At 49.6% G+C, this 43,543-nt stretch carries 34 protein-coding genes and 1 pseudogene (1 of these 35 running past the window's edge); 9 read left to right on the top strand and 26 right to left on the bottom strand.

All coding sequences use genetic code 11. The features are described 5' to 3' along the window. Positions 1–84: 84 nt before the first annotated feature. The 4 genes from LLG09_01600 to LLG09_01585 form a co-directional block, all read right to left on the bottom strand. Positions 85–735 (bottom strand): hypothetical protein, encoded by a 651-nt coding sequence (locus LLG09_01600; protein MCE5195814.1) that lies wholly within the window; start codon positions 733–735, stop codon positions 85–87. Next, entirely contained in the window at positions 732–1,358 is a 627-nt protein-coding gene (locus LLG09_01595; GenBank protein MCE5195813.1) for a cyclase family protein, read from the bottom strand. The genes LLG09_01600 and LLG09_01595 overlap by 4 nt, the downstream gene beginning before the upstream one ends. A gap of 95 nt (positions 1,359–1,453) precedes the next feature. Beyond that, the gene (locus LLG09_01590; GenBank protein ID MCE5195812.1) at positions 1,454–2,617 is read right to left on the bottom strand and encodes an amidohydrolase; all 1,164 of its coding nucleotides are present in this window, start codon (positions 2,615–2,617) and stop codon (positions 1,454–1,456) included. A gap of 24 nt (positions 2,618–2,641) precedes the next feature. Continuing rightward, positions 2,642–3,802: an amidohydrolase gene (locus LLG09_01585; GenBank protein ID MCE5195811.1), complete on the bottom strand. Its 1,161-nt coding sequence runs from the start codon at positions 3,800–3,802 to the stop codon at positions 2,642–2,644. Between the two features lie 153 nt (positions 3,803–3,955). Between LLG09_01585 and LLG09_01580 the strand changes: the two genes are divergently transcribed. The 3 genes from LLG09_01580 (at position 3,956) to LLG09_01570 (ending at position 6,513) form a co-directional block, all read left to right on the top strand. Next, positions 3,956–4,696: a DUF1624 domain-containing protein gene (locus LLG09_01580; GenBank protein MCE5195810.1), complete on the top strand. Its 741-nt coding sequence runs from the start codon at positions 3,956–3,958 to the stop codon at positions 4,694–4,696. 126 nt (positions 4,697–4,822) lie between these two features. Beyond that, positions 4,823–5,821, top strand: coding sequence for an asparaginase (locus LLG09_01575; GenBank protein ID MCE5195809.1), 999 nt, complete (start codon positions 4,823–4,825; stop codon positions 5,819–5,821). An 11-nt stretch (positions 5,822–5,832) separates the two neighbouring features. Then, positions 5,833–6,513 carry an AroM family protein gene (locus tag LLG09_01570; GenBank protein MCE5195808.1) on the top strand — a complete coding sequence of 227 codons (681 nt, stop codon included), beginning with the start codon at positions 5,833–5,835 and terminating at the stop codon, positions 6,511–6,513. 153 nt (positions 6,514–6,666) lie between these two features. On the opposite strand, the gene LLG09_01565 is transcribed toward LLG09_01570, so the two are convergent. Beyond that, positions 6,667–7,188, bottom strand: a complete 522-nt coding sequence (locus LLG09_01565) for a nitroreductase family protein (GenBank protein ID MCE5195807.1) — start codon at positions 7,186–7,188, stop codon at positions 6,667–6,669. 22 nt (positions 7,189–7,210) lie between these two features. Further along, positions 7,211–7,711 carry a GIY-YIG nuclease family protein gene (locus LLG09_01560; GenBank protein MCE5195806.1) on the bottom strand — a complete coding sequence of 167 codons (501 nt, stop codon included), beginning with the start codon at positions 7,709–7,711 and terminating at the stop codon, positions 7,211–7,213. Positions 7,712–7,843: 132 nt separating this feature from the next. Here LLG09_01560 and LLG09_01555 point away from each other — a divergent pair, with 132 nt between their 5' ends. The 4 genes from LLG09_01555 to LLG09_01540 all read left to right on the top strand — a co-directional run bounded on the left by LLG09_01555 (position 7,844) and on the right by LLG09_01540 (position 15,926). Next, positions 7,844–9,409, top strand: coding sequence for a polysaccharide biosynthesis protein (locus tag LLG09_01555; GenBank protein MCE5195805.1), 1,566 nt, complete (start codon positions 7,844–7,846; stop codon positions 9,407–9,409). A gap of 139 nt (positions 9,410–9,548) precedes the next feature. Further along, the gene (locus LLG09_01550; protein MCE5195804.1) at positions 9,549–11,561 is read left to right on the top strand and encodes a S9 family peptidase; all 2,013 of its coding nucleotides are present in this window, start codon (positions 9,549–9,551) and stop codon (positions 11,559–11,561) included. A 730-nt stretch (positions 11,562–12,291) separates the two neighbouring features. Next, a complete protein-coding gene (locus LLG09_01545) occupies positions 12,292–14,082 on the top strand; it encodes a M3 family oligoendopeptidase (GenBank protein ID MCE5195803.1) in 1,791 nt (596 codons plus the stop codon). A gap of 44 nt (positions 14,083–14,126) precedes the next feature. Then, positions 14,127–15,926: a M3 family oligoendopeptidase gene (locus tag LLG09_01540; GenBank protein ID MCE5195802.1), complete on the top strand. Its 1,800-nt coding sequence runs from the start codon at positions 14,127–14,129 to the stop codon at positions 15,924–15,926. 108 nt (positions 15,927–16,034) lie between these two features. On the opposite strand, the gene LLG09_01535 is transcribed toward LLG09_01540, so the two are convergent. From LLG09_01535 to LLG09_01440, 20 genes and pseudogenes are all read right to left on the bottom strand, one after another. After that, on the bottom strand, positions 16,035–17,588 hold the full coding sequence (locus tag LLG09_01535; protein MCE5195801.1) for a DUF445 family protein: 1,554 nt from the start codon (positions 17,586–17,588) through the stop codon (positions 16,035–16,037). Positions 17,589–17,853: 265 nt separating this feature from the next. Beyond that, positions 17,854–18,333, bottom strand: a complete 480-nt coding sequence (locus LLG09_01530) for an ABC-2 family transporter protein (GenBank protein MCE5195800.1) — start codon at positions 18,331–18,333, stop codon at positions 17,854–17,856. A gap of 10 nt (positions 18,334–18,343) precedes the next feature. After that, complete coding sequence (locus LLG09_01525) at positions 18,344–18,778, bottom strand: GNAT family N-acetyltransferase (protein MCE5195799.1); 435 nt, start codon at positions 18,776–18,778, stop codon at positions 18,344–18,346. A gap of 206 nt (positions 18,779–18,984) precedes the next feature. Continuing rightward, a complete protein-coding gene (gene pckA / locus LLG09_01520; GenBank protein ID MCE5195798.1) occupies positions 18,985–20,523 on the bottom strand; it encodes a phosphoenolpyruvate carboxykinase (ATP) in 1,539 nt (512 codons plus the stop codon). 147 nt (positions 20,524–20,670) lie between these two features. Continuing rightward, positions 20,671–21,867 (bottom strand): SAM-dependent methyltransferase, encoded by a 1,197-nt coding sequence (locus LLG09_01515; protein MCE5195797.1) that lies wholly within the window; start codon positions 21,865–21,867, stop codon positions 20,671–20,673. 11 nt (positions 21,868–21,878) lie between these two features. Further along, positions 21,879–22,511 (bottom strand): endonuclease III, encoded by a 633-nt coding sequence (gene nth / locus LLG09_01510; GenBank protein ID MCE5195796.1) that lies wholly within the window; start codon positions 22,509–22,511, stop codon positions 21,879–21,881. Positions 22,512–23,965: 1,454 nt separating this feature from the next. Continuing rightward, positions 23,966–24,082 (bottom strand): annotated as a pseudogene (locus tag LLG09_01505) (zf-HC2 domain-containing protein). A gap of 19 nt (positions 24,083–24,101) precedes the next feature. Beyond that, on the bottom strand, positions 24,102–26,489 hold the full coding sequence (locus tag LLG09_01500) for an MBL fold metallo-hydrolase (protein ID MCE5195795.1): 2,388 nt from the start codon (positions 26,487–26,489) through the stop codon (positions 24,102–24,104). A 16-nt stretch (positions 26,490–26,505) separates the two neighbouring features. After that, positions 26,506–27,399: an Hsp33 family molecular chaperone HslO gene (gene hslO / locus LLG09_01495; GenBank protein MCE5195794.1), complete on the bottom strand. Its 894-nt coding sequence runs from the start codon at positions 27,397–27,399 to the stop codon at positions 26,506–26,508. A 195-nt stretch (positions 27,400–27,594) separates the two neighbouring features. Further along, entirely contained in the window at positions 27,595–29,697 is a 2,103-nt protein-coding gene (locus LLG09_01490; GenBank protein ID MCE5195793.1) for a S9 family peptidase, read from the bottom strand. A 4-nt stretch (positions 29,698–29,701) separates the two neighbouring features. Continuing rightward, positions 29,702–31,105, bottom strand: a complete 1,404-nt coding sequence (locus LLG09_01485) for a hypothetical protein (protein ID MCE5195792.1) — start codon at positions 31,103–31,105, stop codon at positions 29,702–29,704. A gap of 26 nt (positions 31,106–31,131) precedes the next feature. Continuing rightward, the gene (locus LLG09_01480; protein MCE5195791.1) at positions 31,132–31,287 is read right to left on the bottom strand and encodes a hypothetical protein; all 156 of its coding nucleotides are present in this window, start codon (positions 31,285–31,287) and stop codon (positions 31,132–31,134) included. Between the two features lie 913 nt (positions 31,288–32,200). Next, on the bottom strand, positions 32,201–32,848 hold the full coding sequence (locus LLG09_01475; GenBank protein ID MCE5195790.1) for a thiamine diphosphokinase: 648 nt from the start codon (positions 32,846–32,848) through the stop codon (positions 32,201–32,203). Positions 32,849–32,970: 122 nt separating this feature from the next. Further along, positions 32,971–33,834: a hypothetical protein gene (locus LLG09_01470; protein MCE5195789.1), complete on the bottom strand. Its 864-nt coding sequence runs from the start codon at positions 33,832–33,834 to the stop codon at positions 32,971–32,973. Next, entirely contained in the window at positions 33,831–34,601 is a 771-nt protein-coding gene (locus LLG09_01465) for a PspA/IM30 family protein (protein ID MCE5195788.1), read from the bottom strand. The genes LLG09_01470 and LLG09_01465 overlap by 4 nt, the downstream gene beginning before the upstream one ends. A gap of 224 nt (positions 34,602–34,825) precedes the next feature. Beyond that, positions 34,826–36,379: a hypothetical protein gene (locus LLG09_01460; GenBank protein MCE5195787.1), complete on the bottom strand. Its 1,554-nt coding sequence runs from the start codon at positions 36,377–36,379 to the stop codon at positions 34,826–34,828. Then, positions 36,376–37,080: an ABC transporter ATP-binding protein gene (locus tag LLG09_01455; protein ID MCE5195786.1), complete on the bottom strand. Its 705-nt coding sequence runs from the start codon at positions 37,078–37,080 to the stop codon at positions 36,376–36,378. Before LLG09_01455 ends, LLG09_01460 begins: the two co-directional genes overlap by 4 nt. A gap of 29 nt (positions 37,081–37,109) precedes the next feature. Continuing rightward, positions 37,110–38,564: an ABC transporter permease gene (locus tag LLG09_01450; protein MCE5195785.1), complete on the bottom strand. Its 1,455-nt coding sequence runs from the start codon at positions 38,562–38,564 to the stop codon at positions 37,110–37,112. A 4-nt stretch (positions 38,565–38,568) separates the two neighbouring features. Next, positions 38,569–39,522, bottom strand: coding sequence for a threonine/serine dehydratase (locus LLG09_01445; GenBank protein MCE5195784.1), 954 nt, complete (start codon positions 39,520–39,522; stop codon positions 38,569–38,571). Positions 39,523–39,528: 6 nt separating this feature from the next. Further along, entirely contained in the window at positions 39,529–39,810 is a 282-nt protein-coding gene (locus LLG09_01440) for a hypothetical protein (protein ID MCE5195783.1), read from the bottom strand. Between the two features lie 435 nt (positions 39,811–40,245). Here LLG09_01440 and LLG09_01435 point away from each other — a divergent pair, with 435 nt between their 5' ends. Together LLG09_01435 and LLG09_01430 are read left to right on the top strand one after the other, a co-directional pair. Continuing rightward, on the top strand, positions 40,246–42,594 hold the full coding sequence (locus LLG09_01435; GenBank protein MCE5195782.1) for a vitamin B12-dependent ribonucleotide reductase: 2,349 nt from the start codon (positions 40,246–40,248) through the stop codon (positions 42,592–42,594). A 445-nt stretch (positions 42,595–43,039) separates the two neighbouring features. Continuing rightward, on the top strand, positions 43,040–43,543 hold the start of the coding sequence (locus LLG09_01430) for an amino acid permease (GenBank protein ID MCE5195781.1). The gene runs 879 nt beyond the window's last position; the window shows 504 of its 1,383 coding nt (coding positions 1–504); the start codon lies at positions 43,040–43,042; the stop codon falls past the right edge of the window.

Genomic DNA, 43,543 nt, shown 5'->3' with positions numbered 1-43,543 from the left:
CTGACTGGATGAACGGCGGGCGGTTGACACGTCTCTGAAAACTCGTATAATCGTGCTGTTCAAGTTGTGGGTCGTTAGCTCATATTAAAATGTGACAAGATTTTGTAGGTGAGTCCAATACTCCGCTAAGTAATAGGCCGTCCCGGATAAACCGATTTTAATCTTCTCTCTCGACGGCAAATCATGTCCCTGCAAGAGAAGACCCGCCTGTTCCAATTGCGTCAGCAGCCGGGGCTGCAGAAGGCTGGGAAACAAAGCGGCAGGAACTTGAATGATGGCCAGATTCTCCATGGAAGCCAGTGGCTCTGTCTGAAATTCTCCCCAATAAACGGGGGTGAACCAGGTACGAAAATAAGGTTCCTGACCCGGTTTACGCACAATCCATTGTTTTTGCCATAAAAAGAGCGGCGCCGGCTGACTGTCGCTCCAAGGTCCGCTGATTGATTGCAGCTGTTGACCGGGTGATAAATACAAGGTTGTACCCTGCGGCGGTTCTTTCAAATCAACTGCAGCGCCGGCTTCTTCGATCGCTTCCCGTGCGACTGCCTGATTGAAATTTTCCGTTCCTTCCAGGCCGCCGCCAATGCCGATACAGTGAATCACAACGCTGCCATCCGCTTCGTTTTGCCAATAGGCAGGCTGACTGAGGGCAAAAACCAGGCGCCCGTGCCAGGTGCTGAACAAACCGGTGCTGAAGCGACAATCGGCGCATGCTAAACTTTTCAGTGATTTCATTGGCTGTTCTCTTCCCCACAAATCGCGATAGCCCGGACCGGCGCACCATCCGAGGCAAGGTAATGCAGCGGCAGGGCATAAAACCGCAGCAGCTGCCGCCCTAACCGCTGTAAGTCGCTCAGGTTCTCGATGATCAAAATTTCTTTTTCTAAAAGGATCCGGTGATTGACGAGGGAATCAATCCGATCAACCGAAGTGGTATCCACACCAAATCCTTTTTTGCCTTGTTGCACCAGCCATTGCGCAATTTCCGGACTGATGCTGGGATAGTGGTTGTTATATTGCGCGCTACCCCAATAGCGGCTCCAACCGGTATGCAGTAAAACAAACTCAGCTTGTTCTGCCAATGGCTGCAAATCCAGCATTTCGCTTAGGCTGAGGATGCTGTCTGCCGGCAATCTGCTGCCGTCCACTACCGCAGCGGATCCCAAAAAACGCTCCGGTGGGAATTGGTCCAGCGTTTTGCCGTTGAGGAAAATATGCGCAGGCGCATCCATATGGGTGCCGTGATGAGAATATAAAGTCAGCGCTGTTTGCCGGAAATAATCGTCTTCTATGGTATTCACCTGCCGAAGCAGCGGCTGCGGCGTGCCGGGATAGACGGTCAGTTCGGCCGTTAACACATGCGTCAATTCTACAACCCGCAGAGAGCGTCACCTCAATCCAAATGATAATCAGATAGGCTGTCTCAAATGCCGAGACAGCCTATCTGGATTTTTTATTGTTCGACTACAATTTCACCGTTCAAAATCACATGGCTGGGTTTGGCACCGGTGGCAAAGGGATGCCGCTGCCAAATCACCAGATCCGCTTCTTTGCCAACTTCCAGGGAACCGAAACGATCGTCCAGCCCGAGGATCTGCGCCGGATAGAGTGTAATGGCTTTCAGCGCTTCCATTTCCGGCAACCCCGCTGCACAGGCCATGCCGGCCAACAAAGGCAATGATTCCTGCGGCAGCACGGGTGAATCCGTACAAATCGCCACTTTGACCCCGGCTTTATTTAAAACAGCCGGCGTGGTAAAACTTTTATTGGCTAATTCGGCTTTGGTGCGGCTGCCAAAACTGGGACCGACGATGGCGGGATACCCCAATTCGGCCAAACGTTCCGGCATCAGATGGCCCTCTGTACAATGATCGAGCGTCAGTTTAACATTGAATTCCTGAGCGATTCGGATGGCGGTCAGGATATCATCGGCACGATGCGCATGCGCCTTCAAGGGAATTTCACGGTGAATGACCGGCAGTAAAGCCTCTAATTTCAGATTGCGCTCCGGCGCCGGTTTCGCCTCTTGCTTGGCCAGTTCAATTTTCCGATCATAATCGACCGCCGCAGCCAGCGCTTCCCGCAGGACAGCGGCTGTACCCAAACGGGTGGACGGTATCATCTGACGGCTGCTGTAAACACGTTTGGGGTTTTCACCAAAGGCGCATTTCATCGCAGCCGGGTTCATCACCACAGCCTCATCGACACAATCCCCATATGTTTTGACGACAAAAAAGCTGCCGCCGAGCACATTGGCAGAGCCCGGACCGGTCGCCACCATGGTTACGCCGCCCGCCAACGCTTCTCGCACCGTGCGGTCGGTCGGTGTATATCCGTCGATACCGCGCACTTGCGCCGTATTGGGGCTGGTCGCTTCGTTGCCGTCAGCGCCTTCAAAACCGATGGCATCTTCTTCTAATCCCAAATGGCAGTGCGCATCGATCAAACCGGGGGTTACCAGATGTCCGTGGGCGTTGATTTCTTTGGCGCCCAGCGGCAACGGCAGAGCCTCGCCGATCGCTGCGATTTTCCCGTCCAGCAGCAACAAATCACCTTTGATCACACCGGCACTCGTCATCGTCACCAATTTCGCATTGCGGATCAATAAAGTACTCATGCAAACACTCCTTTGGCCTCGCGATTAGCCGATCACCACTTCGCCGTTGACGATGACATAGCTGGGTTTGGCGCCGTTTTCAAAGGGGTGCTTATTCCAAATTACTACGTCTGCATCTTTACCGACTTCCAAAGAACCGACCAGATGATCGATGCCGATAATCTCGGCTGCATTGATCGTGATGGCTTTGAAGGCTTCCATTTCGTCCAAACCTTCCGCGACAGCCATGCCGGCCATCAAAGGCAAACTTTCCAGAGGTACGACAGGAGAATCTGTACAGATGGCTACTTTCACACCGGCTTTGGTCAGGACGCCCGGTGTATTGAAGCCTTTTTCTTTTAATTCAAATTTAGTGCGCGCGCCAAAGCTGGGACCGACAATCGCAGGTAAGCCTAATTTAGCCAGGTGTCCTGCAATCAGGTGACCTTCGGTGCAATGATCGAGTGTCAGCTTAACATTGAATTCTCTGGCAATCCGAATGGCGGTAAAAATATCATCGGCGCGGTGAGCATGCGCCTTTAAGGGTATTTCACGTTTTAAGACCGGGATCAGTGCTTCGGATTGCAGATTACGGTCCGGCGCCGGTTTCCCTTCTTTCTCTGCCTGTTCCAGTTTATTCAGATAGTTGGTGGCAGCCACCAGGGCTTCCCGAATCACTGCCGCCGTTCCCATCCGGGTAGCCGGCATTTTCTTTTGACCGCTGTAAACCCGCTTCGGATTTTCGCCGAAAGCGCATTTCATGGCAATCGGATCCTTGATGATCATCTCATCCACACAATCACCATGTAATTTGGCAGCAAAGAAGGTGCCGCCCAGCACATTGGCGGATCCTGGTCCGGTCGCGACACTGATCACACCACCGGCAAGGGCTTCTTTGACCATCCGGTCCATCGGATTGAATCCATCAATACCACGGACTTGGGCGGTGTTGGGATTGGTTGCCTCATTGACGTCGTTCCCTTCAAAACCGATGGCATCTTCTATCATCCCGATATGACAGTGTGCATCAATCAAACCCGGCGTTACGATGTGGTTTTTCGCATTGATTACTCTGGCGCCGGCCGGAACCTGGACTGTTGCCGCCACGGCAGCGATTTTACCATCGGTTAAGAGCATTTCGCCTTTGACGATACCTTGTTGAGCCATGGTGTAGATGCGCGCGTTTTTAATGACTACTGATTGCATATGATTCATCCTCCTTTTCTTAATTGTTACTTCTCTTCTCATTTTCCCGAATGAATTCCTTCTTTCCCCCTGTTTTTCAGTGGGAGCAGAAGGATTATTTTGCAACAAAGACGAAATCAATCTCAGACGACAAGGCAAAGGAGTGAAGCCGGTATGTCAGAGAAAAAAACTGGCATCAGCTCTTTTTTTCAAATGGCAGACAGCCAAAAAAACAGAATCTGGGAGATCGACGCCCTGCGCGGGATTGCGATTTGCAATATGGTTTTTTGCCATTTACTCTATGATCTGCACTGGTTTTACGCTTACCCGATCGATTTGAACAGCCCTTGGCTTTGGCTGCCCTTTCAGGGAGCCATACTGTTTTTTATCCTTTCCGGGATCAGCAGTCATTTTAGCCGGCATACCATCCAACGGGGTTTGCAGACCGGAGTCTTGGCGCTCCTGGTCAGCTTAGTCACTTGGCTTGTCGATTATCAGGCTTATGTCCGTTTCGGTACGCTGCATTTCTTGGCTTGCGCCATGCTGTTGACGCCGCTGTTGAAAAAGCTCAATTCGCCGCAGTTAGCGGGTTTTATTCTGCTTTTTTTCACCTTGGGTTTCTATTTTTCCCAATGCAGAGTCAGCATCCCCTGGCTCTTCCCTTTGGGATTGCTGACTGCCGATTTCAGTTCAACAGATTATTTTGCTATTTTCCCGAATTTAGGTTATTATGCCTTGGGTATTTTGCTGGCTCGGCGCTATTATGCAGAGCGCCGCTCGCGGCTGGCTCCTTTGCCGCATACTCTTTGGCTGCAATGGATGGGGCAGCACTCCCTCTTCCTTTATCTGGCGCACCAGCCGCTGCTGCTAGCCCTCCTATGGCTGTTTTCCTGGTTCAAAAGTTTCCTCAGTTAAAAGAATTTCCGTTATTGCGCGGGCAGCTATCGTAAAATAAACTGCGGGCTGCGGCAGAGCAGTCTGCAAGCGATTCATCTATAGAGCATAGATAGAAAGAAAGAACAAGAAGAGGAGTGACTGATCATCTCACAAAAATTAGCAAGAGTCTTAATTATCGCCACCGGCGGCACCATTGCCGGCCGTGGCAACCCGGGCAAAACAGTCGGTTATAAACCGGGTGAAATCAGCATCGCCGATTTGATTGAAAGCATACCGCAGCTTGCGGATGCTGCTGCAATTGAAGGATTGCAGTTCGCCAATGTCGGCTCGATCGCCCTGACGCATCAGGATTGGCTGCGTCTGGCGCAGATCATCAATACCCGCTTTGCCGAAGATGCTGAACTTGCCGGCGTGGTCGTGACGCATGGTACCGATACCCTGGAAGAAACGGCTTATTTTTTGAATTTAACCGTCAAAGACCGGCGTCCGGTCGTGCTGGTTGGTTCCATGCGGCCGGCAACCGCTCTTTCGGCCGACGGGCCGCTCAATCTGCTGAACGCCGTGAAAATAGCTGCCTGTGCCGAATCCTGCGGGAAAGGGGTACTCGTCTTTTTAAACGACGAGATCCATTTTGCCCGCAGCGTGACCAAAACAAACGCCAATAAAGTGGAAACCTTTCAGAGCCATTACAGCGGACCGCTCGGTTTTATCCGCGGCGACAGAGTCTGCTATTATCAGCAGCCCACCCGGCTGCACACCGTTGATACCGCATTTGATGTCAGCCAAATCAGCGAATTGCCGCGAGTGGACATCGCTTATGTCTATATCATGGCGGACGGAACCGCGGTGGATGCTTTTCGGGCGGCCGGCGCCAAAGGGATTGTGGTAGCGGCAGCCGGCGCCGGCGCCATCACGCAGAGTATGCATGCCTCTTTAAATACCGCCGCCGAAGCGGGCGTGGCCGTTCTGGTCTGCAGCCGAACCGGCGCCGGTTTGGTTGGCCCCGCCAATGCAGAAGCGAACCGCCAAGGGCAGCTCACCGGCGATAACCTGAACCCGCAAAAAGCCCGTGTTCTGCTCAGCTTAGCCCTGGCACACAGCCATGATTTTGTACAGATCCAAAAATGGATCAACCAATACTAAAGGAGAAAAGCATGCCTAAGATCGGTTTGATTACCGTCGGTCAAAGTCCCCGCAGTGATATTACACCGGAACTGCTGCCCTTGCTGCCGCCGGATTGTCAGATTCTTGAACGCGGTGCTCTGGACGGTTTGAACGTCCGGCAAATTCAGGAGCTGGCGCCTGCCGATGGTCAGCCTCTGCTGATCTCGCGCCTGCGCGATGGCAGATCGGTTACGATATCACGCGATTTAACGTTAAATCGGCTGCAGAGCTGCGTTGATTGGTTATTGGAACGCGGCGCCAATTGTCTAGTTTTGCTCTGCACGGGTGATTTGCCGAAATTGAATGCCGCCGTACCTTTTCTGGCGGCGGAACCTTTATTATACCGCCTGGTAGAGGGCATCACCGCCAGTAATCAGTTACCCTTTGGGGTGCTGACTCCATTGGAATCGCAAATTGCACAGGTCCGCCGGCAATGGCGGCAGATTGGCCTGACGCCTGTTTTGGCCGCAGCCAACCCTTACGATAAGAGCAGTGATTTTGCCGGAGCAGCCAAAGAGCTGCAGGCTGCCGGTGCCCGTCTGATTTTACTCGACTGTCTCGGCTTTGGCAGAGCGGAAAAGCGCATCGTGCAGCAAGCCACCCATTTGCCGGTAATTCTGCCGCGCACGGTGATCGGGCGTACACTGGCCGAGTTGCTGACGACTTTATAATAAAACGGTTCCGGACAAGTCCGGAACCGTTTTTTTTCGGGGAACGAGCAGTTGCAGGCACAAATGCTGCTTGTGGCAGCAATGCCTGTCCTGCGCGCCGGGACGGCGCAGGTTATGCCCTGCGTCCCGGGCAAATTCCTCGTCTTGCTGCTTTTATTCTTTCCAAAGCACCTGTTCCGCTTCATACTGCGTGCGTGCTTCTTTGCTTTCGGCGGGAACACCGACTGCAATCAAACTCATCGGCTCCAAATAATCCGGCAAATTTAGGATTACTTTATCCGCCTGTTTGCGCTTGACCAAAGGATGCTGGCCGATCCACACCGCACCATAACCGAGCGCATGGGCCGCCAACAGAATATTCTCTGTCAGAGCGGCACAATCTTCCACCCAAAAATCTCTGGCTTCTCCGACATACATACGGCGGCTGTCGCCACTGACCAAAAAAGCGGCAGCGGCGTTCGGCAGCATTTTGCCAAAGGGATTGGCATCGGCCAATTGATTGAGCAACTGCCGATTGGTAATCACCGTAACATGCCAGGGACGATGATTGGACGCCGACGGAGCGGACATGCCAGCCTGCAGCATTTGTTCCAGCATTTCACGCGGGATTGCTTCACCGGTATAGCGGCGAATACTGCGTCGACCGAAGATATGCATCAATTTAGGATTCAACATTTTCTCTGTCCCCTTCTTTAAATCATGTTTCGTTTTCTGTTACTTTTGTTTGATAAGAATAGAAGAAACCCGCTAAATTCTGCAGGAAGGTAGAAATTTGGTTCATTCCCGCTCCTCCAAAAAGATGTGCCGGACAGTGACAGTCTGAAGCGCCAAAGCGGGCAATGGGGATTGTGATTTCTTGCTCGGCGGCAATCAGCGCAGCCAGTTCGCATTCGGCAAGGACTTCGCAATCAAATAACCAGATTCCACAGCAGCGCGCTTCGCGGCGCAGATAGTCGATATGCCATTTTAAGCGTCCGTCTCCCTGCCAATGCCGACGCAAACGATGTTTTGCGTTTCGCCTGGCGCTGCCGACATACAAATAACTGCCTGCCGCTACTGCATAGGTTCCCTTTCGGCCGACGGTCAGTTCTATTGGCTGATCCAGCTCCAAAGCCAGGGCATAGCTGACAGACCTGCCCTCCAGAAAATCCCAGTCTGGCTGGCAGCAATCCAGTGCTTTTCTGTCTTCCGTTTGCATTCATTCTCCTTGTCTCTCGTATTCCAATCCTCTGTATACATTTCTTTTCGCGAATCCATAGACAAACCCCTGCAATTCAGTTAAAATGATTGCACATACTATCATCGATGAAACCAATAGGAAGTGAATGGCATGAGAGAAAAAACGGCCCTGGCACAGGAAAAACAATCCTTCCTAACGGGAGCCTTCATCCTGACCTTAGCAGGTCTGATCAGTCAGGTGATTGGAGTATTTTCCAAAATTTTCTTGCTCTGGCTGATTGGTGAAGAAGGGGTCGGTATCTATAATTTTCCCTACCCTTTTTTCGCCATCGTTCTCTCCTTCTCATCAGTAGGATTCAATGTTGCAATCTCCAAATTGGTAGCCGAATACATGGCTTATCATGATCTCTATCACGCCCGGCGCGTCTTTCGTCTGGGAATGCGTCTGAGTCTTAGCCTGGGAACCGCCGGCATGCTGCTGCTCTTGATCATGGCTTATCCCATGGCGCGTTTTGTGCATCAGGATATGAGAGCTTTGCTCTCTTATTGTGTTTTGGCACCGACTGCCCTGATCACATCCTTCCAGGCAATCTACCGCGGTTATTTTCAGGGTCTGCAAAACATGAAGCCCAACGCTTATTCCCAAATCATTGAACAATGTTTTCGGGTGATTGTGATGTTGACCGCCGCCTGGATCTTGCTGCCTTATGGTTTACAATATGCTGCCGCAGGTGCTACTCTGGGTGGTGCCGGCGGTGCGATCGCCGCTTCTCTTTTTCTGCGCCACCTGTTCAATAAAACGCGCCGCCTGTCTCCGGTTGTGCTGAAGCCACAGCACAAAATAGCCAATAAAAAAATAGTCCGCCGTATTTTGAACTATGCCATACCGATCAGTCTGGCCGGAATGGGATTGCCGCTTTTTCTGCTCTCAGATTCTCTCCTGATTGCCAACCGCCTGCAGGCTGCCGGGGCTACCCTTTCCGCTGCGACTTCAGCCTACGGCGTCTTCGCTAATAATGCAATGAGCCTGGTAACCTTACCAACCATTCTCACCAGCTCCCTGTTCGTCACCCTGGTGCCCGCCATTGCCGAAGCGCATGCGCTACATGATACCAAGCAGCTGCAGCAGCAAACCCAGGGCGGTCTGAAACTGACCTTACTGTTTGCTTTGCCTGCTGCTGCCGGCATGTGGCTGGTCGCACCTGCGCTTGCTGCGGTTTTGCGCATGGGTTCCTCTACCGCGGATGTATTGCGCAGCTTGGTCTTCGGTTTAGTTTTTATTGCCCTGCAGCAAGTCAGTTCCGGTATTTTACAAGGTATGGGTTATTCTGTTCAACCGGTCCGTCATATGTTTTTAGGCGCTGCGGTAAAATGTCTGGGCAATTGGTTTTTGATTCCTATTTTTGGTTTGCACGGCGCGGCGATTGCGACCGGCATTGGCTTTCTGGTTGCAGCCCTGCTCAATCTCTGGCAGGTAGAAAACCAAGTTGGTAATATCCTACTCTGGAGATCGATGTTTTTTAAGCCTTTGCTCAGCACAACGGTGATGTTTTTAACTCTTGTCTTACTGCAGCAGACAGCGTGGCTGCAAAATGCCGGCGCCTTCCTGTCTTTGCTGGTGCAGGCAGGGATTGGTATGATAGTCTATCTCTTTTGCTTAGTGTTGCTGAAAGCTGTCACAAAAGACGACTTGAGTCTCTTGCGCAAAAAGCAATAATTAGCTGCCGCTCTCTCGATAATCTTGAAATAATTCAGCTCTAAAATTTATTTTTTGCTTGTTTTACAACAGAAAAAGAAGGAATTTTCTGAAAAGCAATCGAATGTAGATCTATGATTTTAGAAAGGGAGGCAGGATTATGCAGAAAAGGTTACTATTGAGAGAGGACCTGTTGTCAATTCAGCTCACCGGCGATCCGCAAATTTCTCCGGAAGGGGATTGGATCGCTTATCTCTTCATGACAACCAATGCCAAAGAGAATCGTGTGGAATCTTCTCTTTTTGGTGTAAAGACTGACGGCGGAGAACCTTTCCGACTAACTTCGGGACCATTTGACACAAAACCCCGTTTCAGCCCGAATGGTGCTGAATTGGCATTCCTTTCGCGCCGCAGCGGATCCATGCAAATCTGGATTTTACCTGTACAATGCGGTGAAGCAACCCAATTCACCACCATCAAAGGTGGTATCAGTGATTTCCGTTGGTTGCCTGACGGTAATGGCTTTGTCTATACTGCCAACCTGAATGAAAAAGGGATCGAAAAAGAGGATGCCAAAGAGGAACCAACGGATGATTATACCAAATACACCGAAGACGTTAAAATTATCGATCATCTTTATTATAAAATGGACGGTGTCGGTTACTTAACCGCCCGCAGACCGCAGCTGGTCTACCAGCTGAAGAATGAAAATCCAGTGCAGCTGACCAAAGGGCCGCAATTTGTCTATCAACTTTGTGATATCGATGCGACCGGTCGCCATATTCTCTTCACCAGCCGACAGGATGATGATTGGGGGCGTAATGCCTGGTCCAGCTATTTATATGAGTATAACATGGAAGAAGCCAGAGTACGTTACTTGGTATGCAAAGATCTGGAAGTAAATCAGGCGGCATATAGTCCCAAAGGAGATCGTATTGCATTTACCGCCTCGAAATCCGATACGATCGGCGGTAATATCCTGTTGTATTTGATACCGATACGCGGCGGCGAACCGGAGCAGTGTGTCTCCTTTTTTGACCGCACTTTTACCAATATCTCCTTATGCGACCTTCCTCTGAACGGCTCGATGCCTCTGGTTTGGGGTTGGGGCGCTAAGTCCGTCTATCTGCCGGTCAGTGACAAAGGCAATGTCTCTCTTTATAAGATTTTCGTTGATACGCAAAAAATCGAACCGGTTGTGGCCGGAGAACGGACTATTTTCAGCTACTCCTTGAGTGCCAATTGCCGCAAGATTGCCTTTGCGGCCACTGAATTTACCAATCCGGCCGATGTGTATTTTTTTGATGTAGAACAGGAAAATATCCGTCATAGAGAAAAGCGCCTGACTGATGTCAATCACGCTTGGCTGGAAGAAATACAACTGTCCGCACCGGAAAAAATGAAAGCGCGGGCGACCCGTAAATCCCCGGAAGTTGATCTATGGGTAATGAAACCTGCCGATTTTACTGCCGGCCATCTTTATCCCGCTGTTTTGGAAATTCATGGCGGTCCAATGTGCATGTATGCCAATGCATTCTTCTTTGAATTCCAACTCACTGCCGCAAACGGTTTTGGCATCATTTTCAGCAATCCCAGAGGTTCGCAAGGGTATGGTGAAGAATTTTCCACCGTCATTGCCAAGGAATGGGGCAAACGTGATTACGAAGATATCCTATCCGTTCGCAAGCGGGCTTTGCGCCGCCATAAATGGATCGACGAAAAACGCGTTTCGGTCGCCGGTGGCTCTTATGGCGGCTTTATGACCGCCTGGATCGTCGGACATACCGAGAAATTTAAAGCAGCCATCTGCAGCCGGCCAGTCATTCATTGGGGCGCTATGTGCGGCACATCGGATGGCAATTGGGCTTGGCTGCGGCGCTTTGACATGGTGGCACCTTGGGAAGATGACAAGGCTTATAAGCAGCAATCTCCCTACAGTTATGTCGATAATGTAATCACTCCCATCCTGATCGAAGTGCAGGAAGGCGACTTACGCTGTCCTTTTGAGCAGGGTCAAATGTATTTTGCGGCGCTGAAATACCTGAATAAAACAGCGGTCCGTTTTGTGACTTACCCCAACGAATTCCATGGCATGAGCCGCAACGGAAAACCCTGGCATAAGGTGCACCGCTTGGCTCAGATTTTGGACTGGCTCAACACCTACGGTAAATAAGAGCCCCGGCAAAGCAGGTCCGCGCACCGCCGATCCGCAATGGTACAAAGGTGGTCTCTTATCTGCAATCGCTGCCGTGTGACACTGCGATACCAATATTGGTGAACCCGGATCTTGATGGTCAACATTTGTAGGGTGTCCCGGATTACGAAACGGTTCCTGATTATCAGCAGGCTGACGGTTATGGCGGGACCGTGATCGGACACTGCGGTAAGCGCAGCCGCAACGCAAATTTTATGCTGCGGGACACGCAAATTCAATTGATCACCAACGGGAAAAGGGAAAAGCAGTTCAAACGGCAGAAGACATCGTTTCGGTACCGAAATCCGGTCGCTCAAAAGGACAGATCAAAGTATTTGTTCAAAGTATTTGTTCAAAGTATATGTTCCAAACGCCGTTCTCCTGACGGAAAAGCGGGTCAGCCCGGCAATCCGTGGTTCGCCGTCCGCAATACCGGCAGCCTGTAAGTGTTTTTCAAGCCGGACCGATGATCTTTTCAGCCAACTTTGGTTTATCTTTGCTACTTGAACACATTTGCGGCAAATCCCTATGGCAAGCACCTGCGCAGCGGTTCCGGTTACTCCAAGCCGGAATCGCTTTTTATTTTCCGTGCAGTTTCAACCCGAATAAAAAGAAATTATTTTCTAAAAAAACAGGATTCTACATTTGCTTTAGCGAATTTTCAAGACAGGTTATCCGAAAAATCAAAAAGAATGAGAGGAGAAAATAGATGAGTAAATTTCAAAATTTAAGCAGGACCTGGGATCTGGATATTTTCTTTCCGGGCGGTTGTGGTGCGGCACCTTTTCTTGAATATGTCAGCAAATTGGAATCGGATTTGGCAGCTTTCCAGCCGCAGGCCAATCTGCCGGTCTCCGATCCCGGCGAATGGGTCCCCCGCTTGCAAACACTGCAGGATTTGATCAGCCGCACTTCTTACGCCGGCGCCTTTGCCAATTGTCACAGCGCAGCAAAATCAGCCGATCTTGCCGCGCGCCAGATGAGTGGAAAAATCCGTCAGCTCAGTGCCGTGCTGGCCAATATCAACACCGAACTGAATGCGCAATTCCTGGCTATGTCGGATGCCGAATGGCAGCTGCTTCTGAATATGGATGCTCTGAAAGAAATTGCCTGGAATTTAAATGAACGTCGGGAAAAATCAAAAACCCTGATGAGCAAAGAATTGGAATCCCTGAATAACTCTTTGGCTGTCAACGGTTATCATGGCTGGGGCAGTCTTTATACCATGCTTGCTTCCGCCTTGAAAGTCAAAGTCACGCTCAATGGGAAGGAACAGGAACTTTCGATGGGTCAGCTGCAGAACCGCCTGTCCGATGCCGACCCAAGCGTCCGTCAATATCTTATGGAGGTTTGGGAAAACGCCTGGCAAAGCGCCGAAGAAAACATCGGCCATACCCTCAATCAATTGGCCGGCTATCGGCTCAATCTTTACCAACACCGTGGCTGGCATGATTTTCTGCAGGAACCGGTTAGCTATAATCGCATGCAGCGCCAAACACTCGACAGCATGTGGCAGACGATTGATGCCAATAAAGCAAAACTGGTCGCTTATCTGCAGCGTAAAAAGCAACTGCTCGGCGTGGAAAAATTGAACTGGAACGATGTGGATGCACCGATCGGCGGCGAGCAAACCAAAGTCTCTTTTGAAGAAGCAGCGGAATTTATCACCGACAACTTCCGCAAATTCAGTCCGAAAATGGCCGATTTCGCCACGATGGCCTTTCAGCAAAGCTGGATTGAATCGGAAGACCGTCCCGGCAAGCGGATGGGTGGTTTCTGTTCCGGTTTCTCGGAAGCAAAACAATCGCGTATTTTTGTGACATTCTCCGGTACGATGGGCAACATGGCAACCGTCGCGCATGAATTGGGTCACGGTTATCATGGCTGGGTCATGAAAGATATGGCTCCGATGACCAAATCCTATGCCATGATTGTGGCCGAAACCGCTTCGACCATGGGTGAAATGATTGTTGCCAACGCTTCGGTAGAGGCTGCCAAATCGGCAGCGGAAAAGCTTTCTCTGATTGAAAGTAAGCTGCATCGTGCCGTTTCTCTCTTAATGAATATTGAAGCGCGCTTTCTCTTTGAAAAATCCTTTTATACGGAACGTGAAAAAGGTGAAGTAGCCGTCAGCCGTTTGAACGAACTGATGGTAACCGCTCAAAAGCAGGCGTATGCCGGTGCTCTGGATGGTTATCATCCCCGCTTCTGGGCTTCCAAGCTGCACTTTTACAGTACCGGTGTTCCCTTCTATAACTTTCCCTATACCTTTGGCTTTCTCTTCTCTGCCGGTATTTACGCCAAAGCCTTGCAATTGGGACCGGCTTTCGAAGATCAATACATTGATTTGCTGCAGGACACCGGTCGGCTTAGCGTAGAAGAATTGGCCCGGCGGCATTTAGGTGTCGATCTGACCGGCAGCGAATTCTGGCAGCAGGCGATTGATGCCGTCTTGGCCGACTATGATGAATTTATGATGCTGACTGAAAAAATGATTTGAAAAGGTTGTTTCTCAATCAAGCAACAAAGAGAGGAGTTGATTGGATGCTGAAAGATTTGAATCCCGTCTGGGATCTGGAGCCGATTTTTCCCGGCGGCAGTGACTCCCCGCAATTGGCAGCTGAGCTTACCGCACTGAATAAAGAATTGACCGCTGCAATCACGAAAATGAATCAATATAGAGAACCCAACGAAGCGGTTTGGGCAGAACGATTCCAGGAAATCCAGACTCTGGCCCATCGCTTTATCCAAGCAGCCGCTTTCCTGGAATTTCTCAATGCGGCGGACACAACGGATGTCAAGGCGCGAATGCTTTTTGGCCGTTTTTTCAGTCTCTCCGGCCAATTCGAACAGGTTTTAACGTTGCTCAATCAATTGATTTTGGCAGAAACAGACGAGCAGTGGCAGGCTTTGCTACTGACCCCTACTTTCCAGCCTTATCAGTTTGTCCTGAACGAAATGCGCCGCCAGGCAGCGGATAAACTGCCGCCGGAACAGGAAAACCTGATCAGCAAGCTGGCTTCTGATGGTTATAAAGCCTGGGGCAGTATGTATGAGCGCTTGGTCGCCCGGGTAAAGATTACTCTGATAGAAAACGATGGCAGTAAAACCGTGCTTTCCGCAGGACAAGCCTACAATCGGCTGAATGATCCGGATCGCAACCTGCGCGAACAATTAATGCCAAAATGGGAGGCTGCCTGGCAGGATCTGGCCGATCTTGGCGCCCAGGAACTCAATTCTATGATGGGTTTCCGTTTAAATTTATATGAAGCCCGTGGTTGGGATTATATGAAAGAGCCGCTGGAGATGAACCGCATCTCCAAAGCAACCGTAGATATGATGTGGCAGACAATTTCAGAGAACAAAACGAGACTCGTGACTTATTATAAACAAAAGCAGCGGCTGATGGCAGCCGATCGGCTCTGCTGGCATGACTTTTATTCGCCGATCGGTGCAGGCGGCCAAAAAGCCACCTATACCGAAGCGGCAAATTTCATTCTTGAACAATTTCAGGGCTTCAGTCCAAAATTAGCTGCCTTTGCCAAAAAAGCTTTTCTTAACCGCTGGGTGGAAGCGGAGAATCGAGCCGACAAAGGGGCCGGTGCTTTTTGTTCCGCCTTGCCGATCCTGAAAGAAAGTCGTATCTTCTCTACCTACTCCGGTAATCTCGAGCATGCCACAACCATCGCGCATGAACTGGGACACGCCTTCCATAATGAAGCGATGAAAGATCTGCCGGCATTCAACCAAAACGTTGGCATGTGCCTGGCAGAAACCGCCTCTAACCTGAACGAACTGGTGGTTGCGGAAGCGGCCATTCGTCATGCCAAGAGCGGGGAAGAGAAATTAGCCTTATTGGCTGCCAAGATTGAACAAGCTGCCAGTGAAATGCTGAATATCCATTGCCGCTATCTCTTTGAAGACAATTTCTGTCAAGCGCGCAAAAAAGGTCCGCTTTCCGCTGCCGAACTGAACCAGATGATGCTGAATGCGCAAAAAACCGCCTATGAAAATATGCTCGATGTCTGGCATCCTACCTTCTGGTTGTCCAAAGGTCATTTTCATGGCACCAGTGTTCCTTTCTATAACTTCCCCTACACCTTCGGCTTCTTCTTTGCCACCGGTATCTATGCCAAAGCAAAACAAGTCGGCAGCGGCTTTGAAGACACCTACATCGAATTACTCCAGCACACCGGTGTGATGACGGTAGAGCAGTTGGCGATGCAGTATCTCCAGGCCGATCTGACCAAAAAGGAATTCTGGCAGACAGCCATCGATCTTTCCCTGTCTGACATCGATGAATTCATGGCCCTTTCCGAAGAGATCTTAGCTGCCAGAAAGTAATTCAAAACACCTGGATCAAAAAAAATCCGGACAAGTTCCTCTAAAACAGCCTCGGCCTGCGAGTCGCTGCCACAAGGATCTTGTACCGGATTTTTATCGATCTGAAGACTAAATCACCAACTGCAGGCTGCCAATCAAAAAGCCAAGCAAAGCGCCAAACCAAGTGATGGCGGATAATTCTTTGCCCGCAATATGAATGATCAGCTGCTCAATCTCTGCGAGCGGGAATTCATTCAGTCTGCGCTCCACCATGCGATTGACATTCAAAGCAGGCAGCAGTTCGGGCAGTATTTTCACGGCAGACTGCTGCAGCCACTGTGCTGCTTTTTGCCACTGACTTTGCTGTGGCTGCCAACCATTCAGGAATTCACGGAAGGGTTTCTGCAGCAGCAAATCAATCTGTTCCTGCAGAAAAAGCCCGATTTGCTGCTGACGCTCTTCACTCTCGATTTCCCGTTCCAGTATCTGCCAGAGCAGAGCCGGTACATTTTCCAGACGGTCCTGCGCGCCGAATCGTTCTGCCAGCTGCTGCCAGCTGCAGCCCTGCAGGGACACCAGGCTGCCGGTCAACCAAAGATTGATGGCCTTGCGGTCGACAGTATTGCGCAAACCCTGCCAAAGAGAATCAATCGCCGTTTGCAGACGTTCTTCCGTCAGCAGGCTGTCTTGCCGCAGCAACCGTTCAGTGAGCGGTTTTTGCGCAAAATCACGAAAAGCACCCGTTAAGCGCTCTGCCAGCATTGCCTGATTCTCATCCTGATCCAGCCAAACTTCCGCATCCGCCAACAGAGATGTTATGATTTTCAGCATGTGTTCTTCACTAATCAAAGCGCCTAAAATGTTCAGCGGCCATTGCTTTTCCAATTGCCGTTTGACCAGCGGGGCCAGTTCTTTGGACAACTCCGCATCGGAGAGGATTGCTTTCAGCAGCAAAGCTAAATTGGCACGATGGTCAAACAACAACCGGATCAGTTCGCGGCTGGTGTCATCACCCAACAGATCGGCAAGCGTTGTCTGGTCATTCTGCCATTGCAGCCTCAGCAGTTGAAAACGTTCCGTCAGAGCGGCTTTCACTGTCTCACGCAAATGATCCTGCTGCAGCCAATTTTCCAGGAAATCACTGAGGCAGCTGCTGCCGGAAGTGAAAAAACGCGGCGGCGGCGACTGTTGCAAGACTTTTCGCCATTGTTCCTGCAGCAGACGTTTGCCTTGTTCCTGAGTGGCTTCCCGCTTTATTGCCTCAGCGAGGCGCCGGATCAGCTGTTCCGCGATTTGTTGTTTTAACTGTCTTTTGCGTTCCTCCGGCAACTGCTGCAGCCAGGTTTCCCCTGTTGCATCTGATGTCATGAGACTCTGCCAGCGCAGCGTGAGAAAATTGACAATCCCGTCTTGCACCGATGGTTCCAAAAAAGTGCGGCTCAATTCGGTTTCGTTGAATAAATACTGCGCGACCACTTGCCCAACCTTGCCGGAGATTTCGGTGCGCCGGCTGGGGATTACACCCGGTGTAAACGGAATCTTCAATTTACCGATATAATAGGCCCGATACGGCCGGAACAACATCCGAATGGCCAGCCAGTTGGTAATTAAACCGATGGCCGCCCCGATCAGAGGAGGCAGCCACCAGCCGTAAGTCGCTTTCAGACCAAGAAAAAAATTCAAATCCGTTCACCCGCTCATTTCATTATTGATTGTTCTTATTATAACCGGATTCTCTTCTTTGTCAAATTCTATGATCCGGTCGACTTATATTGCCGCAGACCAAAGCGCCAGAAAGCATAGCAGGGCAGTAAAAAGAAAAGCGCCAGGCAAGGGCTCAATGCAAAGAGCGGGTTATTGCTGCGACTGATTCAGAAAAGGCGGCTGAAAACAACCGTTCCGGAAAAAACCATCTGGCTCAGCAGCAGGAGCCTCGCCGCATCCCAAACTACATTGCTTGCCGGAATCGCATAAGTGAAGATGACGCCTGCAATAATCTTCCCAAACGCGTCAGTTCAATTTTGGTCGCTAAAATCTGAAAGATTTCATTTCTGGGACGCACCAAGATACGGTCAAATTCGCCGATGCCAGTCATGACGGCAAAACGATCGAACCCGCGCGCAACACATTCCGCCGGAGAGAATGAGATCAATACCACAGCAAAACAAAGCAACAGCTGGTGATCAGTAAAGCCATCAATTTCATAAAAGCGGGCAACAATAAAGTACCAGAAAGAAGACCACAAAGGAAATGCAAAATTGACCGATTCAAGGAAAGAGAAAAGAAAGTTGATATTGCATCCGGCTTTACAACCGAATTGCGAAATCCGTAACGACAGATTCTGTATGCCATAAAAGGGAGTCAGACTGATGATCTGAACGACCGTATTGTAGAAAAAGAACCAGCGGATGATGCGATCACGATTCATCCGCTGGAAGTTAGTACGTTAAGAGATAGATCAACTCTCCGTCGATCAGCCGCCCGTCCGGTTTGAAGCCCAAACTCTCATAAAGCGATTTCGCCCTGAGGTTATCCGGCGCAAAGCTGATATAAATCTTGTGATAAGCCAGATCCTGCTGAATACGGTAGATCAGCATTTGCATGACCCGGCGGCCAAACCCCTGAGACTGATATTTCTCATCGATCATGACACGATAGATCCAGTACTCTTTCTGCTGCGGTTCTAAACAATACATGACAAATCCAATGGCTGTCTCATCGTGAAACACTGCGAGGGGGACACATTCCGGCTCTGCTTTGGCTTCCGCAATGGAAAACAGATTACTGGCCACAAAACTCTTCTGTTCTTCCATGACCTTCAACCGAATCACCTGCTGCAGATTCTCCCGGTCGATCTCTCGAAAGCGAATCAAAATATCACCTCTTTCTGGTATCTATTTCCATTCTCCTGGCAGATTACTCATAAAAAATAGCATATAGAATCCAAATCGTCAAGCATAAATACTCCTATTTTATCAAGATGTAACATATATGCAACAAAAAAGCTGTTCACCAGACAAGTGATACAGCTTTCTTATTCTTTTGATTGTTTTGATTTTCGCTACGGCGTCAGCACAAACTAGAGTGTAGCATAGTTCTTTGCAAACATCTCAACCAAGTTTTTGGCCTGACGGTCATAAGCGTCTTGGTCCTGCCATGTTTGACGCGGATTCAAAAGCTCTGCCGGCACATTGGGACAGCTGCGCGGTACATCGATCTTGAAAACAGGATCATTGACATAAGCTACCTGATCGAGCTCCCCGTTCAAAGCAGCCGTTACCATTGCCCGCGTGTATTTCAGTGAAATACGGTGCCCTTCCCCATAAGGTCCGCCGGTCCAACCGGTATTCAGCAGATAGACTCTGGTTTGATGCGTTTCGATCAGTTCACCCAACAAGGTGGCATAAACATGGGGACTGCGCGGCAGGAAAGGCGCTCCGAAACAGGAACTGAAGGTAGCTTCCGGTGCGACAATTCCTCTTTCTGTGCCGGCCAATTTCGATGTGTAACCGGATAAGAAATAATACATCGACTGTTCTTTATTCAGGCGGGCAATCGGAGGCATCACACCGAAAGCATCCGCGGTCAAAAAGAAAATCGTCTTGGGATGGCCGCCTACCGAGGGTATCACCGCACCCGGAATATAGTGAATCGGATAGGCCGCGCGTGTGTTTTCCGTTAAGCTGTCATTGCAGTAATCCGGTTGATGTGTCTTTTTATCCAAAACGACATTCTCCACCACGGAACCAAAACGGATTGCGTTCCAAATCTGCGGTTCGTTCTCTTCTTTCAAATTGATACACTTGGCATAGCAGCCGCCTTCAAAATTGAAGATACCATTGGGTGACCAGCCATGTTCATCATCGCCAATCAAGCGGCGATTGGGGTCGGCAGACAATGTTGTCTTGCCAGTGCCGGATAAACCAAAGAAGAGTGCTACATCCCCTTTTTCGCCGATGTTGGCAGAGCAGTGCATCGGACACACATGCTGATCCGTCAGCAGAAAATTCATTGCCGAGAAGATAGATTTTTTCACTTCCCCGGCATAATTACTGCCGCCGATGATGACTTGTTTGCGGCCAAAATGCACAATGATAAAAGCTTCGCTGTTGGTGCCGTCACTTTTCGGCCAAGCCCGGAAACCAGGCGCGCAGATCACCGTAAACTCAGCCCGGTGCTCCGCTAATTCCGCTTCTGTCGGACGGATAAACAGCTGATGTACAAATAGGTTCTGCCAGGCGCATTCATTGATCACACGGATCGATAAGGTATAGCTGCGATCCGCTCCGGCGAAACCATCGAAGACAAATAAATCACGGTTTTCTAAATAGGCGGTTAACCGCTGATAGATTTTATCATAACGATCCTCTGCCATCGGTATATTGATACTGCCCCAGGCGATCTGATCATGCACATCTTTCGTATCCACAATATATTTATCTTTGGGGGAACGTCCTGTATACTTACCCGTTTCTACCGCTAAAGCTCCGGTATCCGATAAGACGCCTTCTCCCCGTTTCAAGGATTGCTCAACCAGTTGGACCGGTGTCAGGTTGCGATATATTTCTCCGGTATAATGAATTCCCAAATCATCTAAATTCAATCTTGCTTCCGACATTGCATTTCCCTCCTGCCCTTTTGATAATTATATTGTAGCTCATCTTTGGCAAAACGTCAACAATATCACTTGATTTTTATGAAATCTACTCATACAATAAGGCTTATCCTTGATTTATGATATGATATATAAAATGATATCGAGTAATTATGATTGTTCGTTGAAGTAAATGTTATGTTCCGCAAGAAGTTTAAGCATGGTCCATTCTTTGATGCCATAACTCTGCATAAGAAGGTTCATTTGCAACCGTGCTTTTGAAGAATCAGTCGTTTTTTGTGATTTAATTGCTTTAATCAGTAGATTTTTAGGAGTATGTTCCAGATCAATGAATTCCATGACCTGTGTCGTATAACCGCAGACTTCCAAAGCGGCTGCTCTCAGGGCATCGGTCAGCAAACTTGCCAGCCGCTCCCTCAGAATACCATGCTGCAGCATTGCCAGCTGTGTTTCTGACTGCAGCTGCGCTGCCAGTTCATGTTGGCAGCAAGGCACTGCTAAAATGACTTTTGCCTGCCAAAGAATTGCCTGTGTTAAGGCCGCATCCGTGGCCGTATCACAGGCGTGCAGCGATACGACCAGATCAACCGGCCGATCATTTTGCCAAACGGCAATGTCTCCCTGTTCAAAATGCAGACCTGTATAGTGCAGCTTACGCGCCAGTGCTTCACAATGTTCGATCACATCTGTTTTTAAGTCAAGCCCGATGATCTCCACTTCGCGCTGCATTTTTTCTGCCAAGAGCCAATAAAGTGCGAATGTAAGATAAGATTTGCCGCAGCCAAAATCGACGATGCGCAGTGTCCCTACGTTTGGCAGCCGGGGTAAACAATCTGTCACAATTTCCAAGTAACGGTTAATTTGTTTGAATTTATCAAATCGGTCTTTACTGACCATACCGCCGGCAGTCATGATACCCAATTCCAGTAAAAAATCAACCGGTTCACCCTCCCGCAGCAAATAATTTTTGCTGCGATTATGCTCCTCTGCCTGAATAGGCCGTTGTACTGCCTTTCCACTCAGGCGAATCAGACCCTCCTTTTGAAAGTAAAGCTGATAATCTTGCTCCGCTGTCAAGATCTGCGCCTGTTTGTATTGCTTTGTCGCCTGCTGCAGCCAGAGTACGGCTGTCTCGCTTTGATAATAATTGGTATGAAATACCTTTTGACCGTCAGACGCTTCCACTTGCCAATAGAATCCCGTTTTGCCTTTTTTAGGCATTAAGGTCTGTTTATGATAATCAGCGGTTCGGTTGGGACCGCTGAATATAATCTTGGCCACTTTCGCTTGCTGCAGAAGGTCTGACACCATTTGCGACAACTCCGGCAGCTGAATTTGCTTTTTCATCCCTGTCACCCTCATTCTAAGATCTTCGGACAATCCTGCCGGACAGGGCATGCCGCACAGCAAGGCGCTTTCGCTTTGCAGCAGACTCGGCCATGCCGGATCAGCCAATGGTGCGCCTCTCCCCATTTCTCTCTTGGGATCAAAGCACATAAACTCATTTCCGTCTGCAGTGGTGTTTTCGCCTCAGCCAATCCCATGCGATTGGCAACCCGGAAAATATGGGTATCCACCGCCAAAGCCGGTATTCCAAAGGCAATTGATAAAACCACACTGGCTGTTTTACGGCCGACTCCGGGTAAAGTTTCCAGATCCGCTCTGGTCGCAGGAACCTTTCCCTCATAATCTGCAATCAGCCGCCGCGCCATCTGCGCCAGATTTTTGCTTTTATTTCGGAATAAACCGACCCCTTTGGTCAATTGTTCAATTTCTTCAACCGTCAGAGCAGCCAGTGCAAACACATCCGGGGCTTTGGCAAAAAGGAGTTTTGTAGCTTGATTGACCTGTTTATCGGTCGATTGCGCTGAAAGAATGACTGCAACTAACAGCTCATAGGCATTCTGAAAATTCAAATCAGAGACCGCATTGTGATAATGCCGTTCCAATTGAGCCAGGATGCGTTGGCTGCGGGCTTCTTCGTTGATCATAAAATCCACTGAACGCTGAGCGCACTACGTCTGACCTGCGGATTTTCGGTCTCCGGCCAAACAGTAAATTCTGCTCCCTCCGGCGCAAGGGCAGCCGAAGGATGCGCCGCGCCTTTCCACCAGCCATAAGCCAAAAGCAGGGAAAGCAATAATAAAATCACACAGAGGAAGCGAAAAAAGGCAGCCTGACGCTTGGAATTTTCCGAAAAAGGTAATAGTTTTGCCGTTTTGTTGATGGTAACAGGTTTCTTTTCTGTTCTGTTATCGGCAAAACCCGCTTCTTTTTCAATTTGCGACAGGAGGCGCAACCGGGCGGTCCGGGCGGAAGCTTTGCCAGGATTGATAGTTTCATCTGTTCCTTGTTTTATCGCACGTTCGCTTTCCTGCAGCAGGAGCGCAGCTTGTTCCGCTTCGTCCTGTCTGCGCTGCTGCTCCTCTCTCTCTTCTGCTCTTTGTTTTTCTTCTTCGCGCAGGATCGCTGCTTCGGCTTCCCGTTTTTCAGCCTGTTCCTGCAAAAAAAGCAGGCCCTCCGGCGAAGTGCGGCGTACTTTTCTTGAAACCGAAGCTCGGGTCACCGGATGGATATAAGGCACTTCGACATACTGTTTGGGATCGTCCTGCCAGCGCTCTACTTCCCGGGACTCCATGGGATCCGCTGCCCGGATTGCTTCTGCCTTCTGGTCCGGCTCTTCCGGTGTCGTCAACTTCGTATCCGTTTCCATTTGCCAACTGTGATCCGGCTCATCGCTCCAATTCGCGTGCTCGGCCGGCCTTCCGTCCTCTATTCTGTCGGCAATCCGGGTTGGCTCCGGCATGCTCTGTTCCGGCGGCGCGGCATTCTCCACCGTTTCGATTCTGGTCAGCCGATTGACTTCCCCCTGTTGCTGTAATTTCGCTGTTTCTTCCGCCAACATTGCCAACATACGCATGCGTAATAAGTCTTCTCCGTTCAATTCAGGAGAAGCAGCCTGATCCGGTTGCTCATTTTTTTTCAGGAACGCTGGTTCTTTGATTTTTTGTTCCCGTTTTTGCGCCGCAGACAGACTTGCGTTCGTTCCGCTCAGACAAGCAGCAGGATATGGTATTAATATACCAGCTGCTTTTAATTTTTGCTCTGCCGTATGTTCTCCTCTGCGTGCTTTTTGAGGTCGATATCCAGATTTTCCATTTTTAGTTTCCGTCATTTCCTGCTTTCCCTCAGGTTGTGGCCGCTCGGATTGCCCCCTGCCCGATTCGCGATGACGGTTTGCTTCCATTTCCTTTTCCATATCCATTTCTTGTACCTGATTTGCATCCTTTGCGGCCGTCCATGCCGGCTGTTCCTCAGGAGTCGCCGCACCGACATCCGGATCGACCGATGCGACGGTGATTCCATCAGAATCCGTTGTCGTTTTCCCGCTTCTCACGCTTTGTCTGCATTGAGCGGCTGTCTGCAAGGCGATCATTCGGCTGGTGCAAACCGGACACTGACTGAAATGCTGTTTTACTTCCAATTTTTCCAAAACAGTCAATTCATTTTTTACATAAGCCGGGATCAACAAACGTACTTGGCTGCATTGCAAAACAATCACCTCCTTCTTTTCTTTGCTTCTATTCTTCCTGCGGTCTGACGCGGATGGTTTCCCCGGTTGTTACACTGCGCCGCATCACACTGCTTGGAATCGCGGTGCGCATCGCTCTGTGTGCTTCCGCATTGCCGTGTACCAACAAAACCACCTGAGGACGCAAGTATTCAATTGCGTCAAGCAGTTCGTCTTGAGCAGGATGAGAAGGCCAATGATAATATAGAATTTCACTCTTTTTCCCTGGTTGCTTTTTACTCAGCTTTTCCAGAAGCGGCGCCAAAGCAACCAAACTTTCACTCACCGTCGGCAGAAAGACAGCGGACACATCATCTTTCATCATTTTGCATAGATAGGTAAAACCGGGCGCTTTTTCTGTCAGCATGCCCGGATTGACAAATAAAATGCACGGCTGATTGGCAACATTCTGCCGGTTCGTCTCATCAATGGGCGTAACCGACCAGCGGAAACTGTCTGCGTATAGAAAACCCGTCTGCGGTTTTGTGGTCGCGTCCGTCTGCATATGTTCTTCCATCAATTTAAAAAATTGATTGCAGCGGCCGTCGGCATAGAGAGGTACCTTTTTCAATTTACCTTCCGTCATCGCCTGACGGAACAGGAAAGCAAAATTTTCGGCGCGCCCCAATTCGGCACAAGGAAATAAAGCACAGCCGCCGTTGCTAAGAATCTCATTGACCTTGCTGATCATCACCTGTTCCATAGCTTGCCGTTCAAAATGAGGAAATTGCCCATTGGTGATGTTAAGAATCATGATATCGAAATTCTCCGTAGGCCACACGGCAGCCAGAGCGGTTTTTTCTTTGTGTTTTGTAAAATCGGCGGTAATAAAGACAGAATCATCCTGACCTTGCACCGCAATACTGACTGCACCGGGCAGATGACCGGCAGCGTAGAGCGTAATTGATAAATCATCATGGAACGGATAATATTTTACTCCAATCTCTTTGACTGTCAGTTGAACTGCCTTGATCTCCGCCGCTTCGTAAACCGGTGCTTCGATGAAATAGTCGTCCTGATCTTCTGCCGGCCGCAGTAAGGTATCAAGCATCGCTCCGATCATCGGTTCGGAGTCTTTACTGCACCAGACCGGCAGATCCGGCCAACGCTTCACCAAATACGGTAAGGCGCCGCATTGGCTGTAATGTGCGTGTGTGATGATGATCAAATCGGGTTTTGGTATTGTTTGGACATTCGGCAAACGCTCAATGCGGCCAGAGAGCCGGATGCCGGCGTCGATCAGAATTCGTTTACCATAACGCACCATTTCCAGCATATAGCAAGCCGCATCGTTATCATTGCCGCCGGCTACCGCTTTGAAAATCACATGGCTGCGCCCTCCGGTTGAAGCAGGTGTATTGGCTGGATGATAGAGATAATTATGCCAATCCGTATATTCCGAATCGTCCACCATCAGGAGCGGTACATTATTTATCATCGGCCGGCCCGGAGTCTTATCCCCCGGTTGACCGCCATCGGAACCGCCGCGCAAGGTCAGGCGACTGTCCATCGGCATCGGCGGTAAATCAGAACGCAAAAAATCATCCTTCTCCGCTTGAAACGGTTCTGGTTTCGCTGCTGCTTCCTGATTGACGGAACAAGCAGGCTCTGCAGCCACCGCGGCAGGATTTACATTTTTTTCAGATTCTTCCGTTTGATTTTTCCGTTTCAGCCAGGGGAATTGTGTTTCCATTTTCTGCCGTGCACTGCGCATCTGCTGCAGCGCGCGGGAGATCGACACGCCGGCCCTCACCGCCTTGCTGTAAACTTCCGGCTCTGCCTCCTCCATTAAGAGCTCATACTCCCGATGGAGCAGTTTCAGGCGTGCTTCTTCCTGCAGCCATCTATGATACTTCTGCTCGATTCCATTTTGCTTGCTTTGCAGCAGGATACGGTTTTCCTGCTGCAAATGCAGCAGAGAAAACAACATTTGTTCCGAAAGTAAACTCTCCTCAGCGAAGGCTTCTTCTGCTCTGGGCAGTGCAAGCTGTTCTTCCGCGCTATCGATTTCTGCATTTGTGTGCTCCGGCTGCAAATCATCAGCTGAAATAGCATCTTCAGGACCTGCCGGCGTTTGTTCCGGATTGAGAAAAGCCGCAGAAGCGTCGTCGCTTTCCGGCCAGACAGAAACTTTTGCGCTCTCCGGCTGCAATTGATGCAGAAATTGCTTTGTTTCACCGGATGCAGCATAAGACTCCATTGCCTGCTGCAGCGTGATGTCTGCCTGATCGGCTGGATTGATTGGCTGCATGACAAGGGTTGCTTTGGCGTTCGTACGATCGCGATTCGTTGGACGGTGATTTCCAATCACAACCGTTTGTTTGGGAAAAACAGTTTGTTTCACTTCCATAATACTGTCAAAGTTCCGGTTACCATTGGTCTTACGTCGTTTGGACATACGGCTCACCTCACTTTTATCTCGAGTCCCGCTTTTCCTGCTTCCGTTTGCGCAAGGCGCTGATTTCTTCCGGCTGAAAATAATAGGCTGTTCGGCAGAAATGACAAATCATTTCCACCGGTTCCTGTTTTGCTGTCATCTCCTGTAGTTCGTCGTCTGAGATACTCATTAAAATCTGCTGCAGACGTTCCCTGCTGCAATTACATTGGTAATAAACCTCTCTGGTTTCCAAAATCGTCAACTCATCCGCCGAAAAGAAGCGTTTCAGCATTGCTTCAGCAGTTTCGACCTCTTGAATCAATTCTGTGGGCATCGCTGCTGCGGCCAGGCGTTGTTCCAGCATCTCGGCCAAATCCGGTGCGGCTCCCGGCAGCATTTGCAGCAAATACCCGCCGGCAGTTTTGACCTGTCCGTCCGGGTTGACCAGTACTCCCAGCCCAACTGCCGAGGGGATTTGTTCTGAAACGGCGAAATAGTAGGCTAAATCCGTGGCGATTTCTCCGTTTTGCAAAGGTACCTGCCCAACATAGGGATCACCGAAACCCAAATCTTTACTGATCGCCAAAAAACCTTTGCCTACAGCGCCGCCGACATCCAATTTGCCGGCGCTTGTCGCAGGTAGATTCACATGCGGCTCCTGCAGATAACCCCTGACATGGGAACTATCATCCACATCGACAACGACCGCACCGCAGGGACCGTCGCCCAGCACTCTTAAAGTAAGACGCTGTCCTTTTTTTAAAATAGCCCCCAGCAGCAACCCACCGGTCAGACTGCGTCCTAAAACCGCAGCCGCAGTTGGCCAACAGTCATGCCGCTGTCTCGCTTCCTCTACTAAACCGGTGGTAACAGCCGCCAGTGCCCTGATCTGTCCGTTACAAGCGGTGGCAATTATCAAATGATCGTGCATATGAACCGATCCTTTCTATCATAAAATCCTAATCCTGTTATCCTCAAAGTACTTAATTTCTCCTTCGGCCCGCAAAAACCTTTTTCGTCAGCTTGATATTTTTCCGGCTGGCATGAAAGACCCGCTCATCATAAAAAATACCGGCTGACGCGGCTCTGACTGAGCTGCACAAGCCGGCATCGAATTGATATCCTGCTATACCTTTTTGTTTTTATAATATTCAAACCAGGCAAAGATCCGTTCGTAACGATCGAGCTGGTGCAGCGGCCGTTTGAAACCGTGATATTCACCGGGATAGCGGATCATTACCACTTCTTTGCCCAATCGCTTTAAAGCTTGGTAGAATATTTCGCTGTTGGCGATGCCGCAGCGTAAATCGTCCTCACCATGCAGTAACAAAAGCGGGGTTTCCACCTGCCCGGCATAGTTCAGCGGAGAACTTTTGACCAATTGACTGTCTTTGCCCTGCCATGGCTGACCGCCGTACTCATATTCATTGGCCATTGTGTTATCCGCCAAACCGTAATCGAAAGAGAGGCTGCTGACCACAGCGCCGCCGCAAATTGCTTTGTAACGTTTGGTTTGGGTTGCAAACCAGCACGCCATGTAGCCGCCGTAACTCCAACCATGCATAAAACAGTTAGCGGGGTCAATAAAACCGGTGGCAAGAGCATCATCCAAACCGGCCAACAGATCGGCATAGTCTCTGTCACCCCAGTTTTGATCAATTACGCGGCTGAACTCTTCGCCAAAGGTGATGGAACCTCTGGGATTGATCAGGAGGACGAAATAACCTTGCGCGGCAAAGTACTGGGCGGCAATTTCAAAAGCAGGTCCAAAAACTCCGTGCGGACCGCCATGCACCAAATGCAAGAGCGGATATTTCTTACTTTGGTCAAACTGAGCCGGATAGTAGAGCCACCCCTGCAGCGGCTGACCGTCTTCTGCCGAGACAAAGCTGCGTGCCTGCCAATGGGCAAATTCACGTTCTGCCATCAGCGCATCGTTATGATGGGTTACCTGACGCAACACCCCTTGCTGCAGCCAGAACCATTCCGCCAATTGATCAGGAGAGGTGATCAACAGCAGCAAACCCAGATCGGAAACGGCAAATGACAGCAGACTGCATTGTTCCTGCCGCCATAGGCATTCCGTATGCCCTTCGATAAAATGATACAAGACGCCTGCCCCCTGATCCCCCAGCATAAAACAGAACTCGTTTTGGCGCCACATGCTGGTGCGTCCGCCGGCTACTCTGGGTTCCGGACCTCCGCCTGCTCCATACGGACGGTCATATGCCGCCGTCAGATTCAGCACATTTTGCCGGGTCAGTGCCTCCGGCGCCAACCCCCCCGCCAATTGCTGCAAAAACGCGGATACCGGCAGCAAGTTGACATCGGTGCGGCTGGAAACAAACCAAGTATTATGATGTCCGGCAAAAGCAATAAAGCGGCCGTCCGGGCTCCAGGACAAGACTTTGCTCGGTCCGGCTGCGCGATAAAGTAAGACCGGCTCTCCGCCGCGGATGGGGTAAAGCCATAAATCGTCACGATGCTCTATTTCCGGATCCTGACAGTGGCAGCCGCTGACACAAAGCCATTGTCCGCAAGGGGAAATTTGACCCAAAGTGTGATCCCAATCGCCAAATGTAAGCTGCCGTGCCGTAGGTTTTGAGTCTTCTTTTATATTCTGCTCTACGGGAATGATAAAATTGTGCGTTCTTGCCTGACCAAAATAACCAACCCCGTCCATGCGATAATGGAACCGTGTGATCACTTTCACACGGTTGATTTCATTTTTCTCTCTTTTGTCCTGCTCACCGCTGGCAGCCAACCTGGTCGCCTCTTTCAGGCGGGCTCCGTCTTTGGCCGGAGCACCCGCATAAGGAGTCCAATCTTCATCAAACGGAAAAACGGCGGCCGTATAGACAATCGATTGACCATCCGGCGTCCAGCTAAAGTCCTCAACCGCTTCCGCTGTAAACAGGCAGCGTGCTTCTCCGCCGGCAGCCAAGTCCAGGATATAGATCCGATTGCCGTTATCCTGCCGGCTGGACAGAAAGGCCAGTTGAGTCGCATCCGGGGAAAGGCGCGGCAACCGGTTATTACCGCTGCCGGTCAACGGCCGCTCCTGACCCGAGACCAGATCCAACTGCCAGAGATCGGTGAGATTTTTTTCCTGCTTTAAATCCGTTTTCTGTAAGACATAGTAGGCGTATCTGCCATCTTCTGTCCATTGCAAATCAAGGGCTGCTTTGATACGATGCATATCCTCCAGCTGAAATTTGCTTCTTGCCAATTTCTTATCCCCCTAAATTAAAATAATCGATAAAGATCGAACGGGTTCTTGCGTCCCATTGTACCGCAGCGCCAAATGCTTCCGTGATCGCTCTGAGCGGGATCATCGTACGTCCGTTGACCGGATCAAGATAGGCCGGTGCGTCGATGGTTCGCAGTTCGCCGTTGACTTTCATGCTGCTGCTGTTGAGCTGCAGTTCAATGCGGCAATTGTGATAGATTGCTATAATCTGCTGATTTTCCGCCTGCCATTCGACATAAACACCCATGGCTTCCAAGAGAGGACGCAACGGAATATAGGTGCGATTGTTTTCAGCAATCCACGGAGCGGCATCCGCAAAATAAACGCGATGCTCACGATTCAAATAGACTTTGATCTCATCCGCCAATAAAACCTGTTTGATAGAAAAAACATCACTGCTGGCCGTTGTCAACACTGCTCCGCCAAAATGATTGGCTTTGACGGAGTATGTCTGCATATTCGTACCATAACCATAAACGACATGTCCCCAGGTAGGAAAAGAGGCAAATGCCTGCCGGGCCGGCAAACGGATTCCGTTCATATAGTAAATTTGAGTCGGATCTGCCGGTACCCAACCAAACCCCTCCTGATAAAACTCCACCCAGGCATGCGCCAAATTAGTCCCGGAAAAAACCTGAAAATCCGCTATTTCAGCCGGTTCTTTGAACCAATAACCACCCACGATGCGAGCCGGTATTTTGACCGCTCTCAGCAACGCAACCATAAAAGCGGCGAAATCAGTACATACCCCCCGCAAATTGAATAAAGCCGATAAACTGCCTTGACGGGCGTAAACACTCGACTCATCATAGGTCATAGCGGTATTGACATAATCAAAAATCAATTGTGCTTTCTCATAATCACTGGCTGCGCCCGCTGTCAATGACTGCGCCAAAGCGATCATATATGGGTTGGAACAGGCAATATAATCTTCATCCTGTAAATAGAGCGTCCATTCCGGTGCCCTTACCAAATTATCGCCGCTGCCTGTGAGCAGCAGCGATAAATCAGCCAGATCGCTTTTACTGGTCAGCCAATTTAAACTGCATAAATTGGTTCTAATACTTACTGAAACACTCTCTCCCGGCAGCAATTGAGCGAAAGTGACATAGGCATAGCGATTGCCATAAAGATCCGTTTCAATGCGTTCCGGCGAGGGATCAATCAATTCTTCAAATTGGATCTGTGAGCTTGGCAGAGCGAGCGGAGTCAGCAGGATACACACGACGACATCAGTCGCGGTTTCCACACCGGTATTGCTGATTTGCAGGATCTGTTTATGGAATAGTAATTTTTCATTGGTCGCAGCCAATACCCGCTGCGGTAAAAGAGTGATTAAAAAAGACAAGGTAAGAATGACCGCAATCAATCGTTTTGATTTTCTCATCCTTTTTCCCCCTTGCCATCATAGAATCAATTTCGCTCCGAGCCAGGAAAACAACCGGCCTGACTGCCCAGCACACCAATGCTGCCGGTATACAGAAAACGGATCGCATCCTGCGGCAGAATTTCTTTGCCGAGCAAACCGCGCAGACCATAAAGCGTTTTTACGGTGTAAATTATTTCCATAAGAATGCCTTCCCTTCGAGCCGATAAAAGCATTGCCTGCGTCGCTTTCCGGCTGGGGACGGCCGCACCGCTGCCAAAATAGTGATCATAAAAAACCGGCACCTTTTCCAGCCTCAACCTTAGCATTAGAGCGCAGATGATTTTTGCTTGTTCCCGGATATTTACTGCGTCCAATCATTACCTGCAGCGGAGATGCTGCTGCGATGAGGGAAACCTGAAATCGGCTTCGGATAAAGCGGTTCCGTAAACAAAACCGGCCGCAGTGATAGCCATTGAACCGACAATGACGATCTCTTCCCAATGGATATCCCTCTCGCGGCATAGTTCTTTCGTTCTTCTGCCACAGCCGCCGAACCACAAGGTTCCGAAACGTGGATCCCCGCTCCTGTAGGATCCTCTGCCCTGTTTACGCCGGGCTGCCGCCGGAGTTCTATTTGAATTTGACGTTCCTCTTCGAAAATTGTTCCGCTAAAAATTGACTGCACACCAAAAATAATTCAGCAGCGGATACTCTGCCAGTTTGTCTGGTTTCGGGACATAATTCAAAAAAAAAATCGATTTCCGCTTTCGCAGCTGCCTAGGCAGGCAAACGATAGTGATTGGGCAACAAACCGCCGGCTGCCGGAAGCAAGCCGATCCGTTGTTTTTTTCACCTAATCAAAATTCCCGATCCCTATTTTGTTGCCGCCAAGACCGACACGCCTCTGATCATCCCGTTTGAGCTAAAACTGCGGCTCTAACTGATTGATGCACCAAGACGCGGCAGAAGTCCCGGCGGTGCCGGAGTTTTCTGCAAATGAATCCTTGGTACATTCTCGAAAAACATAAGATTATCCTTCCCGTAAATATTACATTTTAGTAATTTATGTTTTTTTATTGATATTCCTATGATACAATTCTAGCAAAAATATTATTATTGTAACTTTCCGAACCAGATGACCAAGAGCATTCCTTCCCCACAGCGAACCGAAGCAGTTGCCCCGCTGAATTGATTCGAAACACCAAAGCTGGACCCGGCTTTTAAGCTATGGCGACTCAAAGGATACTTCATTCCGCAGGTCGTCACATCGCTTACGACGGCGGTGCAGGGCAGCAGGGAAATATAATCCCCTTTCTCACCATACAATTGTAAGGTTTCATTGGAAATTACGCAAGCCTGTTGGGCGCCGTGGCTGAAGATAATCGGAAAATCTTTCTGTCGGAAAGCAGCGAGTAAGAATAAATTCGCTACGGCATGATCCATGCGTAGGCCGCCCCAGCCGCCAAAAACGATCGCGCTGCCGCAGCCACGCTGGCTGGCCAATTGTAAAGCCAGCTCACTGTCCGTCATATCTTTTTCCGTCGGCCAAACCAAGCACTCTATGGCTTTTTGTTTGACTTCATTCTGCCATTCCGGCAAAAAGGAATCAAAGTCGCCTATGAGAAGATCAGGCTGCCAGTGCAGGTTCAGCAGGTGCCCATAGCCGCCATCCGCTGCGATGACGAAATCGTTCGCCTGCCGAAAAAAACCTGCCGGCAGTCCGGCGAACTCGCCTGCCAGGAAAATCAAGGCACGCTTCATTGTGTCAACTCCTTCTTTTTAAAAAAAGGCTGCAACAAAACAAATCAGCCAAAAACAACGCAGTCTTGTTCTTGGCAATCATTTGTTTTGTCACAGACCTATGATATGGAAGATCAGATAAGTTAGACTAATTCCCGTTCAATTTCTTGCGCAGCAGAATCCACTCCTTCCAGTTCCTCCATAGCATTCTCCAGAGCCATCAATTCCTGCGTCAGATTGCTCAACTCAAAGCGAACACTGTCATTTCCCCAGACCGTGCTATTGACCAGTCTTGTTCTAAGACTCGACAAGGCACTTTCCAGCGTATCCAAATGTGCCTGCAGCAAAATGCTGCTTTGCCGGATCCGCTCTAAAGACTTCAACTCCTGCTGTTTAAATTTAACTGCCCGTTGATATTGATTGACGGCTTCCGCACTGGAAGCATTAACGGCCTGACGCTGCATACGATCAATTTCATCCTGTATTTGCTGTAAATTTGAGTTCTCCAATAAAGAAGCTATCCGTTGATCCCGATTCAGCAATTCATAATAGCGCAAAAAGCCCTTGAGCGACTGCGCCAGCACTTCCTGGGCCACATCGTTGTCCCATACTTCCATACGGGTAAAATCATCAAACATATCGCGTTCCAATTTGCGAACCCGCTCAAAGCGGACGCGCTGATAATTGGCACGGCTGCGCTGTTTTTCATAATCTTTTGAAGCCGCCCGCAGCTTTTCCCGATAAGCACTTAAACTCTTCAGACTCCAGTCCTTTTGTAGCTTATCCTTAAATTTCTGTGAGGCGGCTGTCCGCACGAGATAAATCAGCTCCAACAGGCTGCCGGTTGCCAGTACCAGGCCGGATACAGGAATCAGCATATCAAAGAACCAAACGGATTGCGGAACTCCAAAAAAAGCAAGTCCGATGGTTACCGCGCTGATCAGCAGCGAAACAGGCGATAACAGCAGCTGCTTTACCCGAAATGATCCAGGCGGTGTTTTCATCACTGGGGTCCCATCTCCTGTTTAATCTTCCCCAAACGTTCTTTTACCTGCAGGTCTTCCAGTGTACCCGCTTTCTCCAAGTCGATTTGACCAACCGGTTTTTCCAAACCAAGTTCTGCTTTCAGCTTAGTCAGGCGTTCTTTGGCCTGTAAACTCTGCACTTCATCCTGCACATCCTGAATTTCACTCTGCAAGTTGATCTTACCCATTTCGGTAAGGGCATCGGCTCTGGCCTGTTTTTCCTGAATTTTCTCTTTGGCACGATCCCATGCTTCATTGGTCGTATCAAAGGAAATTCCGCTCAACGCTTCATTCAGTTTTTCTGTAATCTGCGCCTGCTTCCATTGCGTCTGCAATTGCAATTTTTCCCGATATTTAGCCTGCACTTGCGCTTCAAAAGCTTTTACCTGTTGTTTGACCAATTCCGATGCTTCTACGGCCTGATCATACTGTGTCTGCAGTGTTTTGGCGACTTCCTCAACCGTCATCATTTGTTTCATGACCTGCTCCGCTAAATCATCGCGTCCCATCTGTAATGCCTGTTTGATTTGGGCATCCATGGTGGCCAATTTCTGCTTTTCGTTGCGCAGCATAATCTCAATTTGATTTTTCTGTTGTATCACTTGCACAGCCTGCGATTTGACTGCTTTCTGTTTTTCACGCAATTCATTTTGTGCTGCTTCCAGAATCACGTTGGGATCTTCGAATGAACTGACGCCGATACCGAACCAACCTTTGATTACGGTCCATAATCTACTAAACAGTCCCATTTCCTTCACTCCTTATTATTGATGAAATGTAAATGTCTTCTTTATATAATTATATAATTCGATTTTCAGACTTGTTTTCCTCCTTGGGTCAGAGGTCTATTTGAAATTACTTACCGTAATGCTCCGCCGATTCAGTACGGATTACGGCTATTTCAGCTCCTTTCCCGAAAAAAACGATCATTCGCGACCTCCTGACCGGAATGTTTGCGAATGATCGTTTGTTGTCAGCGGCTGCTGCTTCCGCCGTTGCCGGCTGATTGTTCCGCTCTGGCTTTTGCTCTGCCGCGTTCCATTTGCTCCTGATGATGGAGTTCATCCTCCAGGAAATATGCCGGATAGGGGAAATGCGCTGTTTTGGCGTCAGCAGGCTGGATACCGAGCAAACCGCTGTTGACATTGTATTCCACCACGGTTCCGTCACACGGAGAAAGCCACTCATGATAACGCATCCCAAAATACATTTCCTCTGTCGCGATCACTTCGCCTTTTTTTACCATATCACCGACATTTTTCAGGCAGATTCCTTCCAAATGGCCATCCACCATGTCCAGTTTCAGGAAATGCAGATTCTCTTTGGCTTCCCGCAACAAGATCCAACCGGTGGGTTTGGCCAGATGATTGATTCTTGTCGTGATAATGGGAATATTGCGCGCAAAGAGCAATTGATTGACGGTGGCGACTCTGGCTAAAACCGTCGGGAAAGCGATACCGGCAGCCAGGACAAAGACAGTAAACAAAGCGCTTTGCCAAATATAACTGCGCAGATTTGCCATATCGACCTGGCTGAACCAACTGATATAACCGCTCAGCTGAAAAACAATGATTAACCCGGCCAGGATTCCCGCTATACCGGCGGAGCCTTGTTCGATCACCAAAGAAATTACAATTTGATTATTCGATACGCCAATGGATTTGAGAACCGCCAGTTCTCTTCTTCTCTCCAAAAAAGTCATCAAAGCAACCGTTAAAACACCGATACCCAAAAACAAGAAGATCAATACGAGCAGCCATTGCCCCGGTTCAAAAATTTGCTGCAGTAAAGAGTCCGCTAACGCGCTTGGCACGTTTGCATAAAGAAAAGGCGTATCCGGATAAGCGGTCTGCATCCATTCCACCAAGTGCTGCAACTCCGCCTCGTCCCGATCATAATTGACAATAAACCGATTGGCCAATGGTTTTGCCATTAAGCGCAAAACATCACTCTGCATGACCAAAGGCTGCGCTTCCTGATAATTCGGTGTAAAAATCCCCACTACGGTCAAGCTCAGAGAGCGCTGACGCCCATCCTCTGCCACCGTGAAGACAGACAAGCTGTCGCCCAGCTGAATCTGCTCTGACCGGGCCAGCGCAGCCGGCAGCACGACTTCACCGCTCTGTTGCAGCCAACGGCCTTGCAGTTCTTTATTTTGGTCAAGGAAAAACCGACTGTTTTCCCTCAAACCCAAGATTTCCTGTTTGCCGTGATTAGAATAAACCGAAACTGCAGCGGCTTCTTCTGCATAAGCTAAGATCTCACGTTTAAACTTCGGTGCGGGCAAAGCAGAAATCTCTTTCACTTCTTCCCCTGCCGGCAGCAGTACCATCAAATCATAGGGTAAGGTCAGCGTTTCGGTTCGGTAGATGCCGGCCTGCGCTGAGACAGACAGCATACCGCTATAGAGAACATAAAGACTGAACGAACCTGCCACTAAAAGAAAAATCGTAATCAATCGCCAGCGCCAACGACCGATGTTTTTGAAAGCAAGATTGCTTATGGATGTGAATTGCCTGAAACTCATGGATTCTGCACCTCTATAGCATTGATTTTGCCGTCCCGCATCGTGATCACCCTATGAGCATAGCGTGTCAGGCTGGTATCATGTGTAATCAGCACAAATGTCTGATTTTCCGTCCGATTGAAACGGCAGAACAGATCGATCACCAAATCCCTTGTTTTTGAATCCAGGTTTCCGGTCGGCTCATCCGCCAGAACCACAGCCGGCCGATTTGCCAGAGAACGGGCAATGGCTACCCGCTGCTGTTCACCACCGGAAAGCTGATCCGGCCGGTGGTGTGACCGCGGTGTTAAGCCCACTTCATCCAGAAGATACTTGGCACGCTCATGCGCGTCTTTTTTGCTCATATTGGCAATCGACATCGGCAGTTCAACGTTTTCCAGGGCGCTTAAGTGGGGGATCAAATTGAAAAACTGAAAAACATAGCCGATATTTTTTCGACGCATCAAAGCCAGCTGATCCTCATTGAGCTTGACGATCGATTGATCATGAATCAGGATATCTCCGCTAATTGGTCGGTCCAAGCCACCCAATAAACTCAAAAGCGTACTCTTGCCGCTGCCGGATGGACCAACGATGATCGCAATTTCACCGGGCATCACTTTGATATTCACATTATTGACCGCGTAAACAGCCTCTCCCAGATAAAAAGCCTTGTTTAGATTGATCGTCTCCAGGATTGGCCGTTGATTAGCCTCCACCATTGTCAACACTCCTTCGATCTGAATTCCCTTTATTCATTGCGCAAGACATTCATAACCGGCAAAGCGGCAAGTTTTAACGCCGGAAATAAGCCAAAGACCAGAGATACCGCCCCGGTAGCAGCCGCTACCTGCGCAAAATCTTTCAGCACGGACCACAGTATGACGAAAATACCCTGATGATTCGTCATTTGATTGAGAGCCCCCGGCAAACGGAAGACCAGAAAACCGATGCTGGCGCCTACCAAAGAAAGCATCAAAGCTTCGGTTAAAGCCATGATCACAATATCCACCCGCTTGGCGCCGACTGATTTGAGAATTGCCATTTCGCGCTTGCGCTCGTTGATCATAATCAGCATATTGGCTGCCACCAGTAAAGCTGCATTCAGCAGCACCAACCCCATCATGGGTAGCCGCAAATCCAAAGCCATTCCTTCCTGCGTGGCGTTCTGAGCCAATCCTGCCACCGTCTCAGCTGGTACCGCTTGGAATTTTTCAATCAATTGGCGCTCCATGGCCATATTTGCTTGATTGGGCACACTGACAAAACTGAAACCTGAGAAATTCTGCGCTAAATTGAGAACAATATCCTCCAGATAGGCCATATCATCAACCTGAATCGTTGCCTCGGCAGCCATATATTCCACTCCCTTGCCGGCTTCCTGCCAGATCTCCTGCCAAGTAGTCAGCGGCAACTGTATTTCATTCGTCCACCAATACAATTGTTCCGAATTGGTATTGATCTCACCCTGCCAGGTGAGCGTTCGCGTCGGAACCGCGATTCTGCCGATCACCGTCACTGTTTTCTGAATCGGATTGGCATAATCCAGAACGACAGCGCCGTTCTGCTCTGTTTTAAGTGTCGGTATTTCCAAATTGATCTTACTGCCTAACTCCGGTACGGTCAGGCCTTGCGGCAGATTCTGCTTGATGGAAATGACTGCAACCAATTCACCGTCATCTGCCGGCATAAACCAACGCCCATCATAAATCAGTTTGGCCGGACTGTTCAAATCATTTTCTTTGACCAGATTACGGCCGCGCAGCACCGATTCGTAGCGATACTCTTTGCTCAGTACGGTAAAACCCGGCAGACGATAGAGCGGCGATACCGAGTTGACCCCTTCGTTCTCCGCCATCCGGCGCAAATCGTTTGCCGTAAAAACCGTTTGCTCATTGCTTTCCAAATAGCCTTGTTGGTAAATTTCCGGGTGAAAAACCGCTAAATCAGTAAACGGGTTCTCAGTTGGCCGAGAAAACTTCCAGTAGCTGTCCCCTTCCGGCAATTCACCTTGCACTTTTTGGGCATAAACCACAATTTCACCGCCCAGCATTTGCCGAAAGGCGGCAAATGCTTCTTTGACATAACCTCGGCTTAAGCTGATGGTATAGGTTAAGAAAGCGGCAGCAACCGCCATGGAAACGACCGCTAAGATACTTCTGGCTAAATTGCGCCGGGCGTTCAAAGCTCCCAATCGAAAAAACATTAACTTAACCCCCAATAATCTTGGCTAATGTAGTAATTTCTATATTTCCACCCGATAACAAACAGATCACCTTTTTCCCGGCCGTTGCCGTCTTATGATACAAGACAGCAGCCAGAGAAACGGCAGCGGAAGGTTCACACCAAATTTTCGCCCGCTCAATGATCAATCGGGTAGCCTGGATAATTTCTGTTTCTTCCACCGTCACCAAATCATCCACATAACGGCGGGACAATTCGTAACCGAGCTGACCGGATTTTTTGGAGCGGATCCCATCGGCAACACTGGGTTGCCAATCCGTGAGTTCCGTTGGTCTCCCCATCTGCCAAGCCAGGCGCAGGCGCGGACTCAGCGCCGGTTCGACTCCGATTACTTTAGCCCTGCTGCCTGATTCTTTGATGGCTGTCGCCACACCGCCCAGCAAACCACCGCCGCCGACAGGAACAAAGATAAAATCAGCTTCCGGCAACTGCCGCATTAATTCGAGACCAATGGTTCCCTGTCCGGCTACGACCGCCGGATCGTCATAAGGATGAATCAAAGTCATCCCCTCTGCCGCCAGTTCATTTGCTTTGGCAAGCCGTTCCGTCGTCGTAAAACCATAAAACAAGACGCGCCCGCCATAAGCTTCACAAGCATGCACTTTCGCCGGTGAAGCATCCTCCGGCATCACAATGACGGCTTTGCTGCCCAGTTTCATCGCAGCGTAAGCGACGGCAGTACCGTGATTGCCGGATGAACCGGTTACGATCCCGGCAGCCAACTGCTCTGCACTTAATTGTGCCGCGCAGTTGTAGGCACCACGTACTTTGAAGGAACCTGTTTTTTGCATATTTTCGCATTTGAACCAAATCTGCGCATCCGCTAGCCGATTGATACTTTGATTGGTCAGCAGCGGCGTAGTATGGATCACTCCGCACAGGCGGTCTTGAGCTTCCTGTATTCTCTTTAATTCAATCATCATCTTTTACTCCTTATCATCATTTGACAGTCGCCTTTTCGCAGTTAGTGAAGAGAAAGTCTGGATTGTATTCGACCTTTTTTGCTGATCTTCCTTCTTATTTCGCCTCTGGTAATATTCTCTGATCTGATTTTTGTAAAAGCCGTTGGCAATGGCCGGCAGATAACCGCTTGCAGTCAGCTTGGGAAAGAGCAGCGGCAAATCCGTAAAATCCAAAGCACCCCATTGATCTTGCCAATTTGTAGTTTCCTCCGGAATTTCCGCTGTGACTTTATTGGCATAGGCCACAATTTATCGTTTAACATCCGGGGCAGTGACTGTTCTGCTATGCTGTAACCCCTGCCTGAGCGGATGATCTAAATGAAAAAAGCCGCCGCCAGGGTCATGGAAATCACTGCCAGGATACTGCGTGCCAACTTACGCCAGGCATTCTGAATTCCCAATTTGAAAAACATGTGTTCTCCCCCTTTGTATCTCTTCTTCCTTTCCGACTGCCTGCCGATTTCTCTTCCAGGCAAAGAAATTTAATAATTAATTCGTTATCTAACTATCCTTCCGTCCATCCGTCACTCTGCCGGAGTTTCAATTTTACATGTGAAAAATGAAACCAAACAAGGAATTTCTTATGAGGGGAGAGAATGTTTATTTTTATCAAATAGCAATTGCACCCGAGTGCCGTCCTATTGAGCCGGCACTTTAATATTATCCGAAGGAGTGATGACCGTGTCCTTACTACCCGAAGCAGAACCTCGCTTAAGCGGTAACGCCTTGAAAATTTTGGAAATGCGTTACCTGATGCATGAAGGTGACAACTACGAAAAGCCCGCTCAATTGTTTTGGCGCGTCGCCCAAACAATAGCACAGGCAGAAGCATTTTACGGCAGTGATAACAGCGCCATTCAAATCTGGGCGGAAACTTTTTATAAGCATATGTGCTCGATGTATTTTTTACCGAATTCTCCTACCTTAATGAACGCCGGTCGGCCTTTGGGTCAGTTGTCCGCCTGTTTTGTCTTACCGGTTGAAGACAGCATGGAAGGAATTTTCAGTGCAGTCGGCAACGCCGCGCTCGTGCATAAATCCGGCGGTGGCACCGGTTTTGATTTTTCCCAGTTGCGGCCGAAAAATGCTTTGGTTAAATCGACGGGTGGAATGGCATCCGGTCCGGTTGCTTTCCTGAAAGTATTCAATGCCGCCACCGAAGCGGTCAAGCAGGGCGGTGTACGCCGCGGCGCCAATATGGGAATCTTACGGGTGGATCATCCGGATATCCGCGAGTTCATCCACTGCAAAACCAACAATATGGATATTACCAATTTTAACCTTTCTATCGCCATTACCGACGACTTCATGACCGCTCTGCAGGAAAAGAAGGAGATCAGTTTAATCCACAACGGCAAAGAATACGAAAAAATTGCCGCCGAAGAATTATGGCAGGAAATCATCCGATCCGCCTGGGGAAATGGAGAACCGGGTATCGTCTTCATCGATCGCATGAATGAGCATAATCCGGTCGAACACATCGGACGGATCAAAGCAACCAATCCCTGCGGCGAACAGCCCTTGCTGGATAATGAGTCCTGCAATCTTGGTTCAATCAATCTGGCTTTGATGGTCAAATCGCACAACGGACATACCGAAGTGGATTATGATTTACTGGCCGAAGTAATTCAAACCGGCGTCCGTTTCCTCGATGATGTCATCGATATCAATAAATATCCCTTGCCGCAGATTCGGGAAGCCAGCCTGCTGACGCGTAAAATCGGTTTGGGTGTGATGGGCTTTGCCGATCTGTTATTCCAATTGAAAATCGCTTACAACAGTCCGCAAGCGGTCAAGGTCGCAGAAGAAATTATGACCTTTATCCAGGCCATCGCTCAGAATACCTCTGCGGAATTAGCCAAAGAACGCGGCTGTTTTCCTGCCTGGAAAGGTTCCCGCTTTGAAAAAGAAGGCCGTCTGATGCGCAACGCCACCCTGACCACCATTGCACCCACCGGTTCCATTTCCATGATTTCCGGCTGCAGTTCCGGTATCGAACCTGCCTTTGCCCTGGCTTATGTCAAGACTGTCCTGGACGGGACACAACTCCTGGAAGTCAATCCTTACTTCGCGGCGCACGCACACAGAGAAGGTTTCTATACCAGCAGCTTGATGTCAGCCCTCAGCCTGACCGGGCGTGTCGGCGATTTAGCCGATGTACCGGAGGAAGCAAAAGCAATTTTCGTTACCGCACAGGAAATTTCACCGGAAGCGCATATCGCCATTCAGGCCGCCTTCCAAAAGCATATCGACAATGCTGTTTCAAAAACGATCAATTTTGCCAATAGCGCCACGGAAGAGGAGATTAATCATGCCTACCTGCTGGCTTATCGGAACGGTTGCAAAGGGCTCACCGTCTATCGCGACGGTTCCCGCGATGTACAGGTTTATACTGCCGGTACCAAAAAGCCAAACGGGACCGGCAAAGAAGCGCAAAGATCCTTCAACAATCCAGACCGTTTTACCACCCGTCCGCGGCCGGCGGTAACCAAAGGTGAAATCGAGAAATTCTCTATCGGCTGCGGCTCTCTGTTTGTGATGAGCTCCCGGGATGAAATCGGATTGGCCGAAGTTTTCTGTGAAACCGGTAAATTCGGCGGCTGTGCTTCTCAATCGGAAGCGACCGGACGTCTGATCAGTTATTGTCTGCGTTTGGGGCGTTCTCCGGAAGAAATTGAAGTCATCGCCGGTAATATCATCGAGCAGCTGCGCGGTATCCGCTGTCCTGCCTGCATCCGCCGCCCGGGTATTACAGTCACTTCCTGCCCCGATGCTATCTCCCGCGCCTTGCTGCGTCAGTTCCCGAATTTGCAGAAGAAAGCGCATGCCAACGCGGCGGCGGCGACACAATTCGATCAATTGCCGCTGCTGCACAGCAGCGGTGTCGATGAAGTTGTGACGGCGCAGACTGCCGGTATCCTGCAATCGGCCTTACCGGTCAGCAATCCCTGCCCCGAATGCGGTCAGGAATTAATCCCGGGCAGCGGCTGCTATACTTGCTCCAATTGCGGTTATTCCAAATGCGGCTAAACAGGCTGAGGTGAAACAAACTGAAAAGAGACATTTAACCTGTTTACTATGGTAAGCTCTCAGTGATCCGGTAAAATTCTATAGAAACCGATCCTGGACAATTCCGGATGAGGATGATATACTCAGGAACATAAAAAAAGTTGGTAGAGGCGCGGAGAGATAAGTAACCGAAATGAGAAGGCATTCAATGACTTCGGTGAAAGGGTAAACCGCCGAAACTGTTTTCCGGCAGGAAAGCAGGTTGGGCTGCATGAGAACACCATGCAGACTCCTGAAAATATGTTGTATTTTCAGAGGAGCTATCGATTGTTAACTTTTTTTCGCACTGAAATGGGCATTAAAAAGTTGCATCGATGCGATGCAACTTTTTTTAATACCCATTTTTCTTTGGGCCCGGTGAATCTAACGGCCGGGACCCGGTAACTGCGAAAGGAGTTTTTTATCTATGAATGAAACCACACACACTCCGGCTGAACTGCAGTCGGAACAAACCGAATTCAAAAGGGAAGTCGGTCTCTTCGGCGGCATCAGCGTACTGGGCGGCATCATGGTTGGTTCCGGCATCTTTTACCTTGGTTCTTATGTCCTGATGCGCTCCGGCATGAGTATGGGCCTTTCCCTGCTGGTCTGGATCATCGGCGGTTTAATCACCCTGCTCAGCGGCATCTGTTATGCCGAACTGGGCGCCATGATGCCAAAAGCAGGCGGCAGTTATGTCTATTTACGAGAAGCCTTTGGTGAACGCATTGCTTTTATGAGCGGAATCAACGGCTTCGTGCTGGGCAGTTCCGGCTCCATTGCTGCTTTGGCCATCGCCTTCCCCAATCTGTTGGGCAGCTTTTTCAGCATCAGTCCGCTCGCCGGCAAAGCCATTGCCATCGGCCTGATCGTGCTGCTTTCTGCCATCAATATCCTGGGCATTAAATTCGGTTCTTTCGTCCAAAATATC

The organism is Negativicutes bacterium, from assembly GCA_021372785.1.
In the GTDB taxonomy this organism is placed as follows: Bacteria; Bacillota; JAAYKD01; order JAAYKD01; family JAAYKD01; genus JAJFTT01.
Note: the sequence above shows the minus strand (reverse complement) of the source record. Positions and strands in the feature narration are given on the sequence as shown.

What these genes read in the sequence shown, in the direction of transcription:
- LLG09_01455 (MCE5195786.1), bottom strand. Translation starts at nt 37,080, where the DNA reads ATGGTGGAGGCTAATCAACGGCCAATCCTGGAGACGATCAATCTAAAC.
- LLG09_01485 (MCE5195792.1), bottom strand. Translation starts at nt 31,105, where the DNA reads ATGAGAAAATCAAAACGATTGATTGCGGTCATTCTTACCTTGTCTTTT.
- LLG09_01465 (MCE5195788.1), bottom strand. Translation starts at nt 34,601, where the DNA reads ATGGGACTGTTTAGTAGATTATGGACCGTAATCAAAGGTTGGTTCGGT.
- LLG09_01480 (MCE5195791.1), bottom strand. Translation starts at nt 31,287, where the DNA reads ATGGAAATAATTTACACCGTAAAAACGCTTTATGGTCTGCGCGGTTTG.
- LLG09_01540 (MCE5195802.1), top strand. Translation starts at nt 14,127, where the DNA reads ATGCTGAAAGATTTGAATCCCGTCTGGGATCTGGAGCCGATTTTTCCC.
- LLG09_01500 (MCE5195795.1), bottom strand. Translation starts at nt 26,489, where the DNA reads ATGTCCAAACGACGTAAGACCAATGGTAACCGGAACTTTGACAGTATT.
- LLG09_01590 (MCE5195812.1), bottom strand. Translation starts at nt 2,617, where the DNA reads ATGAGTACTTTATTGATCCGCAATGCGAAATTGGTGACGATGACGAGT.
- LLG09_01545 (MCE5195803.1), top strand. Translation starts at nt 12,292, where the DNA reads ATGAGTAAATTTCAAAATTTAAGCAGGACCTGGGATCTGGATATTTTC.
- LLG09_01515 (MCE5195797.1), bottom strand. Translation starts at nt 21,867, where the DNA reads ATGAAAAAGCAAATTCAGCTGCCGGAGTTGTCGCAAATGGTGTCAGAC.
- LLG09_01445 (MCE5195784.1), bottom strand. Translation starts at nt 39,522, where the DNA reads ATGATTGAATTAAAGAGAATACAGGAAGCTCAAGACCGCCTGTGCGGA.
- LLG09_01450 (MCE5195785.1), bottom strand. Translation starts at nt 38,564, where the DNA reads ATGTTTTTTCGATTGGGAGCTTTGAACGCCCGGCGCAATTTAGCCAGA.
- pckA (MCE5195798.1), bottom strand. Translation starts at nt 20,523, where the DNA reads ATGTCGGAAGCAAGATTGAATTTAGATGATTTGGGAATTCATTATACC.
- LLG09_01570 (MCE5195808.1), top strand. Translation starts at nt 5,833, where the DNA reads ATGCCTAAGATCGGTTTGATTACCGTCGGTCAAAGTCCCCGCAGTGAT.
- LLG09_01555 (MCE5195805.1), top strand. Translation starts at nt 7,844, where the DNA reads ATGAGAGAAAAAACGGCCCTGGCACAGGAAAAACAATCCTTCCTAACG.
- nth (MCE5195796.1), bottom strand. Translation starts at nt 22,511, where the DNA reads ATGATCAACGAAGAAGCCCGCAGCCAACGCATCCTGGCTCAATTGGAA.
- LLG09_01550 (MCE5195804.1), top strand. Translation starts at nt 9,549, where the DNA reads ATGCAGAAAAGGTTACTATTGAGAGAGGACCTGTTGTCAATTCAGCTC.
- LLG09_01460 (MCE5195787.1), bottom strand. Translation starts at nt 36,379, where the DNA reads ATGAGTTTCAGGCAATTCACATCCATAAGCAATCTTGCTTTCAAAAAC.
- LLG09_01585 (MCE5195811.1), bottom strand. Translation starts at nt 3,802, where the DNA reads ATGCAATCAGTAGTCATTAAAAACGCGCGCATCTACACCATGGCTCAA.
- LLG09_01600 (MCE5195814.1), bottom strand. Translation starts at nt 735, where the DNA reads ATGAAATCACTGAAAAGTTTAGCATGCGCCGATTGTCGCTTCAGCACC.
- LLG09_01475 (MCE5195790.1), bottom strand. Translation starts at nt 32,848, where the DNA reads ATGAAGCGTGCCTTGATTTTCCTGGCAGGCGAGTTCGCCGGACTGCCG.
- hslO (MCE5195794.1), bottom strand. Translation starts at nt 27,399, where the DNA reads ATGCACGATCATTTGATAATTGCCACCGCTTGTAACGGACAGATCAGG.
- LLG09_01560 (MCE5195806.1), bottom strand. Translation starts at nt 7,711, where the DNA reads ATGCAAACGGAAGACAGAAAAGCACTGGATTGCTGCCAGCCAGACTGG.
- LLG09_01580 (MCE5195810.1), top strand. Translation starts at nt 3,956, where the DNA reads ATGTCAGAGAAAAAAACTGGCATCAGCTCTTTTTTTCAAATGGCAGAC.
- LLG09_01565 (MCE5195807.1), bottom strand. Translation starts at nt 7,188, where the DNA reads ATGTTGAATCCTAAATTGATGCATATCTTCGGTCGACGCAGTATTCGC.
- LLG09_01530 (MCE5195800.1), bottom strand. Translation starts at nt 18,333, where the DNA reads ATGAATCGTGATCGCATCATCCGCTGGTTCTTTTTCTACAATACGGTC.